At 70.3% G+C, this 56020-nt stretch carries 53 protein-coding genes and 1 tRNA gene; 28 read left to right on the plus strand and 26 right to left on the minus strand.

Annotated elements, in window-relative coordinates; genetic code table 11:
• Nucleotides 1-208: 208 nt before the first annotated feature.
• The 5 genes from AB0E90_RS48735 to AB0E90_RS48755 form a co-directional block, all read right to left on the minus strand.
• On the minus strand, nucleotides 209-742 hold the full coding sequence (locus tag AB0E90_RS48735) for a DinB family protein (RefSeq protein ID WP_360420160.1): 534 nt from the start codon (nucleotides 740-742) through the stop codon (nucleotides 209-211).
• A 44-nt stretch (nucleotides 743-786) separates the two neighbouring features.
• Nucleotides 787-1890: a galactose-1-phosphate uridylyltransferase gene (gene galT, locus AB0E90_RS48740; protein ID WP_360420162.1), complete on the minus strand. Its 1104-nt coding sequence runs from the start codon at nucleotides 1888-1890 to the stop codon at nucleotides 787-789.
• A complete protein-coding gene (locus AB0E90_RS48745; RefSeq protein WP_360420164.1) occupies nucleotides 1887-2663 on the minus strand; it encodes a DeoR/GlpR family DNA-binding transcription regulator in 777 nt (258 codons plus the stop codon). The genes galT and AB0E90_RS48745 overlap by 4 nt, the downstream gene beginning before the upstream one ends.
• A gap of 70 nt (nucleotides 2664-2733) precedes the next feature.
• A complete protein-coding gene (locus tag AB0E90_RS48750) occupies nucleotides 2734-3648 on the minus strand; it encodes a glycosyltransferase family A protein (protein WP_360420166.1) in 915 nt (304 codons plus the stop codon).
• Nucleotides 3645-4649 (minus strand): sulfotransferase, encoded by a 1005-nt coding sequence (locus tag AB0E90_RS48755; RefSeq protein WP_360420168.1) that lies wholly within the window; start codon nucleotides 4647-4649, stop codon nucleotides 3645-3647. The genes AB0E90_RS48750 and AB0E90_RS48755 overlap by 4 nt, the downstream gene beginning before the upstream one ends.
• A gap of 61 nt (nucleotides 4650-4710) precedes the next feature.
• Between AB0E90_RS48755 and AB0E90_RS48760 the strand changes: the two genes are divergently transcribed.
• Both AB0E90_RS48760 and AB0E90_RS48765 read left to right on the plus strand, forming a co-directional pair.
• Complete coding sequence (locus AB0E90_RS48760) at nucleotides 4711-5493, plus strand: WecB/TagA/CpsF family glycosyltransferase (protein WP_360420170.1); 783 nt, start codon at nucleotides 4711-4713, stop codon at nucleotides 5491-5493.
• Nucleotides 5494-5531: 38 nt separating this feature from the next.
• Nucleotides 5532-5903, plus strand: coding sequence for a VOC family protein (locus tag AB0E90_RS48765; RefSeq protein WP_360420172.1), 372 nt, complete (start codon nucleotides 5532-5534; stop codon nucleotides 5901-5903).
• Here AB0E90_RS48765 and AB0E90_RS48770 read toward each other — a convergent pair.
• The 8 genes from AB0E90_RS48770 to cysC form a co-directional block, all read right to left on the minus strand.
• On the minus strand, nucleotides 5893-6885 hold the full coding sequence (locus AB0E90_RS48770; protein ID WP_360420174.1) for a glycosyl hydrolase: 993 nt from the start codon (nucleotides 6883-6885) through the stop codon (nucleotides 5893-5895). The two genes, AB0E90_RS48765 and AB0E90_RS48770, sit on opposite strands and share 11 nt — an antisense overlap.
• Nucleotides 6878-7612: a methyltransferase domain-containing protein gene (locus tag AB0E90_RS48775; protein WP_360420176.1), complete on the minus strand. Its 735-nt coding sequence runs from the start codon at nucleotides 7610-7612 to the stop codon at nucleotides 6878-6880. The genes AB0E90_RS48770 and AB0E90_RS48775 overlap by 8 nt, the downstream gene beginning before the upstream one ends.
• On the minus strand, nucleotides 7609-9231 hold the full coding sequence (locus AB0E90_RS48780) for a polysaccharide biosynthesis C-terminal domain-containing protein (RefSeq protein ID WP_360420178.1): 1623 nt from the start codon (nucleotides 9229-9231) through the stop codon (nucleotides 7609-7611). The genes AB0E90_RS48775 and AB0E90_RS48780 overlap by 4 nt, the downstream gene beginning before the upstream one ends.
• The gene (locus tag AB0E90_RS48785) at nucleotides 9228-10109 is read right to left on the minus strand and encodes a sulfotransferase (protein ID WP_360420180.1); all 882 of its coding nucleotides are present in this window, start codon (nucleotides 10107-10109) and stop codon (nucleotides 9228-9230) included. The genes AB0E90_RS48780 and AB0E90_RS48785 overlap by 4 nt, the downstream gene beginning before the upstream one ends.
• A 6-nt stretch (nucleotides 10110-10115) precedes the next feature.
• Nucleotides 10116-11345: a hypothetical protein gene (locus AB0E90_RS48790; protein WP_360420182.1), complete on the minus strand. Its 1230-nt coding sequence runs from the start codon at nucleotides 11343-11345 to the stop codon at nucleotides 10116-10118.
• On the minus strand, nucleotides 11342-12739 hold the full coding sequence (locus AB0E90_RS48795; RefSeq protein ID WP_360420184.1) for a hypothetical protein: 1398 nt from the start codon (nucleotides 12737-12739) through the stop codon (nucleotides 11342-11344). Before AB0E90_RS48795 ends, AB0E90_RS48790 begins: the two co-directional genes overlap by 4 nt.
• Nucleotides 12740-12741: 2 nt before the next feature.
• Nucleotides 12742-14583, minus strand: a complete 1842-nt coding sequence (locus AB0E90_RS48800) for a Wzz/FepE/Etk N-terminal domain-containing protein (RefSeq protein WP_360420186.1) — start codon at nucleotides 14581-14583, stop codon at nucleotides 12742-12744.
• 94 nt (nucleotides 14584-14677) lie between these two features.
• Nucleotides 14678-16198: an adenylyl-sulfate kinase gene (gene cysC, locus AB0E90_RS48805; protein ID WP_360420188.1), complete on the minus strand. Its 1521-nt coding sequence runs from the start codon at nucleotides 16196-16198 to the stop codon at nucleotides 14678-14680.
• A 167-nt stretch (nucleotides 16199-16365) separates the two neighbouring features.
• On the opposite strand from cysC, the gene AB0E90_RS48810 reads away from it, so the two are divergent.
• From AB0E90_RS48810 to AB0E90_RS48825, 4 genes are all read left to right on the plus strand, one after another.
• Complete coding sequence (locus AB0E90_RS48810; protein ID WP_360420190.1) at nucleotides 16366-17682, plus strand: glycosyl hydrolase; 1317 nt, start codon at nucleotides 16366-16368, stop codon at nucleotides 17680-17682.
• 11 nt (nucleotides 17683-17693) lie between these two features.
• Complete coding sequence (locus AB0E90_RS48815; protein ID WP_360420192.1) at nucleotides 17694-18128, plus strand: NUDIX hydrolase; 435 nt, start codon at nucleotides 17694-17696, stop codon at nucleotides 18126-18128.
• Nucleotides 18129-18369: 241 nt separating this feature from the next.
• Entirely contained in the window at nucleotides 18370-19524 is a 1155-nt protein-coding gene (locus AB0E90_RS48820; RefSeq protein ID WP_360420262.1) for an ISL3 family transposase, read from the plus strand.
• A gap of 28 nt (nucleotides 19525-19552) precedes the next feature.
• The gene (locus AB0E90_RS48825; RefSeq protein ID WP_360420194.1) at nucleotides 19553-20956 is read left to right on the plus strand and encodes a DUF222 domain-containing protein; all 1404 of its coding nucleotides are present in this window, start codon (nucleotides 19553-19555) and stop codon (nucleotides 20954-20956) included.
• Between the two features lie 3 nt (nucleotides 20957-20959).
• Here the strand turns inward: AB0E90_RS48825 and AB0E90_RS48830 are convergent, their stop codons facing one another.
• The 7 genes from AB0E90_RS48830 to AB0E90_RS48860 all read right to left on the minus strand — a co-directional run bounded on the left by AB0E90_RS48830 (nucleotide 20960) and on the right by AB0E90_RS48860 (nucleotide 30271).
• A complete protein-coding gene (locus AB0E90_RS48830) occupies nucleotides 20960-21883 on the minus strand; it encodes a hypothetical protein (protein ID WP_360420196.1) in 924 nt (307 codons plus the stop codon).
• Nucleotides 21884-22058: 175 nt separating this feature from the next.
• Complete coding sequence (locus AB0E90_RS48835; RefSeq protein WP_360420264.1) at nucleotides 22059-22769, minus strand: ABC transporter permease; 711 nt, start codon at nucleotides 22767-22769, stop codon at nucleotides 22059-22061.
• On the minus strand, nucleotides 22769-23680 hold the full coding sequence (locus tag AB0E90_RS48840; protein WP_360420198.1) for an ABC transporter ATP-binding protein: 912 nt from the start codon (nucleotides 23678-23680) through the stop codon (nucleotides 22769-22771). Before AB0E90_RS48840 ends, AB0E90_RS48835 begins: the two co-directional genes overlap by 1 nt.
• Nucleotides 23677-24540, minus strand: coding sequence for an ABC transporter permease (locus AB0E90_RS48845; RefSeq protein WP_360420200.1), 864 nt, complete (start codon nucleotides 24538-24540; stop codon nucleotides 23677-23679). Before AB0E90_RS48845 ends, AB0E90_RS48840 begins: the two co-directional genes overlap by 4 nt.
• Nucleotides 24533-25447, minus strand: coding sequence for an ABC transporter ATP-binding protein (locus AB0E90_RS48850; RefSeq protein WP_360420202.1), 915 nt, complete (start codon nucleotides 25445-25447; stop codon nucleotides 24533-24535). Before AB0E90_RS48850 ends, AB0E90_RS48845 begins: the two co-directional genes overlap by 8 nt.
• A gap of 120 nt (nucleotides 25448-25567) precedes the next feature.
• Nucleotides 25568-28363: a phosphoenolpyruvate carboxylase gene (gene ppc / locus AB0E90_RS48855; protein WP_360420204.1), complete on the minus strand. Its 2796-nt coding sequence runs from the start codon at nucleotides 28361-28363 to the stop codon at nucleotides 25568-25570.
• Between the two features lie 117 nt (nucleotides 28364-28480).
• A complete protein-coding gene (locus AB0E90_RS48860) occupies nucleotides 28481-30271 on the minus strand; it encodes an enoyl-CoA hydratase-related protein (RefSeq protein WP_360420206.1) in 1791 nt (596 codons plus the stop codon).
• A 189-nt stretch (nucleotides 30272-30460) separates the two neighbouring features.
• On the opposite strand from AB0E90_RS48860, the gene mfd reads away from it, so the two are divergent.
• From mfd to AB0E90_RS48885, 5 genes are read left to right on the plus strand one after another with little or no spacing between them, the layout of a single operon-like run.
• On the plus strand, nucleotides 30461-34084 hold the full coding sequence (mfd, locus tag AB0E90_RS48865; RefSeq protein WP_360420208.1) for a transcription-repair coupling factor: 3624 nt from the start codon (nucleotides 30461-30463) through the stop codon (nucleotides 34082-34084).
• A 56-nt stretch (nucleotides 34085-34140) separates the two neighbouring features.
• Nucleotides 34141-34872: a hypothetical protein gene (locus AB0E90_RS48870; RefSeq protein ID WP_360420210.1), complete on the plus strand. Its 732-nt coding sequence runs from the start codon at nucleotides 34141-34143 to the stop codon at nucleotides 34870-34872.
• 8 nt (nucleotides 34873-34880) lie between these two features.
• A complete protein-coding gene (locus tag AB0E90_RS48875; protein ID WP_360420212.1) occupies nucleotides 34881-35846 on the plus strand; it encodes a nucleoside triphosphate pyrophosphohydrolase in 966 nt (321 codons plus the stop codon).
• A 10-nt stretch (nucleotides 35847-35856) separates the two neighbouring features.
• The gene (locus tag AB0E90_RS48880; RefSeq protein WP_360420214.1) at nucleotides 35857-37473 is read left to right on the plus strand and encodes a DUF885 domain-containing protein; all 1617 of its coding nucleotides are present in this window, start codon (nucleotides 35857-35859) and stop codon (nucleotides 37471-37473) included.
• Between the two features lie 36 nt (nucleotides 37474-37509).
• Nucleotides 37510-38322, plus strand: a complete 813-nt coding sequence (locus AB0E90_RS48885) for a DUF1206 domain-containing protein (protein ID WP_360420216.1) — start codon at nucleotides 37510-37512, stop codon at nucleotides 38320-38322.
• Between the two features lie 4 nt (nucleotides 38323-38326).
• Here AB0E90_RS48885 and AB0E90_RS48890 read toward each other — a convergent pair whose 3' ends face one another.
• Entirely contained in the window at nucleotides 38327-39007 is a 681-nt protein-coding gene (locus AB0E90_RS48890; protein WP_360420218.1) for a hypothetical protein, read from the minus strand.
• Nucleotides 39008-39079: 72 nt separating this feature from the next.
• On the minus strand, nucleotides 39080-39712 hold the full coding sequence (locus AB0E90_RS48895) for a hypothetical protein (RefSeq protein ID WP_360420220.1): 633 nt from the start codon (nucleotides 39710-39712) through the stop codon (nucleotides 39080-39082).
• 165 nt (nucleotides 39713-39877) lie between these two features.
• Between AB0E90_RS48895 and eno the strand changes: the two genes are divergently transcribed.
• The 7 genes from eno (at nucleotide 39878) to AB0E90_RS48930 (ending at nucleotide 45051) form a co-directional block, all read left to right on the plus strand.
• Nucleotides 39878-41161, plus strand: a complete 1284-nt coding sequence (gene eno / locus AB0E90_RS48900; protein ID WP_360420222.1) for a phosphopyruvate hydratase — start codon at nucleotides 39878-39880, stop codon at nucleotides 41159-41161.
• 76 nt (nucleotides 41162-41237) lie between these two features.
• Nucleotides 41238-41795 (plus strand): septum formation initiator family protein, encoded by a 558-nt coding sequence (locus AB0E90_RS48905; protein ID WP_360420224.1) that lies wholly within the window; start codon nucleotides 41238-41240, stop codon nucleotides 41793-41795.
• Nucleotide 41796: 1 nt separating this feature from the next.
• A complete protein-coding gene (locus AB0E90_RS48910) occupies nucleotides 41797-42303 on the plus strand; it encodes a DUF501 domain-containing protein (RefSeq protein ID WP_360420228.1) in 507 nt (168 codons plus the stop codon).
• Nucleotides 42304-42798: an amino-acid N-acetyltransferase gene (locus AB0E90_RS48915; RefSeq protein WP_360420230.1), complete on the plus strand. Its 495-nt coding sequence runs from the start codon at nucleotides 42304-42306 to the stop codon at nucleotides 42796-42798.
• Nucleotides 42795-43700, plus strand: a complete 906-nt coding sequence (locus AB0E90_RS48920; protein WP_360420232.1) for a Ppx/GppA phosphatase family protein — start codon at nucleotides 42795-42797, stop codon at nucleotides 43698-43700. Before AB0E90_RS48915 ends, AB0E90_RS48920 begins: the two co-directional genes overlap by 4 nt.
• A gap of 62 nt (nucleotides 43701-43762) precedes the next feature.
• The gene (locus AB0E90_RS48925; protein WP_360420234.1) at nucleotides 43763-44092 is read left to right on the plus strand and encodes a PadR family transcriptional regulator; all 330 of its coding nucleotides are present in this window, start codon (nucleotides 43763-43765) and stop codon (nucleotides 44090-44092) included.
• Nucleotides 44089-45051, plus strand: coding sequence for a hypothetical protein (locus AB0E90_RS48930; RefSeq protein WP_360420236.1), 963 nt, complete (start codon nucleotides 44089-44091; stop codon nucleotides 45049-45051). The genes AB0E90_RS48925 and AB0E90_RS48930 overlap by 4 nt, the downstream gene beginning before the upstream one ends.
• On the opposite strand, the gene AB0E90_RS48935 is transcribed toward AB0E90_RS48930, so the two are convergent.
• Nucleotides 45048-45707, minus strand: coding sequence for a GNAT family N-acetyltransferase (locus AB0E90_RS48935; protein WP_360420266.1), 660 nt, complete (start codon nucleotides 45705-45707; stop codon nucleotides 45048-45050). The two genes, AB0E90_RS48930 and AB0E90_RS48935, sit on opposite strands and share 4 nt — an antisense overlap.
• A gap of 7 nt (nucleotides 45708-45714) precedes the next feature.
• Nucleotides 45715-45894, minus strand: coding sequence for a hypothetical protein (locus AB0E90_RS48940; protein WP_360420238.1), 180 nt, complete (start codon nucleotides 45892-45894; stop codon nucleotides 45715-45717).
• A 308-nt stretch (nucleotides 45895-46202) separates the two neighbouring features.
• On the opposite strand from AB0E90_RS48940, the gene AB0E90_RS48945 reads away from it, so the two are divergent.
• From AB0E90_RS48945 to AB0E90_RS48990, 10 genes are all read left to right on the plus strand, one after another.
• Entirely contained in the window at nucleotides 46203-46826 is a 624-nt protein-coding gene (locus AB0E90_RS48945; protein ID WP_360420240.1) for a DUF5753 domain-containing protein, read from the plus strand.
• Complete coding sequence (locus tag AB0E90_RS48950) at nucleotides 46814-47023, plus strand: DUF397 domain-containing protein (protein ID WP_360420242.1); 210 nt, start codon at nucleotides 46814-46816, stop codon at nucleotides 47021-47023. The genes AB0E90_RS48945 and AB0E90_RS48950 overlap by 13 nt, the downstream gene beginning before the upstream one ends.
• Nucleotides 47024-47202: 179 nt before the next feature.
• A complete protein-coding gene (locus AB0E90_RS48955) occupies nucleotides 47203-47955 on the plus strand; it encodes a uracil-DNA glycosylase (protein WP_360420244.1) in 753 nt (250 codons plus the stop codon).
• A 43-nt stretch (nucleotides 47956-47998) separates the two neighbouring features.
• Nucleotides 47999-48691 carry a DUF4129 domain-containing protein gene (locus AB0E90_RS48960; protein WP_360420246.1) on the plus strand — a complete coding sequence of 231 codons (693 nt, stop codon included), beginning with the start codon at nucleotides 47999-48001 and terminating at the stop codon, nucleotides 48689-48691.
• Nucleotides 48688-49266, plus strand: a complete 579-nt coding sequence (locus AB0E90_RS48965; RefSeq protein WP_360420248.1) for a hypothetical protein — start codon at nucleotides 48688-48690, stop codon at nucleotides 49264-49266. Before AB0E90_RS48960 ends, AB0E90_RS48965 begins: the two co-directional genes overlap by 4 nt.
• Complete coding sequence (locus AB0E90_RS48970) at nucleotides 49263-50255, plus strand: MoxR family ATPase (protein ID WP_360420250.1); 993 nt, start codon at nucleotides 49263-49265, stop codon at nucleotides 50253-50255. The genes AB0E90_RS48965 and AB0E90_RS48970 overlap by 4 nt, the downstream gene beginning before the upstream one ends.
• Nucleotides 50248-51612, plus strand: coding sequence for a DUF58 domain-containing protein (locus AB0E90_RS48975; RefSeq protein WP_360420252.1), 1365 nt, complete (start codon nucleotides 50248-50250; stop codon nucleotides 51610-51612). The genes AB0E90_RS48970 and AB0E90_RS48975 overlap by 8 nt, the downstream gene beginning before the upstream one ends.
• Nucleotides 51612-52175 carry a hypothetical protein gene (locus tag AB0E90_RS48980; protein WP_360420254.1) on the plus strand — a complete coding sequence of 188 codons (564 nt, stop codon included), beginning with the start codon at nucleotides 51612-51614 and terminating at the stop codon, nucleotides 52173-52175. Before AB0E90_RS48975 ends, AB0E90_RS48980 begins: the two co-directional genes overlap by 1 nt.
• Nucleotides 52176-52273: 98 nt before the next feature.
• Entirely contained in the window at nucleotides 52274-53644 is a 1371-nt protein-coding gene (locus tag AB0E90_RS48985) for an NAD(P)/FAD-dependent oxidoreductase (RefSeq protein WP_360420256.1), read from the plus strand.
• A gap of 45 nt (nucleotides 53645-53689) precedes the next feature.
• Nucleotides 53690-53772: transfer RNA gene (locus AB0E90_RS48990), tRNA-Leu, on the plus strand.
• Between the two features lie 716 nt (nucleotides 53773-54488).
• On the opposite strand, the gene AB0E90_RS48995 is transcribed toward AB0E90_RS48990, so the two are convergent.
• Nucleotides 54489-54875, minus strand: coding sequence for a hypothetical protein (locus AB0E90_RS48995; protein WP_360420258.1), 387 nt, complete (start codon nucleotides 54873-54875; stop codon nucleotides 54489-54491).
• Nucleotides 54872-55675, minus strand: coding sequence for an SAM-dependent methyltransferase (locus tag AB0E90_RS49000; RefSeq protein ID WP_360420260.1), 804 nt, complete (start codon nucleotides 55673-55675; stop codon nucleotides 54872-54874). Before AB0E90_RS49000 ends, AB0E90_RS48995 begins: the two co-directional genes overlap by 4 nt.
• Nucleotides 55676-56020: the final 345 nt, after the last annotated feature.

The following is a 56020-nucleotide window of genomic DNA, read 5'->3' on the forward strand; positions in this document are numbered from 1 at the left end:
TCCCGAACTCTCCGCTGCGCTCCGCGGGCGATTCCCCCGGGGTCGTGGATCACCCGCCAGCCGATTTCCCAACGCCGCACACCCCGCGGCGTCGGGAAATCGGCTGCCTGCTCATCAACGGGGCAATCGCGGGTAGTTCCGTGAATCGGGGCCTCTGGAAAACGTAGACACCAGGGCGGCCCAAGATCTGGGCTACTGGGCTACTGGGCTACTGGCCTACTCGGCCGTCTATTCGTTCGCGTAAGAGGTCGGCGTGGCCGTTGTGGCGGGCGTATTCCTCGATCATGTGGATTAGGACTTCGCGTAGGGCTAGGCCGCCTTCGCCCTGTTCGCCTAGGTCCTCTACTGCGTCTACGTAGTCTTCGGCGAAAGCTACCTCTGAGCGCCAGCGTTCGAAGGCTTCCTTTACCGTGGCGTCGTCGGGGGTGGCGTCTTCGAAGTCGGCGTCGCGGTTGCCGTTCTCGCGGTAGTGGCGGGGCATGTCGAAGCCTGCCATGTGGATCCGGAACCAGCTCTGCTCCACGCCGGCCATGTGCCGCACGAGCCCCAGCAGTGACATCGACGACGGCTCCACTGCTCGGGCGGCCATCTGCTCCGCGGTCAGGTCGGCGCACTTCAACTCGAGCGTCAAACGCTGATCACGCAGGTATCCGATGAGCGTGTCCCGTTCGCCGGTGAAGCCACCGTCGGTGCGCGGGTCGTCGTCGGGATGGACGAACATGTTGGACCAGGCGAATCCCATAACTCGACCTTCCGGCACGGGATGTGCCGAGCGCAACTCCCATCTCACAGCGAGCGAAGGGTCTCGGCTGCCTTCTCCGGCACCACATCGTTGACGAAAGCGCCCATCGCGGACTCGGATCCGGCCAGGTACTTCAGCTTGTCGGCGGCTCGCCGGATGCTGAACAGCTGGAGGTGAAGGTATCCAAGATCACGTCCCTCGCCGACGACGGCCTGGTGCCAGGCGGAGATGTACGGCATCGGCTTGCCGAACAGCGCGTCGAAGCGGCGCAGGATGTCGAGATAGAGCGGACCGAACGCGTCCCGCTCGGCGTCGGACAGGGCCGGGATGTCGGCGACCTTGCGGTGAGGCGCGATTTGCACCTCGTACGGCCACCGGGCCGCGGCGGGCACGTAGGCGGTCCAGTGCTCGTTCGCGGCCACCACGCGAACCTCCGCCTTGATCTCGGCCGCCAGCGTGTCGGCATAGAGGTCGCCGCCGGTGCGAGCGCGGTAGCGCGCGGCCGCCCCCAGCATGGCCTGGGTGCGCGGCGGCACCGTCGGGTAGGCGTAGATCTGGCCGTGCGGGTGGTGCAGGGTGACGCCGATCTCGACGCCCCGGTTCTCGAACGGGAAGACCTGGGCGACACCCGGAATCTTCGACATCTCGGTGGTGCGGTCGGCCAGCGCGTCCACCACCGTGCGGACCCGGGCCGGCGTCAGCGCGCCGAACGAGCTGTTGTGATCGCTGGTGAAGCAGACCACCTCGCAGCGCCCGATGCCGGGCCGCACCGGCACCAATTCGGTCAGAGATGCCAAATGAGGCTGGCCCAGTTCGTCCGGCTTGATGCGGTCGCTGAACGACGGGAACTGGTTTTCGAACACCACCACGTCGTAGCTGGGCGCCGGAATCTCGCTGGAGAACGCCGGGGTGGAAGGGCAGAGCGGGCAGGCGTCGCTGGGCGGCAGGAACGTCCGCGTCTGTCGGTGGGCGGCCACCGCGACCCACTCGTCGACCAGCGGGTCGTAGCGCAGTTGGGAGGTGGGCGGCGGGGTCGGCAAACTCCGCTTGTCCGGAAAGTCAGAGCGGTGCGAGTCGACGGACTCGTCGAAGTAGATCAGCTCGCGGCCGTCGGACAGACGGATCGCGTCGCGCTCGGCGATCGTCACTGCGCGGTCACCACCACGAGCTCGGGCACGGTTTCCTCCAGCAGGGTGCGGGCCTGCTGGTCGAGGCCCTCGTCGGTGATGAGCACGTCGGCGCGCTCGAGCGGGACGATCGACGAGATGCCGACCGTGCCCCACTTGGTGTGGTCGGCCAGCACGACCAGCCGTTCGGCCGCCTCGACCAGAGCGCGGTTCACGTCGGCCTCGTTGAGGTTGGGGGTGGTGTAGCCGGCTCGCTCGCTCATCCCGTGCACACCCAGGAAGAGCACGTCCAGGTGCAGGGAGCGGATCGCGGCGACCGCGACCGAGCCGACCAGAGCGTCGGACGGGGTGCGGGTGCCGCCGGTCAGGATCACCGTCTGATCGGGGCGGCCGGCCCGGTAGAACACGTCGGCGACCGGGATCGAGTTGGTGACCACGGTCAGGTCGGGCACGTCGACCAGGCGCTGGGCGAGCCCGGCGGTGGTGGTGCCGGCCGACAGCGCGATCGCGTCACCGGGGGAGACCAGCGCGGCGGCGCGGGCGGCCATGGCGGCCTTCTCAGCGCGCTGGCGCACCGACTTCGCGGCGAAGCCGGGCTCGTGCGCGGAGCCGGGGCTCACCGTGGTGGCGCCGCCGTGTACCTTCGCGAGGAGGCCACGGTCGGCCAGCGCCTCGAGGTCACGGCGGATCGTCATGTCAGAAACGCCATATTCCGAGGCCAGCTCGCTGACGCGGACGCCACCGGCGGCGCGGACCCGATCGAGGATGGCGGCCTGGCGCTGTTGGGCTAGCACTCAAACATCCGAACTATTTCGAACACGCCCGAACACTACCGTGTGATCGGGCGTGTTGAAAAGGGTGAGCCTAGATACCCCGGCCTCGCTTGTGCAGCGCCGACAGCACGTTTTCGACCTTGACCGCACCGGTCATCGCGGCGAGCGCGATGGCCGTGCGCGGCTCCTTCCAGTTGGCCCGCACCGCTTCCTTGCTGAACTGCCAGGCCTGGCTGCGGTTGCCGGTCGCGGCCGACCAGCAGGCCAGTTGGCCGTAGACCCGGGCGGCGCCGGGGCGGCAGCCGCTGATCTCCGGGTGGCGCTGCATCATCCAGCGCAGCGACGAGATCTTGGTGGCGTACTCGTACGCATAGTGTGAGGTCCGGCCCCACAGAACCCGCACCAGCGGCTCGTCGAGGTGCACGATCGGCGCCCGGCGGGCTGCCCGAAGGAGCAGATCCCAGTCCTCGTTCTGGCTGCCCGGCGCATCCTCGGCGACCAGGCCGATCGCGTCGGCGGCGAACGCGTCCCGCCGCATCAGGAACGACGACGAGTGCAGCATCGCCATCCGGGAGCGGGCCAGCTCGTCGACCGTGACCCGGCTGCGGCCGGCCAGCCGCGGTGTGCACTTTCCCTCGAACTCGACCTCGATCGCACATGTGGCCATCTCGGAGTCCGGTTCGGACATTAGCGCGGCGACCTGGCGGCGCAGCTTGTCCGGCAGCCAGCGGTCGTCGTCGTCGCAGAATGCGACATATTCGGTGTCGAGCGCGAGGATGCCGGTGTTGCGGGCGCCGGCCAGCCCGGAGGTGCGCCAGTTGGTCAGCACCAGCACCTGCACGCCCTCGGTGGAGGCGAGCAGGTAGTCCGGCTCGGTCTGGTCGTAGACCACGAGGATCTTGAGCTCACCGGGGTAGCGCTGGTCGCGGACCCCGGCGATGGCCTTGCGGACCAGCTCGGGCCGGTTGCGGGTGGGGATGACGACGCCTACCGACGGCCAGTTCATCTGGCTTCCTTTCCAGAAAGCTCAGTCTTTCCCGAAAGCTCAGTTTCAGGCAGCTCAGTCTCTTTGGAGGCCGGCTCCATCTCCTTGAAGACCGGATAGCCGTACGCGTGCAGCATCGGTCCGCAGACCGCGCCGACCAGCCGCCGTTGCCGGGGTGGCAGCGAGCGCACCCAGGAGTCGTCGCGGCGCAGCGGCAGCCGCCCGACGGTGAAACGCATCGGGTTGCCGGCCGCGCTGTGCCCGACCTTCAGGTCGGCCTGGCCGTCGTGCAGGAAGTCCAGATCGGACGGTCCGAGATCCACTCCGGCGAACGCCGCCAGCGACGTCAGCGACCCGCGCGGGTCGGAGACGAACTCCTCGTACCGGATCCGCTGCACCGGGACCCCGCGCCGGGCCAGCAGGCCGAACGCCGCGTTGTGCGCGTTCCACAGCAGCGCCGAGCGGCCGGGGGAGTAGCGGGTCATCTCGTCGGCGCCGTCGGTCTCCGGCCGCTGCACGGTCTTGGTCCACGAATAGGCGACCCCGCGCGCGTCCCGCACCACGTGCACCACCCGCAGGTCGAGGCGGCCGGACCAGCGCAGCACGTGGGCGAGCGCCGAGTGCTTGGACGAGTCGACCACGACCCGGGCGCCGGAGACCTCGGCCGCCGCGGCGTAGACCTTCGTGTAGAAGTCGGCGTACTCGTGCACCTCGTCGGGCGCCTCGACGGCGGTGGCGAGCCGGGGGATGTGCCGGGTCCGCTCCACCGCGGCGCGCAGGTAGTGCACCCGGTCGACGTCGACGTTGTGCCAGCCGCCGAACGCCAGCGCGCCGACCCGCCGCCAGAAGCTGCACGCCGAGAAGCGAGCGCCGCACCCGCAGCGCTCGTCGTCGCGGATGTCGCGCTGCCAGAGGTGGACGACCTCGCCGAGCGCGCAAACGCCGGGAAGTTCGCCGAGCAGACGTTCGACGAGCGTTGTCCCGCTTCGTCCTAATCCACCCAGAAATAACACCCGTGCCACTTTGGCCCACCTTCGCTCGTTTCGCTCCTATAACGAGCGAACAAGCATGAAGGAGGCGAGGGTGTCCATCGAGGCTTTCGATCGGGTCGAGCTGGACGGCACCGGCATCGACCGGATCACCGAGGCCGAGGTCGTGGCGGTCGTGCGGGAGGCGCTGGCGAACGGCCGCGGCGGCCGCATCATCACCCCGAACATCGACATTCTGCGGCGGGCGCAGACCGAGGAGGAAGCCCGCCGGCACCTCGACGACGCCGACCTGATCGTGGCCGACGGGATGCCGCTGATCTGGGCCAGCCGGCTGGGCGGCACGCCGCTGCCCGAACGGGTGGCCGGCAGCAGCCTGATCTGGTCACTGTCGGCCGGCGTCGGCCGCGACGGCCGGTCGATCTTCGTGATCGGTGGTTCGCCGCAGAACGACGGGGCGGCCAAGGCGGCGGACCGGCTTGCGGCCGAGTGCCCCGGGCTGAAGATCGCCGGGACCATCTGCCCGGACTTCGGCTTCGACAACGACCGGCAGGCGTACGAGGAGGTCGTCGCGAAGGTGGCCGGCGCGAACCCCGATCTGGTCTTCGTCGGGCTCGGCTTCCCCAAGCAGGAGCGGATGATCGCCAAGCTGCGGCCGATGCTGCCGAAAAGCTGGTTCATCGGGTGCGGCGCCGCGGTCAACTTCGTGGCCGGCGACGTCGAGCGGGCGCCGCGCTGGATGCAGCGCACGGGGCTGGAATGGGCGCACCGGCTGGGCACCGAGCCCCGCCGGCTGGCGAGCCGTTACCTGCGGCACGACGCGCCCTACGCGCTGCGGCTGCTGGCGCGCGCCCCCGGTCAGCGGGTGCGCACGCGCTGAACAGGGCACGCTAAACAGTACGGGCGTACTGTAAGGCCATGAACTTCGAGCGCCTGCACCACGTCCAGTTGCTGATTCCGCCGGGCGGCGAGGAGGCCGCCCGGCAGTTCTACGCCGGTGTCCTCGGCCTGACCGAGCTGGACAAGCCGCCGGTGCTCAAGGCCCGCGGCGGATGCTGGTTCCGGGGTGGCGGCTGGGAGATCCACCTCGCCCCGGTCGCCGGTTTCGAGCCGGCCAAGCGAGCTCATCCCGGCGTACTCGTCAATGGTCTTGATGCTTTGGCCGGGAAGTTGGAAGCCGCCGGTCACCCGGTCGAGTGGGATCCCCACTTCCCGGGTCACCGGCGGCTGTATGCCTCCGACGCGCACGGCAATCGGCTCGAATTCCTCGAGCCTGAAACTACGGATTGAAGTACGGGTCCTTCACCAGCGCGTGGAACGCGTTGAAGGCCAGCTTGTCGCCGGTCAGCTGGAACTGTTTGGTCGCCGGATTGCCCTCCGGATCGGACTCGAAATAGGTCACCGCCTTGATCTGCGGATTGGCCTTGAAGGTCCGTTCGGCGTCGCGCAGCCAGTTCGCCCGCCCGGCCGAGCCCCACGCCTTGGCCACCCCGAACTCGCCGATGATGATCGGCTTGGGGTGTTGCGCGGCGAACTGCAGGAACGGGCCCATCAGCTGCCCGATCGGCTGGAAGCTCTCCCCGGCGTAGACGTCCACGCAGGTCCAGTCGACCTGGTCGTCGCCGGGATAGAAGGCCGGCGCGTCGCCGCGGATGAACCCCTCGGCGGTCGGGCACCACACCCACGAGACGTTGGTGGCGCGTTCCTGGGCGAAGATGTTCCGCACGTACTTCCAGGCGGCGATGTAGTCGCCCCCGGACCACATGGTGGCCCGCAGGTTGGGCCGGTCCATCTCCCAGCGCATCCGCAGCAGCACCGGCTGGTGGATCTTGCGGATCGCCTTGGCCTGCTTGCGGATCAGCGCATCGTGCTCACCGTCCAGGATGGACCGATTATCGCCGGTGGCCCAGCTGACCATCAGGGTCGCGCCCTGGGCCAGGAACTCCTTGTCCGACGAGGTGCCGACCATCTGCTCGAAGCGACGGTAGGTGTTGACGATCGGCAGCTTGCGCCCGAGGTTCGCCTCCAGGCCGTCGACCGCGGCCAGCCGGCCCACGTGGGTCAGCTCGTCCGGTTTGATCCAGGCGCCGACCAGGGCGCCCTTCTTCGGCGCCTGAACCGGCCCGCTCTGGAACGGGCCGGGATTGACCGCGACGGCGGCCGGCTTGTCCGACAGATCGGGCGGCGGGGCCGGGGCCGGCTTCTCCTCTTTGTCCCCCAGGGAACAGCCCGCGAGCAGCAGGACCAGGAGGACGACCAGACCCTTACGCATGGAGCCGCCGAGCCGTGTAGAGCACGTTCACCGCGTACCCGTCAGTCCCGGGCAGCCGTCGCACCGCCGCATCCGCAGCCCGCGCGAGGGGGTTTCCGTGCAGCGACGGCGTGATCATCGAGAAGCCGCGCCGCTCGACCAGCTCGAACCCGTGCTTGGCCAGCAGCTCCTCCACCTGCTCGTGGGAGAGCTCGGCGAACCACCGGTCGTCGCGGTGCCGCCGGGCCCGCAGGTGCCGCAGCGACCCGGCGTTCCCGTGGTTCTCCACCACCAGGATGCCGGCCGCCGCGTCGGGCAGCGCCTTCGTGGCGAACTCCATCGCCCGGTCCCGGATCGCATCGTCCACATTGAGCAGCAGCCGGAACATCGTCACGACCGCCGGATAGCCCGCCTCGACCGGCTCCGGCACCGGGCCCTCCGCCGCCACCTGATGCCAGTTGGCGTGCGAGCCGACCTCGGCCGCCTTCGCCATCATCTCGGCCGACGTGTCGTAGCCGTGCGCCTCCCGGACCAGGCCGTGCAGGGTGCGGATGGCCCGCCCGGTGCCGCAGGCGAAGTCGTGCTGCACGGGCGCGCGCGGCCCGAATTCGCGGCGCACCAGCGTGCGCAGGTAGTCGCGCTGCCGCTGGTTGATCTGCGACGCGTAGCTGTCCGGCGCGTACGTTACGGTCTCGTACTTCTCGACCGCCGCGGCGTCCTGGAACACCTTGGTGTAATCCGTGGTCAACGGGTCCTCCTCATGGGTTTGAAGGCGTCGAGTGCGAGTTTTTTCCGTAGCAGCCACGTCCCGGCCAAAAAGGCGGGAATGCTGAGCGCGAGACCGGCCGTGTGCAGTAGCGGAAGCAGGCCGAAGCAGATCAGCGACAGCAGCGCCGCGGCCCGGGTGCCGCGGCCGAACGGGTGCAACCCGACGGCCCGGCCCACCTGGATCAGCGGCAGCAGGTTGTTGGCGACCATCGCGCAGGCCAGGCCGGCCGCCGCGCCGAGCGCACCGAACCGGGGGATGAGCAGCAGGTCGAGCCCGATCGTGACGGTCAGCGCGACCAGCACGTTGGCGAGGTTCCACGAGGTGCGGCCGGCCATCGCGAGCACCATGTCGACCATGCCGCAGCCGGTGGCGACCAGCATGGCGCAGGCCAGCACGCGCACGACGGCGGTGCCCGCGGTGTAGCCGTCGCCGAAGATCCCCAGGTAGAGCGGCGCCAGGTGCATCACGAGCAGGCAGATCGGCCAGGTGACCAGCACGAGCCACCCGGTCGCGGTCTGATAGAGGTGGTTGGCCGCGCGCCGGTCGCCGATGGCGAGGGCCTCGGCCAGCCGGGGCTGCACCGATTGCGAGATCCCCTGATTGGCGAACTGGATCAGCACCACGAATCGCCCGGCCACCGCGTAGACCGCGGCCGCCGCCAGTCCACCCAGCGCCGCCACCAGCAGCACGTCCACCCGCTGCAGCGCCAGCTGGGCCACGCTGGCCAGGGCGCGCGGCCCGGTGAACTTCCAGAAATCACGGCGCAGCTCGCGCCGCTCGACCCGGCGGGTGGTGACGGCAGGCAGCTTTCCCGCCCGATAAACCTTCTTGAGCGCGTACGCCGCCAGCACCGTCACCGGCAAATAGGGCGCCGCCCACGCGAACGCGACCCACGGCAGCTCCGCACCCACCGGGATCAGCGCGCCGGCTCGGTGCGAGAGCAGCACCACGCCACCGGCCAGGCCCACCAGCAGCAACTGCAGCGAGCTGCGGAGGACCCGATCGAGCAGCACGGTCGGTCGCATCGCCCGGTAACCGCGGGTGGCGGTGAGCAGGGCGTCGGTGATCGCCTGCAGCGGCAGGAAGACGGCCAGCACCCGCAGGCCGGCGGTGTGCGCGCCGACCACGTGGGTGGCCTCGTGCGCGGTCAACCGGGCGATCGCCGGCGCGGCCGCCCACATCCCCGCCCCGAGCAGCACCGACACCGCGACGACCGGGGTCAGCCCGGTGCGCAGGCAGGCCCCGAGCAGGTGGTCCCGGCCGGTGGCGCGCAACCGGGCCGGCCAGTAGACCAGGCCGGTCTGGGTGCCCAGCTTGGCCAGGCCACCGCCGAGCACGAACGCGGCCGTCGCCGCGAAGAACGCGCCGGCCTGCTCGGCGCCGAGCGACCGGGCCACGATCCAGGTGACCGCCACGCCGGTGCCGCCGGCCAGCGCCGAGCCGGCCATGTTGGCCAGCCCGCCCCGGGCGACCTTCTTGGTCTCGGCGCCGGTCTTCTCGAGCAAATCCGTGCTGAGCGGGCCGGGCATGCCCTTCTGGCCCTCGCCTGCGAGGCCGTCCGCAACTGCGGCTGGGTGCCGCTCGGTGCAGTCGGTCATACCGAACGTCGCCAGATCGGCATCCGCCCCAACCAGCGGGACAGCGCGTCGTCGTGCGGCAGGTAGTAGTTGGTCAGGTCGGCGCGCAGGCCCGGGTCCATGTCGGACTGACGCGGGCGGGCGTTGTGCCGCTCGAACGGCGGCCGCTCCAGGTAGGTGGGCAGGCCGAGGAAGTCACAGACCTCGTCGTAGACCTCTTCCGGCTCGGCGAAGAAGCGCTCGCTCTCCACCACGTGGATCCGCTCCCGGCCCACGTGCTGCGCCATCACGCTCAGGTAGCGGGCGTACTCGCCGCGCCCCCGGTAGGCGTGGTGCTGGTGGGCGAAGCTGTAGTACGACGGGTCTTCGGCCAGCCGCTCCTCCTGCCGGTGCAGCCGGGCCGGCTCGAGCGCGAGCGCCGACGGGAAGTCCCGCTCGGCCTCGAAACCGCGCGCCACCTCGTGGTGGTGCTGCGAATAGGCGCGCTCCACCGGGTCGCGGACCAGCACGATCAGCTTCGCCTGCGGCAGATCCTGGGCGATCCGGGCGGCCGCCTGCGGGTGGTACATGTAGTACGGGCTCGACTCGAACGTCTGCGCCTGAGCGCCGTACCGCTCGGCGATCTTGTCGCCGCTGCGCACCATCGGGAAGTGCGCCTTGTACCAGCCCATCCCCCGGTCGTACGAGGTGTCGAAGTAGTGCACGCCCTTGTGCAGCACGGCCTTCATGACCACCGGGTGCGCGGCCAGCGCCCGGTACATCGAGGTGGTGCCGCAGCGCTGGCCGCCACAGATCAGGAATGACGGCGTCATCCGGCCCGGGGCGGTCAGCCGGCCGTACGAGCGGGAGCCCAGGTGCACCACCCGCTTCATCGGGGCGGGCATCTTGCGTACATCCACGTGCGATCAGAGCTCCTCGACCCGGCGGATCAGCACCGGGAGAAGCCAGGTGCCGAGCACGCCCAGGCGGGCGCCGGCCTCGGCCTGGCGGTCGGTCAGGTAACGGGCGGCCAGGTCCACCAGGTACAGCAGGGCGGTCACCTCACGGCCCTCCGGTGGTACGCCGAACGGCCCGAGCAGCTCACCGGCGCGCTTCACGGTCTGCTCGACCGCGTCCTTGGCGTCGCCGGTCGACTGGATGCGCCGCTGCAGCTCGTGGTGGATGGCGTCGAAGCCCATCGGCACCCCGGTGGCGAACCGCTCCCAGTCCCACACCAGCAGGGCGTCGGCCAGGTTCGCCATATTCCAGGGCGCCCAGTCGCCGTGCCAGGCGCCGTACCGGAAGACGGTGTCGCCCGCGTGCTTGACCAGCAGCTCGGCCGCCGAGGCCAGGCCGACCGCCTCGGACCGGTCGCCCACCGCGGTCAGCCGGGCGCGCAGCTCGTGCCAGTAGACGCTGCCGTCGACCGGCCCGGACGTGTAGCCGCAGCAGCCGGCGATGTCGAGCATCGCGGCGATCAGCCGGCGCGGCGTCAGTGGCGCCCGCGGCAGCCACACCGGCAGCGCCGACTGGACCAGCACCTGCAGGCCACGCCACTCCCCGGAGTGCAGCACCCGCGGCACGGTCAGCCTGGTCAGGCCGCTGCCGCCGAGCGCGATCAACGCCGCCGTCTCCGCCTTCACCAGTTTCTGGGTGAGCGGGCCGGTGCCCAGCTTGCCGAAGCCGAACGTGTCGCCCTCGGGGCCGATCAGCTGCAGCACCGGCTTGCGGTTGGCGCGCGCCGGTCCGATGTGGACGCTCACCGACAGCTCCCGGCCGAGGTGCTCGCTCAGATAGCCGTCGATGCTCGACGAGTACGGGCCGGTGACCCGCACCCGGTCGCGTAGCAGCACCGCGGAGGCGCCGGTGCGGACCGCGGCGACCACCGCGTCGCGCTTCAGCTTCGCGGCCCGTGACTGCGGCTCGGCGTAGCGGCGGACCGCGGCGGCGGCGACCCGGCGCGAGCCGGCCGGCACCAGCAGGCGCGGGCGACGGGCGTCCGGCACCACCAGGTACTCCGCGATCGGCGTGCCGGGGGAGCCGTCGGTGCGGCACGGCCACGGGTAGAGAAGTTCCAGCACCTCGGTCAGGTACTGGGTGCGCAGAGCCGCATCGTCCGCGGTCAGCTCGGCCGGCGCGGTTTTGACCGGACTCATCGGGTTGCGTCCCCCTCTGTTGAATTGCGCTCGGTTGGATGGCGGTCAGTTGCGTTACGCCACAAGAGCGCGAATGCCAGAACCATGAAAGCCAGGGGGGTGGCCAGCGAGTTGTACCAAAGCATCGCGGAGAACGAGGTCACCAGCGCGGCGCTCGCGGCCACCCCGATCGCGCTGCGGTCCCGGCGGAACCGCCACAGCCCGTACCCGAAGAAGCCGAGGTAACCGACGGTGCCGGCGGCGCCGTGGGCGTAGAGGAGTTGCCACAGCTGGCCGTTGCCACCGACGGTGAAGTTGCCGCAGCGCTCGCAGCCGGCGCTCTCGCCCACCGTGATCGACTGGCGGCCGCCGCGGGTGTTCCGGGTGCCGCCGTAACCGATCACCGGCGACTCGGTGAAACCGTCCAGCGCGCGGTCGATCAGGAACGAGCGGACGCCGTTGGACTTGCCGTTGTCGAGCCGGGCGTTGACCACTTCGCCGAGCGGGGTGGCGAGCACCGCCACGGTCAGCATGGCGGCCGCCACCCCGACCACCCCGATGATCCAGACCTTGCCGGCCAGCACGTACCGGATGGCCACATAGAGCACCAGCACGCCGATGCCGATCCACAGGCCCCGGTTGAGCGACACCACGGCCGGCACGATCGAGGCGAGCAGGCAGAGCACGGCGAAGAACTTGGCGCGCCCCCGCCCGCTCTGCCAGGCCGCCACCATGAGCCAGCCGGCCAGCAGGCAGAAGTTGTTGCCCCAGGTGTTGGTGTAGCCCCAGGGCGCGGCCGGGCGTGGCTTGTCCCCGCCGACGATGTCCATGATCTGCGCGGCGTACGGATGGACCAGCGACTGCACGAAGCCCTTGTTGCGCACCCCGTGCGGCAGCAGCATCTCCACCGGCGAGGTGAACTCGAAGTGCCCGGCCACCATGCCGAGGAAGCCGCCGGCCACCGTCACCACGAACAGCCAGCCGAGGTATTTGACCAGCCGTTTCTTGGGCAGCTCCGACTCGGTCAGGTTGCCGGCGTAGATCATCAGCACGGTCAGCGCCAAATACATCGCCAGCTTGTAGACGACCGCCGGCAACCGGCCGCTCCCGTGTTCGGGGAGCGTGCCGGTCGGGTCGACGCCCAGCGCGCCGATGCTCACCACGACCGCGACCAGGAACAACACCCACCAGGCGAAACCGGGCGGCAGGAGGAGCGGCCGGCCGGCGAGGCGGCGGCGGAGGAGCAGGAACAGCATGGGTACGGCCATGACCGCGAAGATGAGTACGCCGAGACCGAGCGCCCACCACAGCGGATAGAGCGCCAGGATGCTCGCCACCGGCCAGGCCGGGAGGGTGGTGTTCTTGCGCGCGCCGTGGGCCGGGCCGCCGATCGGCTCGGCGACCGGGGCTGCCACGCTCACTTCTTGTCGCCGTCCTCGGCCGCTCCGCCGGTGCCCTCCTTGACCAGCCCTTCCAGGCCGGACATGTCGATCACCGCGGTGATCTCGTCGGCCGCATTGGCCGAGCGCGGGCGGACCTGGGGCTTCTCGGCGGTCTTCTCGGTGGTGGCGGCCCGGGTGGCCCGGGCCGCCTTCTCCGCGGCCGACATGGTGTTGGTCGGGAACCGCATCGGCTGGGTCAGCTCGATGTCGGAGACCGGGGCGTCCAGCGCGGCGGCCCGGCCCCGCTCGGGATTTTTTTCGCCGGCGGGCGACGGCGCCAGCGTGACGGCGGGCGCGCTCGCCTCGGCGGCCCGCAGGCCGGAGAGGCGGGGCAGCACCACGGCGCCGAGCAGTTGGGTGCCGACCCGCTGCAGCTGTTCGGCCGCGTCGAGCAGGGCGGGGCGGCGCGACTTGCGCAGCTCCACCGCGAGCAGCGCGGCGTCGGCCAGGCTGGCCAGGCTCTGCGCGTCGGCGCTGCTGCTGGTCGACGGCGCCTCGATGACGATGTAGCCGCCCTGCCGGCGCAGTGTCTCCAGGGTGTCCTTGAGCCGCTGCGACTGCATCAGACCGGCCGCGGTGGCCGCGCCACCGGTGGTGATCACCCGCAGCGACGGGATGCGCGGGGTCCGCTGCAGCGCCCGGGCCAGGCCGACCCGGCCGGCCAGCAGGTCGGACAGACCCGGCATGGACGACACGCCGAGCATCCGGGCCAGCGGGGCCGCGTCGACCACGCTGTCCGGCAGGTGCGCGCCGATCAGCACGACCTCGCTGCCGGTGCGGGCGAGCGCGGCGGCCAGGTTCGCGGCCACCAGGGTGGCGGCCGAGCCACGGCTGGTTCCGGTCACCACGATCACCTGGTCGCTGGGGCGCAGCGTCGCGAGGATCTCGTTGCGCAGCCGGTTGAAGACCCGGCCGCCGGCGCCGTAGGGCTGGAGCACGTCGTCGAAGTGCGGCGTGGTGCGTTCGTCCAGGGCGGCCAGCACGTTGACCCGGCCGCGGTCGCGCACGTCCCCCGCCGAGCGCAGCCGCCGGTCGAAGCGTTCCCGCACGAACGCGAGCGCGACGCCGATCAACAGGCCGATCATGCCGCCGGTGGTCGTGTTGACCATGCCGTTCGGGCTGGTCGGCTTCTCCGGCAGGCGCGCGTCGCTGATGATGCTGCCGGCGCCGACCGTGGTGGTGGTCAGCTCGTTGAGCCGGCCGGTCAGCCCGTTCAGCTGGTTCTGCGAGTTGTTGCGCAGGCTCAGCAGGTTGCTCTCGTCCGAGCTGCCCTTGACCGCCCGGGAGAGCCGCGCGTTGATCCCGGTCAGCGTCGTGGTGAGCTGCTTGATCTTGGCGGTGAGAGTCTTGATCTGCTGGTCGAGGCTGCTCTGCGCGGTCTCTTCCCGGTTGCGGAGGTACGCCTCGGCAAACGAGTGGGACCCAGCCTGCGCCTCCTCCGGCGAACCGGCCTTGAACGTGATCACCAGGACGGTGGTGTTCGCCGGCACCTCGACCGAGACGCTCTTGGCGAGTTCCAGCGGCGAACTCGGCGAGCGCAGCAGGGCCTGGGCCTTGACCGCGACCGCGCCCGACCCGACCAACTGGGCCTCGGTGTCCAGGTTGACCGAGCCCTTGGTGCGGCCACCCTGAGCATTCGTGTCCTGGTCTATCGCCTGCACGAGGACGGCGGCGGACGATTCGTACACCTTGGGCAGGGCACTGGTCAGCGCCGCGCCCGCACCCAGCCCCGCGCCCGTCGCGACCAGCGCGATCCACCAGTGACGGCGGAACACGCCGAGGTAATGCGAGACATCCGCAGGGCGAGACGCTTCCATCTGTTCGGCGGACCTTCCGGGGTGAGTGAGATGCTGGTCATGGGCGATTTGCCCCCAGCGAGGTAAACGTCTCACTCCCGCCAACGTGATGGCTTTAGCCCAGTTTGGGCTCCACCCAGCCGTGTTCGACGAGGTAGGCCAGCACGAGTTCGATCGCCTCGGTCACCGTCATCGTGGTGGTGTCGATGGTCAGTTCCGCGTCGGCCGGGGCCTCGTAGGGATCGTCGATGCCGGTCATGCCGCGCAGCTGACCGGCCCGGGCCCGGGCGTAGAGGCCCTTGCGGTCGCGCTGCTCGCACACCTCGAGCGGGGTGGCCACGTGCACCAGGAGGAAGCCGGCGCCGGCCTCGGTCGCCATCGCCCGCACCGCGGCGCGGGCCGCCTCGTACGGCGCGATCGGGCACGCCACGGCCATGCCGCGGTGCCGGCCGATCTCGGCGGCGACCCAGCCGATCCGGCGTACGTTGCGGTCGCGGTCGGCTTTGCTGAAGCCCAGCCCCGCGGAGAGCTCGCGCCGCACCACGTCGCCGTCGAGCAACGTGACCGTGCGGTCGCCGGACTCGCGCAGCGAGTCGGCCAGGCCGCGGGCGATGGTCGACTTGCCCGAGCCGGAGAAGCCGGTGAAGAACACCACGAGCCCCCGGTGCCGGCGCGGCGGACGGGCCCGGACCAGCTCCTTGGCCACCGCCGGGGGAGTGTGCCACTCGGGCAGCGGGAAACCGCGGTCGAGCAGGTCGTGGATCTCGGCCGGGGTCATCGCGAGGCGGCGGTTGCGCGGCGGGATGTCATCCCGCCAGCGCCACTGACCGTCCCGGTTGTCGTAGGCCAGCTCGCGCGGCACCAGCACGCGCAGGCCGCCGCCGGAGAGCGTCCCGCCGGTGGAGAGGACATGGGTCACGCCGTACGCCGCGGCCACCTTGGACCGCAGCATCGCGTCACGCAGCTCGTCGCCCTTGTTGAGCAGCGGCAGCGCGACGATGGTCGCCGGTGGCAACCGGTCACGGGCCGAGAAGATCGCTCGCACCAGCGCCTCGGGCGGCAGCCCGTCCGGACCGGCCCCGCTCACCGGGATGAGGATCAGCAGGTGCGCGGCGAGGGTGCGGGCCGCGTGCGCGATCTGGGCGAGCTGCGGGCGGTGCAGCGGCCGGTCGGCGATGACACCGAGCACCCGGCCCGGTGGGAGCAGCACCCGGACCTCGGCGGGGGTGCGCCGCAGCCGCTTGAACGTGTGGTGGCCGCCGTCGCCCATCGCGCGCACCACGCCGCCCACGCCGTAGTTGCGCTCGTCGACCGGCCAGGCGTCAGTGACCTCGAGCGCCGCGATCGGCGCGCCCTCCGGGTCGGTCAGGACGATCGTGCGGCGCAGCGGATCGTCGAGCAGCAGGTCACCGGCCAGCTCGGTGGGCACCTGGAGGGTCACCGGGGCGGGCCAGGACGTGCCGTCGGCGAGTTGCCCGCGGCGGCGCAGCGCGTCCAGGTCGCGACGGCCGAGGAAGCCGGTCAGCGGGGCGTAGGCGCCACTGAGCAGCAGCTCGAGGTCAGCAAGCTCGTGCGGGAGCGGCGTGTACGACGGCGCGTCGCGCAAAACGTCCTCGGGAAGCACCGAACCATTCACCTTTGCATCCCCCTGCGGCCGACTAGGGGGACAGTTTCGCAGCCCGGCCGGTCGTGGTCGAGACGGGTATCCAGTCCGTGCTCCCAGCTCGGCGTCAGGGCCAATCTGTCCAATTTTCCACGTCGGGTATTGGACAAACCGGATCTTCATCACAATACTGGCACCTCGTGAACCGACGACCCCGCCGCTTCCGGCTCGTGCGACTTGCCGCCGTCCCCGCAGCCTTCGTGCTGAGCGTGGCCACCACGCTCGCCTGGGCCTGGACGGGCGGCGTCGATCAGCTCGGGCTTCCGCTCGGGCCGGTCGGTGACCCCACGGTCTCGCTCCCGGTGATCGCCGCCCCGGAATTCCCGGTGCTCGGCGACCCGCGGCGCAGCGAGCCCGCCCACAGCCGGTCCAAGAGCGACCCGGCCGACCCCACCGTGACCACCGGCAAGGGGGCGGCGGACACGCCGTACACCTCAAGCGAGCCGGGGATGATCGCGCCGCGCATCGCCGCACCCGGCCTGGCCCCCGACCAGGCCGCGCGGGGTGGCGCCTGCGTGACCGGCCGCAAGCTGATCCCCACCTGCAACGTGCTGTGGGGGGTCGCGCCCGGCGCGCACACCGAGAGTCGCGGCGCCTCCGCGCTTGCCGCCTTCGAGCGCAAGACCGGCCGCACGCAGGCGATCTACCACGCCTATCACGGCGGGATCCGGCAACTGTTCCCGACCGAGCAGGAAATCGCGATCGCCCACCAGTCCGGCCGGCACCGCGTCCTGTTCCTCAACTGGAAGCCGGAATCGGCCTCATGGGCGGCGATCGCCCGCGGTGACCGGCGCACCGACGCCTTCCTCGACCGGCTCGCCGTGCACATCAAGCGGACGTTCCCCGAGCAGTTCTTCTTCGCCGTCCACCACGAGGGCGAGAACGACGTGCGGGAGCGGGCCGGCTCCGGCTACACGGCCCGCGACTACGCCGCCATGTACCGGCACGTGATCAATCGGCTGCGTGCGCACGGCGTGAACAACATCGTCAGCGTTTTGGTCCACATGGCCTACATCAAGCACGCGACGCAGAGCTGGTTCAACAGCATGTATCCCGGCGACGACGTGGTCGACTGGATCGGCTTCGACACGTACGCGTACAGCGACCCGGGTTACGGCCACGGCGACTTCGCGCAGGTCTTCAACAAGCGGCTGGAGGGTAAGCAGCGCTGGCCCGGCTTCTACACCTGGGCGCTCACCCGGCATCCCGGCAAACCGCTGATGATCGCCGAGTGGGGCGTCTGGAGCTCCAAGCGCAACACCGGCTACAAGGTCGACTTCTACAAGGAGCTGGGCGCCGAGATCCGCCGGTTCCCGAAGATCCGGGCGATGGTCCAGTTCGAGACCCCGCACAACCAGAAGGGCCAGGACTCCTCGGTGGACAGCACGCCGGCGGCCCTGCAGGCCTACCGGAATCTAGGGAAACTGCCTATCTTCCAGGTCGCTGTGACGCCGTAAAGTTCCTGGGTGTGAGCCTCCTGGTGGCCGCCGGCGCCCTGTTCCGCGATCCCCGCGGCCGCATCATGCTGGTGCGTCCGCACTACAAGGACTCGTGGGAGATCCCCGGCGGCATGGTGGAGGAGGGCGAGACGCCCTCCGAGGCCTGTTCGCGCGAGGTGCGCGAAGAGTTGGGTCTCGTGGTCTCGCCGGGGCAGGCGCTGGTGGTCGACTGGGCGCCCCACCCGGTGGACGGCGACAAACTGCTGTTCGTCTTCGACGGCGGCCGCCTGACCGACGCCCAGCACGCGGCGATCGAGTTCACCGACGGCGAGATCCTCGAATGGCGCTACGTGCCGGCCGAGCACCTGACCGACTACGTGGTGGACCGCCTGGCCCGCCGCCTGCGCGCCGCGGTGCCAGGCGAAACACGCTATCTGGAGAACGGCCGCCTTCCCGGCGAGTGATGTCCCTGGCTCGTCGTGCGTCGGAAAGTGTCGTACGGGTGTGCCATTTAGCGGGTTGGTGTGGGTAGTCCTAAGGGGTTGTTGGCGTACAAAGAGGGCGGCACGCAAGGGGTCGGGTCTCGTTCGACGGTTGCTAAGGCCAGCCGAGCGAGGGATCCACATGCGTGCCGCTGTTGTGCTCAACCGTCTGCTCGGGTTCAAGGCAACGGTTGTCGAGGGTGTCGATTTCTGTGGGGCCGAGATGGTCGTGCGGGTGCGGCTGCGGTCCCGGGTTTTGGTGTGTCCGTGCGGGAAGACCAGCCGGGCCCGGTACGACACCTCACGCCGGCGGTGGCGGCATGTGGATTTCGGCCGGCACCGGGTGCTGATCGAGGCCGACATCCGGCGGGTTGACTGCCGCGGTTGTGGGCGGGTCCGTACCGAGTGGATGCCGTGGGCGCGGCCGGGGGCCCGGCATACCCGTGATTTCGAGGATATGGCTGCCTGGCTGGTCAAACGCATGTCCAAAAGCGCGGTCGCGACCCTGCTGGGCAGCACCTGGGAGACCATCGACGCGCTGGTAGCCAGACTCGTCGATGAACACCTGGACACCGCCCGACTGGACGGGCTCTACCGGATCGGGGTGGATGAGATCGCCTACCGCAAGGGCCGCAAGTTTTTGACCGTGGTCGCCGACCACGACACCGGCCGGGTGGTGTTCGTCGGCGAGGGCCGTAACCAGCACGTCCTGGCCGAGTTCCTGCAATCTTTAGGCGAGGCGGGGCGGGCCCCGATCGAAGCGGTCAGCATGGACATGACGGCGATCTACCGCAAAGCCACCACCGCGCATGTCCCGCACGCGAAGATCTGCCTGGACCCGTTCCATGTGATCAAGTGGGCGTCCGAAGCCCTGGATCTGGCCTATTACGGCACCTCCCACCTGGCCGCACCCATTGCTGTCGATGGGCTCACACACGCCCAGACCTGGCAGAAAGTCCGCGGCGCTCTGCGCCTGCCGACCGAGAAACACGACCCGCGACGGGCCTCGATCATTGAGCAACTACGCCGTAAACACCCCCGCCTGCACCGCGCCTGGGCTCTCAAGGAAATCCTGCGTGACCTCTACCGCATCCCCGCCGACCACGCCGACGACCACCTGAGACGCTGGATCACCCGGGCCCGGCGCAGCGGTATCAACGCTTCCGTCGCTCTCGCCCGGCGGCTACGCCATCACCGGCCCGGGATCCTCAACGCTATCCACCTCGGACTGTCGAACTCCCTGCTCGAAGCCGTCAACGCCGGTATCCGACTGATCCAACGCCGCGCCCACGGCTACGCCAGCCTCGACAACCTCATCGAAATGATCCACCTCTGCCACGGCGGGTTATCCACAGAACTACCCACACCAACCCGCTAAATGGCACGGGTGTTCTAATCTTCGGGGCGTGTTGGAGGAGCTGGGTCAGGTTCGTGGCGTGCTTGCCGAATGCGGCGACGCGCCACTGTGGTCGTGCTCCGACGCTGACTTGCTGGAGTGCCTGGCGTCCGCGTGGACATGTGCGCAGCAGTTGTCGGCGATCACCGCGCACTTGATCCGGGCGGCCGAGACTCGTGGCCTTCCGCAGCAGGACGCCGCCTCCAGCACCGCGGTGTGGCTTCGGCATCGTTTGCGGGCCGGCATCGGCGAAGCCCAGCGCCTGACCCAGCTCGCCGCCGCGCTGGACCGGTCGCCGGCTCTCGACTCCGCCATTCTCGAGGGCGCGATCTCCGCCGAGCAGGCGACGACGATCGCCACGGCGGTCGCCGACCTGCCCGACGAGGTGGGCCTCGAGACGACGGCGCGGGCGGAGTCGGCGCTGATCTCGTTCGCGTCGCGGTTCGAACCGATCGCCCTGGCCCGCCTCGGCACCCGGATCCTGGCGCACGTCGACCCCGACGCGGCCGACCGGCACGGCGCGGACCTGCTGCGGCGGCGGGAAGAGCGGGCACACCGCGCGCGGGGGTTCACGCTCAGCCCGTTCGGGGACGGCCGGGTGCGCCTATCCGGCTGGCTCGACACGGCGGCGGCAGCGACGGTGACTGCCGCGCTCGATCCGCTGTGCCATCCGAGCCGGGATGCTGCGGTCGACTCCGGCCTGGCTCGGACGCCTACGCAGCGCCGGGCCGACGCGCTGGTGGACGTTTGCGCTCGGGCCTTGCGCACCGGCGCCCTGCCTACGGCGGGCGGGGAGTCCGCTCAGGTGGTGGTGACCATTCCGCTCGACCAGTTGCAGACCGCGCCTGTCTCGGCTGATTCTGTCCCGGCTGATTCTGTCCCGGCCGAATCTGGAGCGGCGGCCGCGACGGTCAGACACTCGACCCCGCCCGGGTCCGCCCGCAACGCCACGTCGCATTCCGGTCGTCGGTCGAAGCGCCACGGCGGCGCCCACGGTCGCCTGGACAATGGCGTCCTGATCAGCCCGGCCGACGCCCGGCTGCTCGCGTGTGACGCCCAGATCATTCCGGCCGTGCTGGGGACGGACGGGCAGGTCCTCGACATCGGCCGCGCCCGGCGCCTGTTCAACGGGCCGATCCGCCGGGCGCTCAACCTCCGCGATCGTGGTTGCACCTTCCCCGGCTGCGATCGACCCGCCACCTGGTGCGAGGCGCACCACATTCGGTCGTGGGCCGCCGGTGGGCCGACCGCCCTCTCCAACGCCTGCCTGCTCTGCCGCCACCATCACCGGGTCATCCACCGAACTGAGTGGGAGGTTCGCCTCGGCTCGGACGGGTTCCCGGAATTCATCCCGCCGGCGACCGTCGATCCGGAATGCCGTCCCCAGCGCAACCTCTATCACCAGCGCGAATAGGCCTTACCCCGTTCTCGGCTGCCAATCCGGGAAGCCTTCCGAGATGCTGCGCCCGCCGTGCAGCAGCTTCTTCTTCGTGCCGTCGGCACGCATCACCCAGAGGTCGCCGAGGAAACTGGCCCGATCGGTGCCGAAGGTGATGTAGCGGCCGTCCGGTGCCCAGGCCGGCCCCACGTCGAAGAAGCGTCCGCTCGTGAGCCGCTTGGCGTGGGTGCCGTTCGGGTGGACCGTCCAGATCGAGGATTGGGTGGCGATGTCCCGTTCGAAGACCAGGCGCCGTCCGTCGGGCGACCACGCCACCTGATGGTCGTAGTCGGCGTTCCGGGTGACCCGCTTGAGCTTTCCACTGGTCAGCGTGAGGACGAAGATGTCGCCCACGTCCCCCTCGGCCGACCCACGCGTGAACGCGACCCGCTTCCCATCGGGTGACCAGGCCGCCTCGAAGTCGAGCGCCGCGCCCCGGGTGAGCCGCCGCTTCCCCGACCCGTTCGCGTTCATCACCCAAAGGTCGAAGTCTCCGCCGGTGACGCGGGTGAAGATGATTCGCGTCCCCGGCCGGTTCCAGACCGGATCCCGTGCGTCCATGCCGGTGGTGAGCCGCCGCTGATGCCGCCCATCGGCATCCATGGTCCAGATCTCGCCGGGCCCGAACGGCGCCGGAGTCCGCCAGAACACGATCTTCGTGCCGGCTCCGTTCCAGGCCGGCCCCAGCTCGTTGAGCCCCGGCGTGTTGGTGAGCCGCCGCGCCCCTGCGCCGTCCGCTCCGACGGTCCACACGTCGGTCTGAGTGTGGTCACCCGCCGCTGATTCACTCTGAAAGACGATCCGCCCGTTCCGCCCCGGGAACGCGGCCTCCGCCCCGTGCGGCGCCACCAGCACGCTCCCCGCGGCGACCGCGCTGACCAGCAACAACCTTCCTGCTCGCATCCCTCCAATGTGCGCTAGATCACAGCGAAGCGCATTGGCCGATCATCCGGCGCTGCCCGGGCCGTCACGTCAGGACCTGTCCGTCACGTCAGGACCTGTCCGTCACGTCAGGACCTGTCCGTCACGTCAGGACCTGTCCGTCACGTCAGGACCCGGGCAGCGGAGAGTCCCGCGGTCAGCTTGTTTCGCCGGCCACGCTGAACGAACCCAGCCGGTTGATGGCGAACAGGGTGCCGCCGATGGCGAAGATGACGGCCATCACCACGGCCACCGGCAGGGAGACCTTGCCGTTGAGCATGCCGGTCGGGGCGATCTTGTCGGCGATCGTGATGACGTACTGCTCGATCGAGAGAACCCTCGTGCCGCTGATCCAGCGGCCGAGCAGACCTTCCCACACCAGGATGTAGACCAGGCCGAGCAGGACCGGGCGCCGGGTCACGAGACTGAGCAGCAGGAACAGCGCCGAGTAGGCGACCGCGCCGGCCGCCGACGCGGCCGCCAGAGCCAGCCCGAACTTGACGCTGTCGGCCAGGACGCCGGCCACGAACAGCGGGATGGCCGAGGCCACCGCCGACACGCCCGCCGCCACCAGCAGCTTGGCCAGGATGATGTCGCGGCGGGGGAGCGGCTTCGTGAGGATGTGCACGATTGTGCCGTCGTCCACCTCGGAGCCGAGGACGCCGGTGCCGACGATCAGGCTCATCACCGGCAGGGCGACGGCCAGGCCGAGGCCGACCACGACGGCCTGGCCCCACTGGTCGGGGTCGACGCCGGCCGCGCGGCAGATCACCGCGAGGCCGATGACCAGCAGCGGCAACGGCAGCAGCAACAGAACCCGGCGGCGGCCGAACAGGCCGCGGGCGGTGATGTAGGCGACCGTGGACATCATGCCTCCAGCAGGTAGGAGAAGACGCTCTCCAGGGACTCGTCGGACGGCAGCAGGCGCCGCAGCCGGATGCCCTCACCGAGGGCGATGCGCGGCAGCGCGCGGGTGAAGCTGCCGTAGTCGGAGGCGCGGACGGTCATGCCGTCCGCCTCGATCTCGACGCCGCTCACCGACTTCTCGCCGATCAGCGCCACCGCCAGCCGGCGGTCGTCGGAGCTCTGCACGGCGAACACGTGCGGCCGGTTGGTCATCAGCCGGCGGATGCGCCGGTAGTCGCCGGAGGCGGCCAGCCGCCCGGCCACGATCACCTGGACCAGGCCGGAGAGCTGCTCGACCTCCTCCAGGATGTGCGAGCTGAACAGGATGGTGTGGCCCTCGTCGCCGAGTTTGTGCAGCAACTCCATCATGTGCATGCGCTGGCGCGGGTCCATGCCGTTGAACGGCTCGTCCAGCAGCAGCACCTGCGGGTTGTGCACGAGCGCCGCCGCCACCCGGGTGCGCTGCCGCATGCCCTTGGAGAACGTCTCGATGCGGCGGTCCTGAGCGCCGGTCATCTCGACCAGCTCCAGGGCCCACTTGGCGGCCGCGTCGGGATTGGGCAGCTTCTGCATCTTGGCGCAGGCCACCACGAACTGCCGGGCGGTGAGGAAGCCGTGCACGGCCTCCTTTTCGGCGACCAGGCCGAGTTGCCGATAGATGGACGGGTTGCGCCAGGTCGGCGACCCGTCGATGGTGACGGTGCCGCGGGACGGCGACAGGAAGCCGGCCATCATGTGCAGCACCGTGGTCTTGCCGGCGCCGTTCGGCCCGAGCAGGCCGGTCACCCCGGGCTGCAGACTCATGCTGATGTCGTTGACCGCGACGACGTTGCCGTACCAGCGGGAGACGGTTTGCAGTTCGACGACACTCATAGCGAGGCCACCTTCCGATAGCGCGCCAGCAACAGCAGCAGGCACGCGGCGATCAGGCAGAACGCCTCGATGCCGTAGATCGCGCCGAAGTCTCCGACGTCGATGCCGAGGTCGTTGCGGCCACGCAGCCACGCCTCGACGCCGGCGATGAGGCTCATCGGGCTGGCCAGGGCGGCCAGGTGCCGGGAGGTCTCGGACGGCAGCACGCTGAGGACGCCGACGATCGGCGTGGTCATCAGGAAAACGGCCACGATGCCGCCGGCGGCGAAGGCGCGCTTTCCGGTGAGCGAGGCGACGAGCAGGCTGATGCTGGTGAAGATGAACGCCCACAGCACGCTGTAACCCCAGCCGGGCAACAACAGCCCGAGCTCATGCCAAACCCCGCGCATCCCGGTCTTGGTGGTGAAGGCGCCACCCAAGAACATAATGAATTGAGGTACGCCGAGCAGCAGCCACACCGCGGTGACCAAAGCCCCGACCTTGGCGAGCACGTAGTCGGCGGCGCGCAACGGTCGGGAGAAGTAGAGCGGGAGGACGCCGGAGCGCAGATCGCGGGAGACCAGCTCGGGCGCCACGATGGCGACGAAGAAGATCACCAGCCAGCTCATGCCGTCGTCGAACGCGTAGTAGTCGAACAGCCAGTTGCCGGTCTGCGAGCGAACTGCCGCGTTGATCACCGCGACGAGCAGCACGATGCCGACGACGCCCCAGGGGAAGATCTTGGACTTGGCCGGGCGGCCGAGCCCGAACGAGGCCCGCAGCCCGTGCTGGTAGAGCGCGCCGAGCACCGCGCCCCGGCCCAGGCGCGGACCCTGGTAGCGCTGGTATCCGATGTCATGGATGACGCCGGCCTCAGACATCGGCCGTCTCCTTCGCGGTGAAGAGCTCGGCGACGCGGTGGCGCCGCTGGTCGAGCCGGTGCAACGGCAGGTCCAACTCGGCCACGGCCTGCAGCACCTTGTCGTAAGCGCTGTCCGACTCGAGCGGCACCAGCAGCAACCGGCCTTCGGGGGTGACCGCGAAGCCGAGGGCGCTCAGGGCCGCGGCAAGTTCGTCGGTGCCCTCGCTGACCTCGACGGCGAGCACGTCGGACGCCGTGGTCATCGAGGAGATCCGGTCGGCGCGCAGCAGCCGGCCGCCCTCGATGGCGATAAGAGAGTCACAGATCCGCTCGACCTCGCCGAGCAGGTGCGAGCAGACCACCACGGAGATGCCGAACTCGTTGCCGATCCGGTGGATCAGGGTGAGCATGGCGTCCCGCCCGGCCGGGTCGAGGCCGTTGGTGGGCTCGTCGAGCAGGAGCAGGTCGGGGTCGTGCACGAGCGCCTGGGCCAGCTTGACCCGCTGCTTCATGCCGGTGGAGTAGCCGCCGATCTGCCGGTAGCGCTCCTCGTAGAGACCGACGTGGCGCAGCGCCTCGGAGGCCCGCTCGCGCGCTGCGGTCTTGGGCAGCCCGCTGAGCCGGCCCATGTGGGTGACGAACTCGGAGGCGGAGACGTCGGGCGGCAGCGAGTCGTTCTCCGGCATGTAGCCGACCTGCGCCCGCACCTTGTCGGTTTCGACGACCGGGTCGATCCCGAACACCCGGACGTCGCCGGAGCTGGGTGCGAGAAGCCCCAGCATGATTTTGATGAAGGTGCTCTTGCCGGCGCCGTTAGCGCCGACGAGCCCGATGACGCCCGCGTCGACCTCAACGGTGAGGTCGGCCAGAGCCGTCACCCCGCCGCCGTAGGTTTTTGTCAGCGCCTTGGTCGCGATGATGGTCACGGGGTCCAGCCTAGGAAGCGTCCGCACCCCGCGGATCCGGAGAATCCCTGAGGACCCTCTCGGGGTCTCTCAGCCCACTCTCAGGTTGGCGAGAGGCGGGCTGAGAGACCGAAGAAACGCTCAGCCGGTGTTGCGCATGCCGGCGGCGATGCCGTTGACCGAAGTCAGCAGGGCCCGCTCGAGCGCCGTCGACTCCGACGGGGCCCGGCGTGCGCCCGGCGAGGTGGCCAGCTGGCGGTCGGCCTCGTTGAGATCGCGGTACTGCCGCAGGAGCGCCACCTGCAGGTGGTGCAACGGGAGCAGGTAGGTGTCCCGGACGCTCAGCGTGCGCTTGAGCTCGGGCTGCAGGGCCAGGAGGTCATCGCCGCCGGTGATCGCGAGCACCTCGCGGACCGTCAGCTCGTACTCCTCCTTGATCTTTTCGAAGATCGGGTGGAGGTTCTCCGGGACCAGTTCTTCCACGTACCGGTGGGCGATGTCCAGGTCGGTCTTGTTCAGCATCATCTCGACGTTCGACAGGAACGTCTTGAAGAACTGCCAGTCCGCGGACATCTCCTTGATCGACTCGGTGTAGCCGGCCTCCCGGGCCGCCTTGAGGCCGGTGCCGACGCCGAACCAGCCGGGCACGATCTGCCGGGTCTGGGTCCAGCCGAACACCCACGGGATGGCGCGCAGGCCGCCGAGGCCGGCGTCGGCGTTCGGCCGCTTCGCCGGCCGGGAGCCGATGTTCAGCTGGCCGAGCAGCTCGGTCGGAGTGGCCGCCCAGAAGTACGCCGGCAGGTCCGGGTTCTCCACCAGCGACTTGTACGCCTCGAACGCCGCGTCCGACGCCGCGTCCATGGTTGCGTCCCAGCGTGCGAGCCGCTCCAGGTCCACCGACGGGGTGGTGTGCAGCAGCGTCGCCTGCAGCACAGCCGCGACCGTCAGCTCCAGGTTCTCCCGGGCCAGGGCCGGCAGCGTGTACTTGTCGGAGATGACCTCGCCCTGCTCGGTCACCTTGATCGCGCCGTCGAGCGTGCCGTACGGCTGGGCCAGGATCGCCTCGTGGGTGGGGCCACCGCCACGGCCGACGGTGCCGCCGCGGCCGTGGAAGAGCCGCAGCCGGACGCCGTGCCGGGCGGCCACGTCACGCAGCGCCCGCTGCGCCTTGTGGATGCGCCACTGGCTGGTCGTGATCCCGGCCTCCTTGTTGGAGTCCGAGTAGCCGAGCATGACTTCCTGCACGTCGCCGCGGGCCCGCACGATTTCCCGGTAGGCCGGCAGCGACAGCATCTCGTCGAGCAGCTCACCACCGGCGTCGAGCTCGGCGGGCGTCTCCAGCAGCGGCACGATGTTGACCCGCGCGCGGCCGGTGTGGATGTCGACGAGGCCGGCCTCGCGGGCCAGCACGGCCGCGGCCAGCACGTCGTCGACGCCGAGGGTCATCGAGATGATGTAGGTCTCGATGACGTCGGAGCCGAACCGCTCCTGCACCTCGCGGATCGTGTTGAACACGTCGAAGGTCTTGCGGGCCGAGTCGGTGAGCGGGGTGTCCGCGCTGGACAGCGGCCGCCGCCCGGCCAGCTCGGTGGCGAGCAGCTTGGTGCGGTCGGGCCGGTCCAGGGCCGCGTAGTCCTCGACCTCGCCGACCTGGGCGTACATCTGCTGGAGCACCTCGTGGTGCTTCTCGGCGTGCTCGCGCACGTCGAGCGTGGCCAGCTGCAGGCCGAACGCGGAGACGGTGCGGATCGCGGAGGCGACCACGCCGACCGCGGTGAGCTGGCCCGAGTTGCGGGCCAGCGAGGCGCGCATCAGCTCGAGGTCGCTGATCAGCTCGTCGTTGCCGAGGTAGTCGCGGCCGGACACGTGCGGGGTGCCGCGGCGCAGACGTTCCCGGGTGTTGGACAGCTTCGCCTTGATCGCCCGGACCTTCAGCCGGTACGGCTCCTCGGCGTTGGTCTTGCGGAACCGGGGGGCGACCTCGGGCAGGTTGTCCAGGTCCTTGGCGAGCGACGCGGACAGGTCGAGGGAGACCCCGCGCAGCCGGCGGGAGACCGACAGCTCGTCGATCAGCTTGTCCATGGCCTTCTCGGTGGCCTGGATGCCGTGCTCGTGCTGGATCATCAGGACGTCGCGGGTGACGGCCGGCGTGACGAACGGGTTGCCGTCCCGGTCGCCGCCGATCCACGAGCCGAAGGTCAGCGGCCGCGCCGTCGGGGCGGTCTCGACACCCAGGTTGCGCAGCGTCTCGGCCAGGTCGGTGAGCACCTGCGGGGCGGCCTCGGCGTAGAGGTCGCGCAGGTAGTAGACCGCGTTGCGGGCCTCGTCGGTCGGGTCGGGCCGGTCCAGCCGCAGCTCGTCGGTCTGCCACAGCAGGTCGATCAGCTCGGCGAACCGCCGGGTCGACGCGGTGGTGTCCGACGCGCCGAACAGGACCTGGGCCGAGGCCTCGGCGTCGAGCGCGTCGGCGAGCTGGCGCAGCTTCGACAGGATCGAGCGGCGGGACGCCTCGGTCGGGTGCGCGGTGAAGACCGGGCGGACCGCGAGCCGGCGGGCCGCCGCGGCGATCTCGTCGGCCGGCACGCCCTTCTCGGCGATGCGCTTGGCCGCCTGGTCGAGCCAGCCGCCGTCGCGGGCGCGGCGCCGCCGCAGGTCGCGGGAACGGTGCACCTGCTCGGTGATGTTGGCCAGGTGGAAGTAGGTGGAGAAGGCGCGCGCGAGCTTGGTGCCGGTGGTGACATCCATCGCGGCGAGCCGGTCGGCGGCGGCGCGGGCGTCCTGGCGGACCAGGGCGCGGACCTCCTCGACCAGGTCGAGCAGCGGACGTCCCTCCTGCCGGGCCAGCGTCTGGCCGAGCAGCGTGCCGATCCGCCGGATGTCGGCGCGTAAGGCGGCGTCGGCGCCGTCGGGGTCGATAAGGCCGGGCTGGTCGGTCATCGGGGCGCTCCTTCGCATCAGGTGCTCCAGGACGGCGCTGTCCCGACTCCGCCGATGGTATCGGCGCGGCCTGTAGGCCGGGTGAATTGAGGCAAGTCTCACGCGTTTGTCGGGGCCTTATGCAGACACAGGCACCGCCGGGCGAAGCGTAGCGGCCCGGCGTGCTTTCGGCGCCGTCGGGACCTTGGCCGCGGGCAGCAGGCGGGCGGGTGTCTCGGTCGGCTTGATCTTACGGACGAAGGCGTGCCGCGCGGCGGCGAAACCGGCCCGGTCGGCGTACATGTCGCGGCTCATCTCGGCCAGTTCACGCGCCTCGAACACCTCGAGCGGGACCCGCTCGGCGGCGAGCCGCCGGGTCTTGGCCTGACGCCGGTTACGCGCCGTGCGCACGTCACTCTCGCGTTCGGCGAGGGCCGCGAGCCAGTCTGTGTACGCGTCGGGATGGCGCGGCCCGACCTCGTCCACCAGACCCAGCGACCGGGCCCGGGCGGCGCTCACCGGCAGCTTGTCGTCGATCAGCCGTTGCGCCGAGTCCGGGCCGACCCGCCGGGGGAGCGTGAAGGTGTGCAGCTCGGAGCCGAACAAACCCATCTCGTAGTACGGGTTGAGGACGATCCCCTCCCGGGCGGCCACGATGTCGGCGCCCAGCCCGAGCATCACGCCACCGGCGCCGGCGCTGCCCGCGTACCCGGCGATGACCACCTGCCGGGTGCAGTTGATGATCTCCCGGCATACCTCGTTGATCGCCCGGATGCTGGCCCAGGCGGCGCTGGCCGGGTCCGGCGAGGCCTCGATGACGTTGAGGTGGATGCCGTTGCTGAACGCGTCCGTTCCGCCTCGCAGCACGAGCACCTCGGTGTCCTGGGCGACCGCGTGCCGCAGCCCGGCGAGCAGCCGCCGGCAGTGCCCCGGCGCCATCGCGCCGTTGTAGAAGTCGAAGGCGAGCCAGCCCACCGCGCCGGTACGCCGGTAGCGCACCTGCCGGTACGTGGCCGGGTGCTCCGGCTCGCTGCCGGGCGGCAGCGGCGAGTGCGGCACGCCGCGCAGGCGCGCGCCGAGCAGCGTGGTCGAGGGCAACTTGATGCCGGCCCGCGCGTGACCCGGATCGGCAGCACGCAGGTGGCCCAGCCAGACGCTGCCGTCGCCGGTGCCGACCAGCACCGCGCCCTGGCGGCGGCTGATGATCTGACCGGCGATCTGACCGGGCCGGGCGCCCTGCCCCTGAGCTGCAGAAACGATGCCGGGCAGCGCGTCGTACGCGAAGACGGCGAGCCCGCCCAGCTCGGTGCGGACGCCCGGGGCGCCGTCGGCGGCCCGGATCTTCCGGACGATCTGCTCGGTCGGATCGTCCCAGCTGAAGGCGCGGTCGGGCTGGCGCATCAGCGGCCGCAGGCGGGCGCCGGGCACCTCGCCGGGCGCCCGGTCGGCGGGCACCGGGGTGAAGGCCGGATCCTGCGCCTTGGTGACCACCTCGAAGATGCACTCCATGGCGGCGTCCGCGACCGGCCCGTTGTAGAGCGACGACTTGCGCGGCGGGGCGGCGGCCAGGGCGAACGTGCGGGTGGCCCAGATCGGGCCGGCGTCCATCTCCTCGACGGCCTGCAGGGCGGTGACGCCCCAGACGCGGGCGCCCTCGGCGATCGCCCAGTCCAGCGAGGACGGTCCGCGGTCGCCGACCGGGCCGGGGTGGATGATCACGGTGCGCCGGCGCTGCCACACCTCGGCCGGCACCCGGTCCTTGAGGAACGGGCAGATGATCAGCTCCGGGTCGGCCCGGCCCACTCCCGTGATCATCTCCTGCTCGCCGGTGGCGAACAGGACGCTGACGTCGTGCCCCGCTTCGCGCAGCGCGCACCAGGCGCGCTGGCTCAATCCGTTGAACGCCGTAACGAGCAGCAGGATCCGCACGTTGCCTCCCTCGGAGCCGTACTGAGTCGCACTCACAACGTCCTGGGACTATTCTCCGGATATCGACGCTTATGTCGGACATGTTGTCCGACCCGTGAATGTCAGAGGGCCGGACTAGACTCGACTGCACACCCCCGTCCCGCAGGACGCTGGGGTTATTCGACGTGGTTCGTGCTTGGAGCAGACGGCATGCAGCTCTCCGGATTGATTCCCGCGGCTCTTCGCGACCGAGGGCTCGCTCGCGCGCGCGATTTGGCGCGTAAAGGCTTCGTGGATTCCGACTCGCTCGACCTGACCGCACCGGCATCGCTGCGGCCGTTCGTGGTCGCCGCCGTGGCCGGGGCGGCCGACCTCGGCGGCGCCGGGCGGCCGGTGCTCGCCGTGACCGCCACCAGCCGTGAGGCCGACGACCTGGCCGACGCGCTCGGTTGCCTGATCAGCCCCGACCGGGTCGCGGTCTTCCCGTCGTGGGAGACGCTGCCGCACGAGCGGCTCTCGCCGCGCTCCGACACCGTCGGGCGCCGCCTCGCCGTGCTGCGCCGCCTCGCCCACCCCGGCGACCAGCCCGTGCAGGTGATCGTGGCCCCGGTGCGCAGCGTGCTGCAGCCGCAGCTCAAGGGCCTCGGCGACCTCGAGCCGGTGGAGCTGGTCACCGGCGGTGCGGCCGACCTCGAGACGGTGTCGCGGCGGCTGGCCGACATGGCCTACGCCCGGGTCGACCTCGTCACCAAGCGCGGTGAGTTCGCGGTCCGCGGCGGCATCCTCGACGTCTTCCCACCGACCGACGAGCACCCGTCCCGGGTCGAGTTCTGGGGCGACGAGGTCGAGGAGATCCGCACCTTCTCCGTCGCCGACCAGCGCACGATCGACCCGGTGACCCGGCTGTGGGCGCCGCCCTGCCGGGAGTTGCTGCTGACCCCCGACGTGCGGGCGCGGGCGGCGGAGCTTTCAGCCGCGCACCCGGAGCTGGGCGAGATCCTCGACAAGCTGGCCGAGGGCATCCCGGTCGAGGGCATGGAGTCGCTGGCCCCGGCTCTGCTCGACGGCACCGACAGCATGGAGCTGCTGCTCGACTGCATGCCGGCCGGCACCCACGTGCTGCTGTGCGACCCGGAGCGCATCCGCACCCGGGCGCACGACCTCACGCGTACATCCGATGAATTTCTCGAGGCCTCCTGGGCCGCGGCCGCCGTCGGTGGCCAGGCGCCGGTCGACGTCGGCGCCGCGGCATTCAAGACCCTTGCTGACGTGCGCGCTCATGCCGCCACGTTGTCGCAACCGTGGTGGGCCGTTTCGCCGTTCGGCCTGGCCGAGGCGGAGGAACCGGCCGCCGACGACAAGCCGTGGCTCGACTCGGCGGCGCCGGTGGAGGTGTCGCCGGACCTCGGCGACGCCATCGCTCTGGGCGCTCAGCCGGTGCCTCTCTATCACGGCGACACCGCGCGGCTGACCGCCGATCTGACCGAGTGGGTGGGCCTCGGCTGGGCGGTCGCGCTGATCTTCGAGGGCCACGGCACCGCGCAGCGGGCCACCGAGGTGCTGCGCGACGCCGGCGTCGGGGTGACCCCGGTCGACTCGATCGAGAAGGGCATCGAGGCGGGCCAGGTGCTGATCACCTGCGGCGGCCTCAACCACGGTTTCGTCGACGCCTCGTCGCGGCTCGCGGTCATCACCGGCAACGACATCAGCGGTGGCCGCGGCGCCTCCACGAAGGACATGCGGCGGATGCCGTCCCGGCGGCGCAACACGATCGACCCGCTCGAGCTGAAGCCGGGCGACCACGTGGTGCACGAGCAGCACGGCATCGGAAAATACGTCGAGCTGGTGCAGCGCACCGTCAACGGCGCCGACCGCGAATACCTGGTGATCGAGTACGCGCCGTCCAAGCGCGGCCAGCCCGGCGACCGCCTCTACGTGCCGACCGACCAGCTCGACCAGCTGTCCCGCTATGTCGGCGGCGAGCAGCCGACGCTGCACAAGATGGGCGGCAGCGAATGGCAGAAGAGCAAGGCGCGCGCCCGCAAGGCGGTCCGCGAGATCGCCGCGCAGCTCATCCAGTTGTACGCGGCGCGCCAGGCCTCGAAGGGCCACGCGTTCGGCCCCGACAGCCCCTGGCAGCGCGAGCTGGAAGACGCCTTCCCCTACACCGAGACCCCCGACCAGCTGTCCGCGATCTCCGAGGTCAAGCACGACATGGAGCTGGCCGTCCCGATGGACAGGCTGATCTGCGGTGACGTCGGTTACGGCAAGACCGAGATCGCCGTGCGGGCCGCGTTCAAGGCGGTGCAGGACGGCAAGCAGGTCGCCGTGCTGGTGCCCACCACGCTGCTGGCGCAGCAGCACTTCAACACGTTCACCGAGCGGATGAACCAGTTCCCGGTGCAGATCAAGCAGCTGTCCCGCTTCCAGACCCCGAAGGAAGCCCAGCTGACGCTGGAAAACGCCGCGGAGGGTACGGCGGACATCGTGATCGGCACGCACCGGCTGCTGTCCAAGTCGACCAAGTTCAAAAACCTCGGCCTGATCATCGTGGACGAGGAGCAGCGCTTCGGCGTCGAGCACAAGGAGCAGCTCAAGGCCCTGCGCGCCTCGGTCGACGTGCTGACCATGTCGGCGACCCCGATCCCGCGGACCCTGGAGATGGCGATCACCGGCATCCGCGAGATGTCCACCATCGCCACCCCGCCCGAGGAGCGGCACCCGGTGCTCACCTTCGTCGGCGCGCAGGACGACAAGCAGGTGGCCGCGGCTATCCACCGCGAGCTGCTGCGCGACGGCCAGGTGTTCTACCTGCACAACCGGGTCGAGTCGATCGACCGGGCCGCCCGCAAGCTGCGCGAGCTGGTTCCCGAGGCCCGGGTCGCGCTCGCCCACGGCCAGATGAGCGAGGAGCAGCTGGAAAAGGTGATGGTCGGCTTCTGGGAGAAGGAGTTCGACGTCCTGGTCTGCACCACGATCGTCGAGTCCGGCATCGACATCCCGAACGCCAACACCCTGATCGTCGAGCGGGCCGACCTGCTCGGCCTGGCCCAGCTGCACCAGATCCGCGGCCGGGTGGGCCGCGGTCGCGAGCGGGCGTATTCCTACTTCCTCTACCCCCGCGAGAAGCCGCTGACCGAGCACGCCCACGAGCGGCTGGCCACCATCGCCCAGCACACCGAGCTGGGCGCGGGCATGTATGTGGCGATGAAAGACCTCGAGATCCGCGGCGCCGGCAACCTGCTCGGCGGCGAGCAGTCCGGGCACATCGAGGGCGTCGGCTTCGACCTGTACGTCCGCATGGTCGGCGAGGCCGTGCAGGCCTTCAAGGGCGAGCGCCCCGAGGAGGAGCCCGAGGTCAAGATCGACCTGCCGATCGACGCCCACCTGCCGGTGGAATACATCGCGGTGGAGCGCCTGCGCCTGGAGATGTATAGGAAGCTGGCCGAGGCGCGCGACGACAAGCAGCTCGACGAGGTGGTCGCCGAGATGACCGACCGTTACGGCGAACCGCCGACCCAGGTGGCCAACCTGATCGCGGTCGCCCGGTTCCGTCAGGTGGCCCGAGCCTACGGCCTGACCGACGTGTCCGTGCAGGGCAAGCACCTGCGCTTCTCGCCGCTGCCGCTGCCGGATTCCAAGCAGATGCGGCTGAAGCGCTACCACCCGGATTCGGTCTACAAAACCGCCAACGATCAGGTGAGCGTCCCCCGCCCGGCGACCCGCCGGATGGGCGGCGAGCCGCTGCGCGACCTGGCCCTGCTCCAGTGGTGCGCCCAACTGCTGAAGGACGTGCTGGGCGAGGTCCCGGTCAAGGCGGCGGTCGGCGGTTGATCCGGTTTTCCGGGGGTCGGCGGCGTGGGTCACAGCGGGCGTGAGAGAGTCAGGCCATGCAGCGTGCTCGCCGACTCGCATCCGTCGCCGTCGTCGCGTCACTGGCCGTGGCCGGGCTTTCCGCCTGCCGCTCCGAGCCGTCCGTGGCCGCCTACCTCGGTGACAACCGCCTGACCGAGTCCCGGGTGCAGGGCGTCTACGACCAGGCGCACGACGCGGTCGTCGCGGCCGCTGCCAAGTCTCCGGCCGGCGCGGCGGCGACCATGCCGATCACCCGTAACGACGTGGTGCGCACGCTGGTGAGCGCGGACGTGCTGGCCCAGGTGGCCAAGCAGCAGAATGTGTCGCTGCCGGCCGACCTGACGCTCGACGACTACGCCAGCTCGCTGCACGTGCCGGCCACCACCGAGTTCGTCCAGCTCTACGCTCAGGCCGACACCTACGTGCGCCTGCTGCGGCAGGGCGTCAAGGACGCCCCGGCGATCACCGACGCCGACCTGCGCGAGGTCTTCGACGTGCTGGCGGCCAACGGCCAGGTGCAGGAGGGCGCGACGTTCGAGCAGTTCAAGTCGAGCCTGCAGGACTCGAACGTGCAGCTGGTGCAGGGCGCCGCCGCGGTCCGCAAGGAGATCGCCGCGGTCACCGACAAGCTGGACATCAAGGTCAACCCGCGTTACCAGCCGCTCGGCATCCCGGTCCTGCAGTTCCAGACGCAGAACGGCGACGTGCGCCCGCTGGTGTCGGTGCCGCTGGGCAGCGACGACACCGCGCCGGTCAGCGCCTCCTAAAGCGCCCCGTGACCGCGAGGATCATCCTTCTCGTCACCTCGCCGCGCCTGCCGGCCGGTCTGCTCACCGCCGCCGCCTGGGACGTCGTCCGGCAGTTTCCGGTGTTCACCGCGGCCGAGTCGGAGCAGGCTGACGCTCTGCGCCATGCGGGCGTCGAGGTCGTGGTGATGGACCCGGATCCCGAGCGCCTTTTGTCGGAAATGTCGGGCAAGGGGGCGGTCGTCTGGCTCTCCGGACCGGCCGGTGATCAAGACTTCGCCCGGCAACTGGGCCTGCGCCTCACCCGCGAACCCGACCTGGCCGAGCTGGAGCTGATGTACGGCTCGTGGGACCCGCCCGGCGCCCGCCTGCTCGACGCGGTGGCCGTGATGGACCGCCTGGCCTCCCCGGGCGGTGACCCCTGGAAGCGCGCCCAGACCCACCGCACCCTGGCCCAGTACTTGCTGGAGGAGGCCTACGAGGCGTTCGACGCGATCGAGGCCGACGACCCGGACGCCCTCCGCGAGGAGCTCGGCGACGTGCTTCTCCAGGTGGTGCTGCACGCCCGCCTGGCGCAGGAGCTGCCGGACGGCGCGGCGTGGGGCATCGACGACGTGGCCGGCGGCCTGGTCGAGAAGATGGTCCGTCGCAACCCGCACGTGTTCGCGGGCGAGGACATCACCGACCTGGACGAGATCACCGCCAACTGGGAGCGGATCAAGAAGGCCGAGAAGTCCCGTGACTCCGCGCTCGACGGCATCGCGCTCGGCCAGCCCGCCCTGTCGCTGGCGGCCAAGATTCTCCAGCGGGCCGAGCGGCCCGGCCTCGACGTGCCGCTGCCGGCCGGTGACGACCTCGGCCCGGCGTTGCTGCGGGTGGTCGCCGAGGCCCGCGCCGCCGGAGTGGACGCCGAAGCCGAATTGCGGCGCGTGACATTGATATACGCGGACGCGGTGCGGAGCGCCGAGCAGAAAGATGTCGGACCGGCCGAGTAGTTTTCTCGGCATGCCGGAGTTCGTTCCGCTCGCCGAGAGCATCGTCGACGCCGTCCTGCAGCACGACCCGGGCCTTGCCACCGAGGTCGGCGACCATCGTTACGACGACCGCATACCCGACCTGTCCCCGGGCGCGGTCGCCGACCGGGTGAGCATGCTGCGCGATGCCGCCGACGCGCTGTCCGGCATCGACCCCGACGCCTTCGGCCCGGAAGACCAGGCCGACCACGCGATTCTCGCGGCCATCGTCGAGCGCAACCTCTTCGAGCTGGCCGACGTGCGCGAGCACGAGTGGAACCCGTTGCACCACAACCCGGGCCCGATGCTGCACGCGCTGATCGCCCGCCAGTTCGCGCCGGCCGAGGAGCGCCTGGCCAGCCTCGGCGGCCGGCTCGCGGCGATCCCCGACGCGCTGGCCACCGCCCGGGCGGTGCTGCGCGACGTGCCCCGCATCCACGCCGAGACGGCGGTCGGCCAGTTCGCCGGCACCGCCGCGCTGATCCGTGACGAGCTGCCGGCACTGGTCGCGCAGGAGCCGGGCATGCGCCCCGCGGTCGAGCCGGCCGCCGCCGCGGCCCTCGACGCGCTGGCCGAGTTCGACGGCTGGCTGCGCGCCCGCCTCGAGGGCGGTGAGCCGGGCCGCGACCCGCGCCTGGGCCGCCCGCTGTGGGAGGCGCGGCTCTGGCACACCCTCGACACCGAGCTGCCCGCGGCCGAGGTGCTGTCCCGCGCCCGGCAGCGGCTCGACCTGGTCGGGGAGCAGTTGCGGGCGGCCGCTGCCGAGCTGGTGGGCGGCCCGGAGAGCGACGAGACGGTGCGCCGCGCGCTCGACACGCTCGCCGCCGAGCACCCCGACGACGCCACCATCGTCGACCTCGCCAAGGTCACGATGGCGGAGGCGACCGCGTTCGTCCGCGAGCACGACCTGATGACGCTGATCGACGACCCGCTGGTGATCGAGGAGATGCCCGAGTTCGCCCGGGGCGTCGCGGTGGCCTATTGCGATCCGCCCGGCCCGCTCGAGACCGCCGAGCTGCCCACGTTCTACTGCATCTCGCCGACCCCGGCGGCCTGGTCGCCGGAGCGGGTGGAGTCGTTCTACCGTGAGTACAACTCGCACATGATCCGCGACCTGACCGTCCACGAGGCGATGCCCGGCCATTTCCTGCAGCTGGCGCACGCCCGCCGGTTCCGGGCCGAGACGAGGGTGCGCTCGCTCGGCTGGTCCGGCCCGTTCGTCGAGGGCTGGGCGACCTACGCCGAGGAGCTGATGGCCTCCTTCGGCTTCGGCGGCCTGCCGGTGCGCCTCCAGCAGCTGAAGATGCAGCTGCGGATGAGCCTCAACGCGGTCATCGACCAGTTGGTCCACTGCGAGGACCTGCCCGAGGCCGAGGCGATGGCGATGATGACCGGGCGCGGCTTCCAGGAGGAGGGCGAGGCGGCCGGCAAGTGGCGTCGCGCCCTGCTCACGTCGACCCAGCTGAGTACGTATTTCGTGGGTTACACCGAGGTGGCCGAGATCGCCGCGGCCCGCCCCTTCGGCGCCACCCCGAAGGCGTGGCACGACGCGATGCTGGCGCACGGCTCGCCGCCGCCGCGCCACTTGCGCACCCTGCTGGGCGTCTAGGTTTCGTAAATAGATCCACCGGTCAAGGAGGGCGCCGTGGCCTCCTTGACCTCGCACGCCCACAAAGCTGCCGACAACCCCTGGCTCGAGCGTCTGACTCGAGCCGGGCTGGTCGGCTACGGCGTACTCCACCTGCTGTTCGCCTGGCTGGTGTTGCGCATCGCGTTCGGTGGTGCCCCCGCCGACGGCGATCAGTCCGGAGCGCTGCACGCGCTCGCCGCGAAGCCGTTCGGGTCGGCGCTCATCGTCATCCTGGTGATCGGCCTGACCGCCATGGTCGTCTGGCAGATCTTCGAGGCGTCGATCGGCCACCGCGGCGAGCGGGGCCGCCATCGCGTCTACGAGCGGCTGGCGTCGGCCGGCCGGGCCGCCTTCTACACCTACCTCGCGTGGACCGGCATCAAGGTCCTGCGCGGCAAGAACAAGTCGACGGCCGACCTGCAGGAGGAGGCCAGCCAGGACCTCATGGTGTCCTCCGGCGGCCGGCTGACGGTGGCGGTGATCGGCGTGCTGGTCGCCGCCATCGGAGCCGGCCTGGCTGTCTACGGGCTCACCCGGAAGTTCGAGAAGCACCTGATGACGTCGCGGATGACCGCCCAGGTGCGCGACCTGATCCGCCGACTGGGTGAGATCGGTTACACCGCCAAGGGCGCCGCCTACGGGACCGCGGGCGTGCTGCTGGTGATGGCGGCGGTCACCTACGACTCCGACAAGGCCCGCGGCCTCGATGCGGCGCTGCGCGCCATGGCCGCCCAGACCTACGGCACCTGGATGCTCGTGATCACGGCCGTGGGCATCGCCGCGTACGGCCTGTTCTCGGTGGTCCAGGCCCGTTACCGCAAGGTTTGACGGGCTAGCGGGTGCGCTTGTCGGTCACCTGCGCGGCGGCGGGGAGGATGAGGTTCTCCGGTTCGGCCTTCTCGCCGTACGCGGTCAGGGCCTGCTCGTAGCGCGTGCCCGCGATGGTGGCGGTGAAGCTGCCCAGCGCGCCCTCGTTGGTGACGCAGATGCCGAACTCGGCGGTCGGCGTGCCGTCGACCTGCTTCAGATCGAGGCAGGTGGCGTGCCGCCCGGCGATCGTGGTGTCGTGCGGGGTGGCCTCGACCTCCTGGTCGAGCGCGGCCGTGTTGAGCAGCGCGAGCGCCGCCTCCGGGGTGACCAGCGTGCTGCCGGTGAGCGGCAGGGCGGTGGCCGGCGACGGATCGGTCTCGGTGCACTTCAGAGCGGCGGGAGAACCTTCGCAGCGGATGGTGCCGGTGGTTTCCTCGACGAGCCGGCCGCCGGGGTAGACATACGCCGTCCGGGTGGGTTTCTGCGCCTGCGTCACGGTCGCGGTGTCGCCGCCGGCGAGCTGATAGGTCGCCGTGTACGTGAGACCCGTCACCCGCGCGAGCTGGGTGGCCATCTCCGACACCATGTCGTCCCGGCTGATGCCGGCGGCGCTGGCCTGTTCGAGCCCGGCGCAACCGGCCGAGCCGAGCAGCGCCACGGCCGTCGCGAGACCGACGGCAGTAAGGCGCAGACGCATGGGCACGACTGACACCCTTGCCTACGCCCGCAACCTCGCGCAAACGAGTATCAGGCTCATCTCAGTGGGGGCCGAGTCTCAGCGAGGCCCCGCGCCCCGGTTCCGGTTCATCAGCTGGTGCCGCATGATGTAGCGCCGGATCACCCGGGCCTGGGCCTCCTCCTGGTCGTCGAAGACCGCGACCATCTCCACCGACATCGGCCCGGCCACCGGAATCTGCTGGCGCATCGAGCTGACCTTGAACGCGGTGGCCGGGAACGACACCACCTCGCCCTCGACCCGAATACTCAGCGTCATCTCGTCGCCGGCGCGCAGGTCGATGTCGGTGAAGTGGGCACGCACCGCCCGCTCGCTCATGTCGTGCACCACACCGACCGCGTCATCGGCGTCGGCGCGGCTCATCACGACCGGTTCCCCGCCGCCGCCGCGCACGAACGAGCGGCTCTGCAGGATCGCCGGCCGGCCGGTGAAGCGGACCTCCACGCGGTTGCCGTCAACCGACACCACGAGCCCTTCCTGGGCGTAGCGGCCGCGCGGAGCCGCAGCCCAGCGCAGTTCTACCGGTGAATTCGCGGGCGGCACGTCGGCCAGCGCCAAGGAGAGTGTGATCACTGTCCCGGACGCCTGCAGCACCCGCACCTCAGGATGCGTTTCGCCGTATGAGGTCATCTCGATGAACGACCCGTTCGGCGGGAGACTCGAAGCGCTCATAGTGCCCGGGAGATCGGCACCAAAGTCCCGAACTTGAGCCATCGGTCGTAAGTTCACCGGCCGCGCGTACGGCGGTCACCACGCCCGGATACGCTCAGTGCCGTGGTCGGCCGCAGGGTCGCGGTCGGTGAACTGCAGCCTATGTGAAGAGGAGCGACACCACACATGGCCACCATTGAGGCGATCGTCGCCCGCGAGATTCTCGACTCCCGGGGCAACCCGACTGTCGAGGTCGAGGTCGGGCTGGACGACGGAACGGTCGGCCGCGCCGCGGTGCCCTCGGGCGCCTCGACCGGCGCATTTGAGGCGCTCGAGCTGCGTGACGGCGACAAGGGCCGCTACCTGGGCAAGGGCGTCGAGAAGGCCGTTGCCAACATCGAAGACAAGATCGCCGACGAGCTGATCGGCTACGAGGCGTCCGAGCAGCGCCTGATCGACCAGAAGATGCTCGACCTGGACGGCACGGCGGACAAGTCGGAGCTGGGCGCGAACGCGATTCTCGGCGTGTCCCTGGCGGTTGCCAAGGCCGCCGCGCTCTCCGCCGAGCTGCCCCTGTTCCGCTACATCGGCGGCCCCAACGCGGCTCTGCTGCCGGTGCCGATGATGAACATCCTGAACGGCGGTGCCCACGCCGACTCGAACGTCGACGTGCAGGAGTTCATGATCGCGCCGATCGGCGCGCCGACCTTCCGCGAGGCGCTGCGCACCGGCGCGGAGGTCTACCACGCGCTGAAGTCGGTGCTGAAGAAGAAGGGCCTGTCGACCGGCCTGGGCGACGAGGGTGGCTTCGCGCCCAGCCTGGCGGCGAACGCGGCCGCGCTCGACCTGATCGCCGAGGCGGTGAAGGCGGCCGGCTTCACGCTGGGCACCGACATCGTGCTGGCCATGGACGTGGCGGCGACGGAGTTCTACAAGGACGGTGCGTACGTCTTCGAGGGCTCGCCCAAGTCGACGGACGAGATGATCGCGTACTACGCGAAGCTCGCCGACGAATACCCGATCGTCTCGATCGAGGACCCGCTGGCCGAGGAAGATTGGGCCGGTTGGAGCGCGATGACCGGTCAGCTCGGCAACAAGATCCAGATCGTCGGCGACGACCTGTTCGTGACCAACCCGACCCGCATCGGCCGGGGCATCGCGGAAGAGGCCGCCAACTCGGTCCTCGTCAAGGTCAACCAGATCGGCTCGCTCACCGAGACGCTCGACGCGGTCGACCTGGCCCACCGGGCCGGCTTCAAGACGATGATGTCGCACCGTTCCGGTGAGACCGAGGACACCACGATCGCCGACCTCGCGGTCGCGGTCGGCAGTGGCCAGATCAAGACCGGCGCCCCGGCCCGTTCGGACCGTGTCGCCAAGTACAACCAGCTCCTGCGCATCGAGGAGCAGCTGGAAGGCGCGGCTCGGTACGCCGGCGCCGGTGCCTTCCCGCGTTACCGGGCCGCGTAACCCGCGACCGCACATCATGGATTTGTGGCACCCTCGATGGGGTGCCACAATCCATGACCTGAAGCGGGGGAGCAGGGTGACCACACAGCGACGCGCACCGAGCGGTCAGGGCCCGTCCCGCCGCCCCGGTTCGTCGCGGGTGCGCACGACCGGCTCGACCCGGGTGCAGACCCGCACGAGGGCGCGCCCCGCCCCGACCCGCCGCACGGTCAACGTGGGCACCAACCCGGCGAAACGCACGGCGGCTCCCCGGCCGCGCGCGCTGACCGGCCGCGCGACCGTCCTGATCGTGGTGTTCGTCGCGCTGGCCTTGGCGTACACGTATCCGCTCCGGGTCTATCTCGCTCAGAAGTCGCAGATCGCCCAGATGGAGGCCGATCAGGCGGCTCAGCGTCAGCTGATCACCAAAGATCAGCAGGAGCTGGCGAAGTGGAAGGACCCGGAATACCTCCGGGCCCAGGCCCGGCAGCGGCTCTCCTACGTGTTGCCGGGGGAGATCCCGCTGCTGGTGATCAACGACCCGGACGGCGCGGCCCGCGAGTCCGGCACGCAACCGGCCGCGGCCCCGGCCGACCGGTGGTACGACACGCTCTGGAACAGCGTAGAAGCTGCCGACATGGAGTCCGCTAACTGACATGGCAAGCCCTCCCCCCGAGGCCGACCTCGAGATCGTTGCGGCCCAGCTCGGCCGCGCACCCCGCGGGACCAGGGCGATCGCCCACCGCTGTCCCTGCGGCAACCCGGATGTGGTGGAGACCTCGCCCCGCCTGCCGGACGGCACTCCGTTCCCCACGCTCTTCTACCTGACCTGCCCGCATGCCACCGCCGCGTGCAGCCGCCTCGAGTCGGCCGGCGTGATGCGCGACATGCAGGAGCGGCTGTCGACCGATCCGGTGCTGGCCGAGCAGTACGCGAAGGCCGCCGAGGATTATCTGGCTCGCCGCACGGCCATCGAGGACGTGCCGGAGATCGCCAAGGTCGCGGCCGGCGGCATGCCGGACCGGGTCAAATGCCTCCATGTCCACCTGGGGCACGCCCTGGCGGCCGGGCGCGGCGTTAACCCCTTCGGCGATGAGGTCCGCGACGCGGTGGAGCCGTGGTGGGTGGACGGCCCCTGTGTAGCAATAAAAAAGGACGAATAGGTGGAAATCCGGCGGGCGCGGACCAGTGACATACGAGCCATCAGGGCTCTCGTGGACACCTACACCACCGACCGGCGCCTGCTCAGCAAGGCCACGGTCACGCTGTACGAGTCGGTCCAGGAGTTCTGGGTCGCCGTCGACGAGCGGGATCGCGTGCTCGGGTGTGGCGCCCTGCACGTCATGTGGGAAGACCTCGCCGAGATCCGTACGGTCGCGGTCGACCCGGCTTTCCGCGGCCGCAAGCTCGGCCACCAGATCGTCGCCCGCCTCCTCGATGTCGCCCGCGAGCTGGGCGTCCGTCGCGTCTTCTGCCTGACGTTCGAGACCAGCTTCTTCGGCTCGTTCGGCTTCACCGAGATCGACGGCGCGCCGGTCCCGCACACCGTCTACGAGCAACTGCTGCGTTCGTACGACGAGGGCGTCGCCGAATTCCTCGACCTCGAACGGGTCAAGCCCAACACCCTGGGGAACACGCGAATGCTGCTGAAGCTATGAGAGTCGCCGCGATCGACTGCGGGACCAACTCGATCCGGCTGCTCATCGCCGATGTCGCGGACGGAAAGATCACCGACATCGCCCGGCGGATGGAGATCGTCCGGCTCGGCGAGGGCGTCGACCGCACCGGCCGGCTTTCCGACGCGGCGCTGGCGCGCACGAAAAAGGCCCTCCAGGTGTACGCCGCGGAAGTCGCCGAACTCGGTATCGACCGGGTCCGGATGTGCGCGACTTCGGCGTCCCGCGACGCGTCCAACGCGGCCGACTTCCGCACGATGGTGCGCGGAGTGCTCGGCCTCGACCCCGAGGTGATCACCGGCGACGAGGAGGCGCGGCTCTCCTTCGCCGGCGCCGTGGCCGGGCTGGCGGCGGAGCCACCGTTCCTGATCTTCGACATCGGCGGCGGCTCGACCGAGTTCGTAACCGGCGCCGACGGCGTCGAGCACGCGATCTCGATGGACATCGGCTGCGTGCGGATGACCGAGCGGCACCTGCACTCCGATCCGCCCACGGCCGCGGAGATCGCCGCCGCCACGAGGGACATCACCGAGGCGGTCGACACGGCGCTGGCGGCGGTCCCCGGCCGCGACGCGAACACCCTGGTCGGTCTGGCCGGCACGGTCACCACGGTGACGGCTCTCGCGCAGGGCCTGCCGTCCTATGACCCGGCGCGGATCCACCACGCCCGGGTCAGCCGGGAAGCGGTCGCCAAGTTGACCGACGAACTGCTGGCCATGACCACCGCCGAGCGCCTCGCGCTGCCGGTCATGCACCCCGGCCGAGCCGACGTGATCGGCGGCGGCGCCCTGATCCTGAAGATCATCATGGAGCGGTCCGGTCAGGACGCGGTGATCGCCTCGGAGCACGACATCCTCGACGGAATCGCGTTCTCGCTCGCCTGAGTTGGACCATGGTCCTACCGCGCGCTTGACGGTACTTCGCAATGCGCACTACTGTGCGGCGCGTGGATACCACCCAGCTCCTCAAGGGAGTGCTGGATCTCGCCGTCCTGGCGGTCCTCCGCGACGAGGACGGCTACGGCTATGACATCCTGCGGCGACTGCGCTCGGCCGGCCTCGAGGATGTCGGCGACGCGTCCGTCTACGGCACGCTGCGGCGCCTGTTCAACGCCGGCCTCCTGAGCACCTATGTGGTGCCCAGCGACGAGGGCCCGCACCGCAAGTATTACGGGCTCAACCCGGCCGGCCGGGCCGAGTTGCAACGGTCCGGCAAGATCTGGCACGGGTTCGCATCCACCATGGACGATCTGTTGCGCGAGCGGGGAGCGGCGTGAACGAGATAGAGGCGTACGTCGAGGGCGTCCGGCAGGCCCTGACAGGCCTGTCCGCCGAGGTCCGCGAGGAAATGCTGGAAGACCTTCCGGAACACCTGGCGGAGGTCCTGGCCGAGGGTCCGGGCACGCTGGTCGAGCGATTGGGCACCCCGGAGGCGTACGCGTCGGAGCTGCGCGCCACCGCCGGCCTCGTCGGCGACTTCCCGGACCCGCCGGAGCCCCGCTTCCCGGAGCTGGCCGAGCTGCGCGACAACGCCCTGGCGATGCTGCGCGACGTCGACGTCCGGGTCGGCCCGGTGATCGGCTACGAGAAGGCCAGCGACTTCCTGCGGCTGCTGCGCCCGGCCTGGTGGGTGCTGCGCGGTTACCTGGCCGCGATGGCCATCGCTTTCCTGCTCGGCGCCAACCGCGGCAGCATGGGCCTGCTGCCCCGCATCGGCGACAACGACCTGGTCGCGCTGGTCCTGCTGACCGGCAGCGTGATCGTCTCGATCGTCCTGGGCCGGCGCAGCGCCGACCTGACCCGGATGCCCCGCTACGCCCTCCGCGCCGGCACCGCCTTCCTGATCATCTTCGCCTTCGCCGGTTTCGAGAGCGCGGACGGCGACGCCCGCAACGTCCCGTACAACGACGCGAACTACGACGCCGGCACCAGCGGCGGCAACCCCTACAGCAACGTCAACGACGTGTACGTCTACGACGGCCAGGGCCACCTGGTCACCGGCGCCCGCCTGTTCGACCAGGAGGGCAACCCGATCCAGTTGGGCAACAACTACTGCACGGACGAGGCCACCGGCGAGAGCTCGCGCTCGGTCAACCTGGGCTACCCGTACTGCCCCGCGAACGCCCCGTTCACCAACACCAACTCACGAGACGCGTCCGCGCCCGCCTCGGTGGCCCCGTCGTCGGTGGCCCCGTCGGCGTCCTCGCCATCGGTCGCGCCGAGTCCGTCGCGCTAGGCGGCTCCCGGGTCCGAGGGCGGCACGAGCAGGGCCTCGGACCCGACCGGCCGGAAGCCGGCGGCGTGAAACGACCGCACGGCCCGCGCGTTGCCGGGCGCCTGCTGCGACCACAGCATCTCCCCGGCCGGCGCCAGGTGCCGTGCGGCCACCGCGAGGGTGCGGCCGAGTCCACGATGGCGCTGGCCCGGCTCGACCTCGACGGCCATCTCCCAGCGCCCCGCCACCCCGCGCCCGAGAATGACCACGCCACCGTCCACCCGCCACACCCGCACGTCGTCCCGATGCTCCCGCGCCCGCCGAACCCGCGGATGCGCCACATCGGTGATTTCCTCGAGCGCGACCGGCGGTTCTCCCGGCAGCGCGGATGCGACGGTCAGCAGATCGATCGTCTCGGTCCGGCGCCCGGTCCGTTCCAGCAGCGCATGCAGAAAGCGCGGATTCATGGCCGCGGCCAGCGAATCGCAGTCGACCAGGGCAAGGGCGCCCCGCACCCACTCCGGATCCTCGTCGACAAACACCACGGAATGCCCGGTGAATGCCACCACTCCCGCATCTCGAGCACTGTGCTGCGGCACCACAGTGACCCCACCGTCGTCCGGCGGAAACCGCCCGTCGGCAGCGGCCTCGAGAATCCCCGCGAGCGTCTGTCCCATCCGCCCATTAGATCTGGCGGCGGCGAAGAACATCCCGCAGGTCATCGGGATAGAGCAGAAACACGATCGCCTGCCGGTCCGCCAGGTAACGCACGTCCCGCACGTCGAGCAGCAACTCTCCAAGATCGACGCGAACGTCCGCCTCCGGATGCCCCAGCAACATCTGCATCAGCTCAAGCCGGTCCACGGCCACCTCCCGCCAGCACAGCGCCCGCCGAACACCCACACCGCAACGTCGCCCCACATTGCGAACACCACCGACTCTTCACGCGAAAGCTGAATAGCCCGGCCAAGAATCCAACAAGCACCGCGCATATAACCGCCATCACCAATCCCATTCGAAGACCTCCAGCCACTCGTCCATTCGGCCTTCCCAGTCTGATGAGGACACCGATAGCCTCGGAAGTCTCGATGGACTTTCCTGATCCGGTCGTGTGGCGAATCATTCTCATGTGTGATTCCTGTGGCGACGGATCATGATTCGGTGGCGGGGGTGTGGAATGCCCGAAGACGTGGTTTCACCGTCGGAGCGGCATCGCGGGCTTCGACCGGTCACCGGTGTGGTTCCGCGATTGGCTGATCATCGAGCGCGAGGCGACGCTGATCCGCTGGTTCGAGCCACTGATCGTGCCCGGCCTCCTGCAGACGAAGGCCTACGCCCACGCGATCATCGCGGGCTCCGGCATGGTGGATGCCGCGGACGTCGATCTGATAGTGACGGCCCGACTGGACCGGCGGGATCTCCTCGCCGCACCAAAACCGCCCACCCTCATCGCGATCGTCGACGAGGGCGTGTTGCGGCGTTGCGTCGGATCGCCGGCGATCATGGCCGAGCAATGCCAATTTCTCCTGGAGGCAAGTGCTCACCCGCACATGCAGATCTATGTCGCTCCGTCATCTGCCGGCGTGCACGGGGGCCTCGGCGGAGCCTTCACGCTGGCCAAGGCGCGCGATTTCGACGCCGCGCATCTGGACAGCCCGCTGCACGCGCAGATAACCGGTCGGCGCGACGACATTGATAGTCTTACCCGCAGGTGGGAGGCAATCCGCGGGGAGTCGTTGCCCAGGGCGTTGTCTCTGGAACTGATCGAGGATGTGGCTAAGTCATGGCAGACCTGACGGGGGCCGTCTGGCGGAAGTCGACCCGCAGCGACAACGGCGGAAATTCGTGCGTCGAGGTGGCCGACAATCTCCCCGGCGTCGTCGGGGTCCGCGACAGCAAGGACCCTTCCGGGCCGGCGCTGATTCTTGGACCGGACGCCTGGCGGGCGTTCGTTAGCGGCGTCAAAGCCGGCAAGTTCCAGCTGCCCGAGTGATTCGACGCTGATGCCGCGGCGATATGAACTGAAATTTCCCCCATATGCCGCGCCGTCGGTGGCCCTGATCGCGATCTTGGTGACTTGGTGCGCCGTCCGAACGCTAAATCTCCAAGATCGAGTGGGGGCATCGCGTACCCGGGGGCGGGGCTGGGGCATGGGCGTGCTGTGCTGCCTGCGTGAGTTTGGGTGAGTGGGAATCCCGTACTGCTGAAGATGTTGTTGGCCGCGCTGCTGGGGCCGCCTCGCTTACGGTGCTGGACGCGGCGATTGCGGAATGCTTTGCCTGTCCGCGGCTGGTGGAGTGGCGGGAAGACGTTGCGCGGGTCAAGCGGGCCGCCTTCCGGGACCAGGAGTACTGGGGGCGCCCGATTCCGGGGTTCGGGAACGCGGACGCCAAGATCGGGATTCTCGGGCTGGCGCCGGCGGCGCACGGTGGGAACCGGACCGGGCGGCTGTTCACCGGGGATCGTTCGGGTGATGTTCTGTTTGCCGCGCTGCATCGGGCCGGGCTGGCCAATCAGGCTCTCAGCGTGTCGATCGACGATGGGCTGGCGCTGCGCGACACGCGGATCTTTCCGGCGGTGCGGTGTGCGCCGCCGGACAACAAGCCGACACCGCAGGAGCGGGACACCTGCGCGCCGTGGTTCCATCAGGAACTCCGGCTGATTCGGCCGACTTTGAAAGTTGTCGTGGCGCTGGGGGCATTTGCCTGGGCTGCGTGGTGGCCCGCGATGAGCGCGGTCTATCGGATCAAGGCGCCGGTGCCGCGGCCGAAATTTGGGCATGGTGCGCAGGTCAGCCTGCCGGGCGCGCCCACCCTTCTTGGCTGTTTTCACGTCAGCCAGCAGAACACCTTCACCGGACGGCTCACCCCGGTGATGCTCGACGACGTGTTCGACCGTGCGAAGAGGTTGGCGGGCCTGGCATGATTCGGGCACATCCGATACCGATCGTGGAACTGAGCCTGCGCTGATGGATCTCGCCGCTGTGCGACGCTGGTGGCCACTGGCCGCCGTCTTCGTGCTGCTCTTCTTCACTGCGCTGGCCGCCACCCGGTCGGCGCCGCAGCTCGACCAGATCAAGCCGGACGCGACGCCGACCCCGCCACCGCTGCTGCCCACCACGGCGGCGGGCGGGTCCCGGGCGCCGGAGCCGCCACCGGAGGCGGCGAAGGGGCTGCCCGAGTGGGTCGGCACGGCCGCGCTGGGGATTCTCGCCGTGGTGCTGGTGGTCGTGCTCGTTCTGGTGCTCTGGGCGGTGCTGCGCGACCAGGCCAAACGCCGGGTGCGCAAGGGCAAGAGAGGCACCGCCAAACAAACCGGCGCGCGTACGGCGGAGGAGCTCGTCGCCGCGCTCGACGCCGGCCTGGAGGAGCTGTCCGACAGCGACCGTGACCCGCGGCGTGCGGTGATCGCCTGCTGGGTGCGGCTGGAGCAGGCGGCGGCGGCCGCGGGCACGCCGCGCAACCCGGGGGACAGCCCGACCGACCTGGTCGGCCGCCTGTTGCAGGAGCAGCGGGTGGACGCGCAGGTGCTGGCCGCGCTGCTCGAGGTCTACCGCGAGGCGCGCTATGCCACGCACACCGTCGACAACCAGATGCGGCAGCAGGCGATCAGCGCGCTGGAGCGGCTGCGGGCCGACCTCGGGGCGGGGGTGCCCGCGTGAGTGATGGTGGGCTCGAGGAGCTGTTCAGTTTCCGCGACGAGCCGGTCGAAGAGGTGGCCGAGCCGGTCGCCAAGCCGAAATCGCGGGTCTGGTGGTTCGTCCGGCAGGCTCTGCTGATCGCCGGCGCGACCGTGGTGACCATCGCCGCGCTGCGGGCCGGTGGGCTGCACATCTCGGTGCTGCTCGTGGTGGCGTTCTTCATCGGACTGCGGGCGGTGCTCTGGGCGGTGTCCGAGGTGGCGCCGCCGGCTCTGCCCAAGCGGCGCCGCGGAAGCGACCGGGTCGATGACGGGCGGGCGCTGGATTCGCTGCGGGCCGCGGTGCGCCGCTGGGAGCGAAACCTGGACCGGGCGCACGAGGACGCGGATCTGTATGCGCGTAACGTTTTGCCGGTGCTGGCCGAGCTCGCCGACGAGCGACTGCGGCTGCGCCACGGCATCACCCGGGCATCCGACCCGAAGCGCGCGCGTGAGCTTTTGGGCGACCCGTTGTGGGCGGCCATGCACGATCGCGGGCGCCGCACGGCGAAGACCCGTGAACTGGAGACCTACGTGGATGCGTTGGAGCGACTGTGACGGAAAATGCCCTTCCCCCGTACGAGGTGGGCAGGTTGGCCGGTGCCGTCCTGGATTCGGTCGGCAGTGTCCTGGTCGGCAAACGGGACTCCCTCGAGCTGGTTCTCGCCGGCATCCTGGCCGGCGGCCACGTGCTGCTGGAGGACCTGCCGGGCCTGGGCAAGACGCTGACCGCCCGCTCGTTCGCGCAGGCGCTCGGCCTCGACTTCCGGCGGCTGCAGTTCACTCCCGACCTGCTGCCGGCCGACGTCACCGGCTCCTTCCTCTACGACCAGCGCAAGGGTGACTTCGCGTTCCGGGCCGGCCCGGTCTTCACCAACATGCTGCTCGCCGACGAGATCAACCGGACGCCACCGAAGACGCAGTCCGCGCTGCTCGAGGCCATGCAGGAGAAGCAGGTGTCGGTCGAGGGCGTGACCTACCGTCTCGACCCACCGTTCCACGTGCTGGCCACGGCCAACCCGATCGAGTACGAGGGCACCTACCCGCTCCCGGAGGCGCAGCTCGACCGGTTCCTGATCCGGGTGTCGTTCGGCTATCCGACCGCCGAGGAGGAGTGGGAGATCCTGCAGCGCCGCATGTCCCGCCGCCAGGAGGAGGCGTTCCTGCAGCCGGTGGTCAACGCCCAGGTGCTGCAGGCGATGCAGGCCGCGCTGGAGAGCGTCACGGTCGAGGACTCGATCGGCCGGTACATCGTCTCGCTCGCCTCGGCCACCCGCGAGCACGCGTCGGTGCTGGTCGGTTCGTCGCCGCGCGGCTCGCTGGCGCTGCTGCTGCTGGCCCGGGCGAGGGCCGCGATGGCGGGTCGCGACTTCGTGGTGCCCGAGGATGTCAAAGACGTGGCCATTCCCGCGCTCGCCCACCGGATCACGCTGCGGCCGGAGATGTGGCTGCGCCGCGTCGACCCGGCCTTCGTGGTGCAGGAGGTGCTGACCAGCGTGCCGGCACCGGCCAGCGGCGCCCTGCCGACCTACGCGCGGCATGACTGACCGTCCGTCCTTGCGGTACTCGGTGCCGCCGCCTCCGCCCGAGGTGGAGCCGATCTACGGGCCGGCCTGGGTGCCGACCCGGGCACTGGGCCGGTCGGTGCTGCTCACCGGCCTGTTCCTGCTGCTCGGGGTGGCGCTGGGCCGGGTCGACCTGGTGCTGCTGGGGGCGCCGTTCGCGATCGGCGCCGCGGCCGCGCTGCGCCGGATGCCGCGCTCCGCGCCCGAGCTGACCATCTCGACCGGCGACGAGCATGTCGTCGAGGGCGGGCACGTGGACGCCTCGGTGACCGTGACCAACCCCGACGTGATCTCGTACGACCTGGTCGTGCTCCGCACCCGCACCTCGCCGTGGCTGAAGTTGGAGCATTCCGACCGCCCGTTCGCGATCCGCGTCCCGCCGGACGGCTGGCACGCGGTGGAGCTGCCGGGCGACGCGAACCGCTGGGGCCGGCAGGACGTCGGCCCGGCCGCGGCCCGCGTCGCCGCCTGCGACGGCCTGCTGGCCTGCCGGCCGGTGGTGACGCCGGCGCGCGGGGTGCGGGTCTACCCGGTCACCGACCCGTTCAAGGCCACCGAGGCCATGCCGGCCGCCGCCGGTCTGGTCGGAAACCACCGATCGCGGCGGCCCGGCGAGGGCGGCGAGCTGGCCGGCGTTCGTCCGTTCGCGCCCGGCGACCGGCTGCGGCGCATCGACTGGCGGGTCTCCCTGCGCACCCGGGATCTGCACGTCGCCTCCACTCTGTCCGACCGGGACGCCGAGGTGCTGCTGCTGCTCGACGTGCTCGGCGAGGTGGGCCGCTCCGGCGGCGTGGCCGGCGGCGCGTCGGTGCTGGACACCACGGTCCGGGCCGCGGCCGCGATCGCCGAGCACTACCTGCAGCGCGGCGACCGGGTGTCGCTGCTGGAATACGGCGCGACCGCCCGCCGGCTGCGCCCGGCCACCGGCCGCCGGCAGTACCTGACCGCTCTGGAGTGGCTGCTCGACGTGCGCCCCGACCCGGTCGAGACGGACAACGACGACTACGCGAACGTCTTCGGCTTCCACACCGTGTCGTCGGACGCCCTGGTCATGGTGCTCACGCCGCTGGTCGACCCGCGCTCGGCCGACATGCTGGCCCAGCTCACCCGATCTGGCCGCTATGTGGTGGCGGTCGACACGCTGCCCCCGGGCATCGCGCCCAGCAACCGCGGCCAGTGGACGCCGCTGGCGACCCGGCTGTGGCGGATGGAGCGGGAAAATGTGCTGGGCCGGCTGCGCGAGCACGGCGTGCCGGTGGTGGCCTGGGCCGGTTCCGGCAGCCTTGACCTGGTGCTGCGTGACGTGGCCCGGCTCGCGTCAGCACCGCGGGGGCGTTGATGGCCGGCGCCTTCTCCTCGGCCGTGGCTGCCGCCCGCCTGGTCACCGCGCGAGCCACCGGAACGCCGTTCCTGGTGCGCTGCGGGGTAGGCATATCGGGGCTGCTGGCGATGCTGGTGGCCTGGCCGGTCTCGCTGCTCGGGACGCAATATTTCATTCCGCTCACCCTGCTGGCGGTCTATCCGGCGATCGTGCCGCGCGGCCGGGGCGCCACCCTGGCGGCGATGGCGGTGGTCGCCGGCTGGCTCATCGACACGACGGGTTACGGGGCGCCGGTGGAGCTGTGGCGGGTCCTGTCGATCGCCTCGCTGCTCTATCTCGGACACACGCTGACGGCGCTGGCTGCGGTTCTGCCCTACGACGGGGTGGTGAACCTGGACGTGGTGGGCGGCTGGCTGATGCGCGCGGCGGCCGTGCTGCTGGTCTCGGCCGTACTCACCGTGATCGCCCTGGCGCTCTCCGCGGACCTGGCCGGGGGTGCTTTCCTGGTGGCGACGCTGGTGGGCATCGCGGGCGCTGTGGGGGCAACTGTCCTGATCGCCCGGCTCTTGCGCAGAGCGTGAAATCTCTTGGAAATATGTGCTTCATGGCACTTGACAAATGGCTTTGGCGTACATCACAGAACAGCGCATGACGGCTCGGCGCGCGCCACAATCGATGGGTGAATCCTCAGCGCATCGTTGTCGTCGGAGCAGGCCACGTCGGGCTTTACGCCGCCCTGCGCCTCTCCAAGAAGATCAACCGGCGCCGCGCCGAGGTGGTCGTCATCGACCCGCAGCCGCACATGACGTACCAGCCGTTCCTCCCCGAGGCAGCGGCCGGCAACATCAGCCCGCGGCACTCGGTCGTCCCGCTCCGGCGTGAGCTCAGCAAGTGCCGCATCGTTTCCGGTGAGGTCACGAAGATCGAGCACGCCCGCAAGACGGTCACCATCCAGCCGATCGACGGCCCGTCCACCGAGATGGAGTACGACCACATCATCGTGGCGCCCGGCTCGGTCTCCCGGACTCTGCCGGTCCCCGGCCTGCGTGAGCACGGCATCGGGTTCAAGACCATCGGCGAGGCCATCTACCTGCGCAACCACATCATGGACCGGCTCGACGTCGCGGCGGTCACCCCCGATCCGGCCGTACGCAAGGCCTCGTTGACCTTTGTTTTCGTCGGCGGCGGTTTCGCCGGCATCGAGGCGCTCGCGGAGATGGAGGACGTCGTCCGCGACGCGCTGCGCTACTACCCTGACCTCGACCAGAAGGAGGTCCGGTTCGTCCTCGTCGAGGCGACCAACCGCATCCTTCCCGAGGTCGGCGCGAAGATGGGCGCGTACGCCGCCCGCGAGCTCGACAAGCGCGGCATCGACCTGCGCCTGGACACCCGGCTCGAGTCCTGCGTCGACGGCGAGATCGTGCTCAGCGACGGCGACCGGTTCCGCGCCGAGACCCTGGTCTGGACGGCCGGCGTCAAGCCGTCGCCGATGCTGGACCGCACCGACCTGCCGCGCGGCCCCCGTGGCCACGTCACCTGCCTGCCCACCCTCCAGATCGTGGATGGCGACCCAGAAGGTGGCGGGCAGGTGCTCGGCGGGGCGTGGTCGGCCGGCGACTGCGCCCAGGTCCCCGACCTGACCAACCCCGGCGCCTGGTGCTCGCCGAGCGCCCAGCACGCGGTCCGGCAGGCGAAGGTGCTTGCCGACAACATCCGCGAGGTGATCCTCGGCGGCGAGCCGAAGGAGTACCGGCACAAGTACGTCGGCAGCGTCGCCGGCCTCGGCCTGTACAAGGGCGTGGCGCACGTCTACGGCATCAAGGTCAAGGGCCTGCCCGCGTGGTTCATGCACCGCACATACCACATGAGCCGTATCCCGTCGTTCAACCGGAAAGTCCGGGTCGTCGCGGACTGGACGCTCGCTTTCGTGCTGCGACGCGAGACGATCGCGCTGGGCCAGCTGCACACCCCGCGTGAGGAGTTCACCCACGTGACCCCGGCGGTCAAGCTCCCGGAGGAGCGCGAAACAGTCGGGGCGGCGGCCCGCTAGGCCGATTCCACCGTCCGGGCGGCAACAGTTACGGTGTCACTGCCCGCCCGGGTGGTGGAATGGCAGACACGGCCGCCTTAAAAGCGGCTGCCTTACGAGGCGTGCGGGTTCGAGACCCGCCCCGGGCACCCTGAAGATCCGCACGAAGATCATCGGTCGTCGGTTGGGGTCCCTTGCGTGCCCCACAGGGGCCACGCAAGGGATGTTTAGTGCCGTCGTGGGCGCATCGGTCGCGACCATGCCGCCCAGAGCGGTGCGCCAGAAGATGATCGGTGCCGTGTCGTGAGCGGTCATCGGCGGGTCGCCCCGTGCCGACTGGCCGTGTTCGCACTTCATAAAGGCGTCGTTGCAGGCCTGTACGCGGCGTCGATATGGCCGTCGCGGGCCGATCCCTCCCCCCAACAGAGCCCCGTTGTTGGGCCGGGTTGGGTTCAGCGGTCACCGGCCAACAGCGCACCGACCTGCGCTGTTGACCGTGTTGGATCACGTCACCACGCCCAACACGGTCATGTGATCTGTTAGAGGTCCTGTTGGGTCGGTGTTGGGCGGCCTAGCCGTGACGGATGCCGCGTTGGGTGCCCAACCGCAGGCCTTGGCAGACAGGACATCAAATCGCTCGGCGGCCCCTGTCCGCGCGCGGGCGATCGCGTCGGCGTCCACTTGAGCGGGCCGCGTTCGCGCCCGACCGCACCATCTCTCGACCGCGGTGGGCAGCCAATGCTCGGCCGCCGAGCTGAGCCCGGCCCGCTGGCCGGCCCACGTGTCGGCCCGGCCCCGGCACCGTCCGGCCGGCTCCCGGCCGACCCTCCAGGCCCAACATCGCAGCTAGGAGCCGCCGTGCCAGCTACCTGACTAACCCGACTCTTCCCCACAGGGGAAGTCTCCCGACCGGGGATGTCGCGTCGGCACGGCCCTCGCCGTGGGTGCCGTAGCAGACGCGACAACCGGCGCGGAGGGCATCGGCCGGCTGCTCGCCGCTGGGGATGTAGCGATGTGGTCGGTAGTCGAGTCGTTCCACGGTGACCATGGGGACGATGCCGTCACGGATGATGTGAGCGGCCGTGACAGTGGCGAGGTGGTAGCCGGCCTCCGCGAAGCAGAAGTGGAACCGGTGGCTGTAGAAGTCGGTTTCCAGGACGGACGCCCTGACCGCCGGGAGCGCGGATCCCTCCACGCACTCAGGCACGTGGATGAGCACTGCGGGCGGGTAGTGCCTCCTGAACATCATCACTTGTAGGCCGCACCCCCGTACACCGAGACCTGCTCGGTCGGCGGCCGGTCGGTCTCAGGCCGCCATTCGCTGACGATCTGCAGTCCCGGGTCGACCATCGTCAGACCGTCGAAGAACGCCGCGACCCCGGCCTTGCTGCGCAGCGTGGTGTCCGTCTTGCCGACATGGCCGCCATCGGAGAGCGTCTCGATGATGCCGTGATCCATCAGGCCGTCGGTGGCGTGCGAGACGACCAGGTAGCTACCCGGTGCCATCGCGTCGACCAGGATCTTGACCGCCGCGCCCGCCGCCGAGTCGTCCGGCAGAAAATGCAGCACCGCGACCAGCAGTACGGCGATTGGCTGGGCCAGATCCAGGGTGCCGGTGAGGGTCTCGTCGGCCAAGATTGCCTGCGGCTCACGCAGATCCGCCTCGATGTACGCGGTCCTGCCCTCCGCGCAGCCGGTCAGCAGCGCCCGAGCGTGGACCATCACCAGCGGGTCGTTGTCCACGTAGACGATCCGGCACTGCGGTGCGATGCCTTGGGCGACCTGATGGGTGTTGCCCGCAGCTGGTAGCCCGGTGCCCACGTCGAGGAACTGCCGGATTCCCGCCTCCTCGACCAGATAGCGCACCACACGCCGCAGGAACATGCGGTTCTGCCGGGCCGAGGTCCGGATGTGCGGATAGATCTTCTCGATGGCGTCCCCCGACTCGCGGTCCGCGGCGAAGTTGTCCTTGCCGCCCAGCCAGTAGTCGTACCGGCGTGCTGGGTGCGCCTCGGACGCATCGATCGGCGCGGACAAACCGCTACTAGTCACAAGACACCTCTAGGCCGGAGAAGTCGGCCTCCCAGACGGCGGGCGCGGGTGGTGGACCAGCCATCAGCGGAAGGTCAGCGGGGACTTTTGGGCGCCGTGGCAGGCGGGTGCGGATCTCCCGGCCGCGGCAGTCCGAACCTACGAGGCCCGTATCGCCAACCGCCGGAATTGTCGCGGGCAGCACAAGGACCCGTCCGAAGATCGCGTGCCCTCACGTAGCTGGTGCCGGCTGAAGTTCGCATTCGAGCGAATGTCAGCGCTCACGTAATTCCCCCAAGAGGCCGCGGTGCGCTCACGTAATTCCCCTGGTCCGCGCTCGTTATGGACTACCGGGCCGCTCGTGGT

This window comes from Actinoplanes sp. NPDC026619 (genome assembly GCF_040638295.1).
Lineage (GTDB): Bacteria > Actinomycetota > Actinomycetes > Mycobacteriales > Micromonosporaceae > Actinoplanes.

What these genes read in the sequence shown, in the direction of transcription:
- AB0E90_RS48735 (WP_360420160.1), bottom strand. Translation starts at nt 742, where the DNA reads ATGGGATTCGCCTGGTCCAACATGTTCGTCCATCCCGACGACGACCCG.
- AB0E90_RS48750 (WP_360420166.1), bottom strand. Translation starts at nt 3,648, where the DNA reads ATGAACTGGCCGTCGGTAGGCGTCGTCATCCCCACCCGCAACCGGCCC.
- AB0E90_RS48765 (WP_360420172.1), top strand. Translation starts at nt 5,532, where the DNA reads ATGAACTTCGAGCGCCTGCACCACGTCCAGTTGCTGATTCCGCCGGGC.
- AB0E90_RS48770 (WP_360420174.1), bottom strand. Translation starts at nt 6,885, where the DNA reads ATGCGTAAGGGTCTGGTCGTCCTCCTGGTCCTGCTGCTCGCGGGCTGT.
- AB0E90_RS48780 (WP_360420178.1), bottom strand. Translation starts at nt 9,231, where the DNA reads ATGACCGACTGCACCGAGCGGCACCCAGCCGCAGTTGCGGACGGCCTC.
- AB0E90_RS48790 (WP_360420182.1), bottom strand. Translation starts at nt 11,345, where the DNA reads ATGAGTCCGGTCAAAACCGCGCCGGCCGAGCTGACCGCGGACGATGCG.
- AB0E90_RS48800 (WP_360420186.1), bottom strand. Translation starts at nt 14,583, where the DNA reads ATGGAAGCGTCTCGCCCTGCGGATGTCTCGCATTACCTCGGCGTGTTC.
- AB0E90_RS48820 (WP_360420262.1), top strand. Translation starts at nt 18,370, where the DNA reads ATGGTCGTGCGGGTGCGGCTGCGGTCCCGGGTTTTGGTGTGTCCGTGC.
- AB0E90_RS48830 (WP_360420196.1), bottom strand. Translation starts at nt 21,883, where the DNA reads ATGCGAGCAGGAAGGTTGTTGCTGGTCAGCGCGGTCGCCGCGGGGAGC.
- AB0E90_RS48835 (WP_360420264.1), bottom strand. Translation starts at nt 22,769, where the DNA reads ATGTCCACGGTCGCCTACATCACCGCCCGCGGCCTGTTCGGCCGCCGC.
- AB0E90_RS48840 (WP_360420198.1), bottom strand. Translation starts at nt 23,680, where the DNA reads ATGAGTGTCGTCGAACTGCAAACCGTCTCCCGCTGGTACGGCAACGTC.
- AB0E90_RS48845 (WP_360420200.1), bottom strand. Translation starts at nt 24,540, where the DNA reads ATGTCTGAGGCCGGCGTCATCCATGACATCGGATACCAGCGCTACCAG.
- ppc (WP_360420204.1), bottom strand. Translation starts at nt 28,363, where the DNA reads ATGACCGACCAGCCCGGCCTTATCGACCCCGACGGCGCCGACGCCGCC.
- mfd (WP_360420208.1), top strand. Translation starts at nt 30,461, where the DNA reads ATGCAGCTCTCCGGATTGATTCCCGCGGCTCTTCGCGACCGAGGGCTC.
- AB0E90_RS48870 (WP_360420210.1), top strand. Translation starts at nt 34,141, where the DNA reads ATGCAGCGTGCTCGCCGACTCGCATCCGTCGCCGTCGTCGCGTCACTG.
- AB0E90_RS48880 (WP_360420214.1), top strand. Translation starts at nt 35,857, where the DNA reads ATGCCGGAGTTCGTTCCGCTCGCCGAGAGCATCGTCGACGCCGTCCTG.
- AB0E90_RS48895 (WP_360420220.1), bottom strand. Translation starts at nt 39,712, where the DNA reads ATGAGCGCTTCGAGTCTCCCGCCGAACGGGTCGTTCATCGAGATGACC.
- eno (WP_360420222.1), top strand. Translation starts at nt 39,878, where the DNA reads ATGGCCACCATTGAGGCGATCGTCGCCCGCGAGATTCTCGACTCCCGG.
- AB0E90_RS48910 (WP_360420228.1), top strand. Translation starts at nt 41,797, where the DNA reads ATGGCAAGCCCTCCCCCCGAGGCCGACCTCGAGATCGTTGCGGCCCAG.
- AB0E90_RS48920 (WP_360420232.1), top strand. Translation starts at nt 42,795, where the DNA reads ATGAGAGTCGCCGCGATCGACTGCGGGACCAACTCGATCCGGCTGCTC.
- AB0E90_RS48935 (WP_360420266.1), bottom strand. Translation starts at nt 45,707, where the DNA reads ATGGGACAGACGCTCGCGGGGATTCTCGAGGCCGCTGCCGACGGGCGG.
- AB0E90_RS48950 (WP_360420242.1), top strand. Translation starts at nt 46,814, where the DNA reads ATGGCAGACCTGACGGGGGCCGTCTGGCGGAAGTCGACCCGCAGCGAC.
- AB0E90_RS48960 (WP_360420246.1), top strand. Translation starts at nt 47,999, where the DNA reads ATGGATCTCGCCGCTGTGCGACGCTGGTGGCCACTGGCCGCCGTCTTC.
- AB0E90_RS48975 (WP_360420252.1), top strand. Translation starts at nt 50,248, where the DNA reads ATGACTGACCGTCCGTCCTTGCGGTACTCGGTGCCGCCGCCTCCGCCC.
- AB0E90_RS48980 (WP_360420254.1), top strand. Translation starts at nt 51,612, where the DNA reads ATGGCCGGCGCCTTCTCCTCGGCCGTGGCTGCCGCCCGCCTGGTCACC.